Genomic DNA, 57,671 nt, shown 5'->3' with positions numbered 1-57,671 from the left:
TGAACACCGACATGAAGACGAGCACCCAGGCCCACTGTGGGATCCCCGGCACCCAGCCGTTCGCGATCTGCGCGGCCGCGGTCGCCTCCACGGCGAGCACGATCACCAGGAGGAACCAGTACAGCCAGCCCGCACTGAACCCCGCCCACCGCCCGATCGCCTTCTCCGCGTGCACCGAGAACGAGCCCGAGGCCGGCACCGCCGCCGACATCTCGCCGAGCATCCGCATCACCAGCATCGCGAGCACACCCGCGAGCAGATACGAGACGATGATCCCCGGACCTGCGAGAGCGATCCCCGCGCCCGAGCCGACGAACAGCCCCGCGCCGATCACCCCGCCGAGGCCGAGCATCGTGAGATGGCGCTGTTTCAGGCCGTGACCGAGGGGCTCGGGAGCTTCGGTGAGCGAGGTGTCGTGCATGGTCGGCTCTCGGAGGGGATTGGCGGGAGTCCACAGTGTCGCCCGCCTGCGCCGATCCGTGCAAAACGGTCACCGGCGGCCGTACGCCCTAGTGATGGAGGTCACGCACCCAGCGCTTTCCCGGCCGTCTTTGTACAGACCGTACGAACCCTCGAACTGCCGCTTTGTCGACGGTTGACGGTGAACGCCCGTTGACCGCTGGGATAGCGTCACGGTGTCCTGAACCCGTGTCATGCGGGGTCCCCTGCACGTCCCCTCCCGTCCCCTGCACGTCCCCTGGAGTCTCCGTATGAGCACCGCAGCTGTCGCGATACGCCCCGGCGAGGTCCTCGCCGACCTGCTCCCGGTTGTTGGGGCCTCCCCTGCTCGAGCGAAGTCGAGAGCTTGGGGAAGGGTGCGCGACATCGCCCTGGTCGCCGGCGGCGCCGCGCTCACCGCGCTGTCCGCGCAGCTGTCCGTGCCGGTCCCCGGCTCGCCCGTCCCGGTCACCGGCCAGACCTTCGCCGCCCTCCTCGTCGGCACGGCCCTCGGTGCCCGCCGCGGCCTGCTCTCGCTCGGCCTGTACGCGGCCGTCGGCGCCGCGGGCGCGCCCGTCTTCCAGGGCGGCACCTCCGGCTGGGGCGGCGCCTCCTTCGGGTACGTCATCGGCATGCTGATCGCCGCCGGCATGGTCGGCGCCCTTGCCCGCCGCGGCGGCGACCGCTCGGTGCCCCGCATGGCCGGGACGATGGTGCTCGGCTCCGCCGTGATCTACGCGGTGGGCGTGCCGTGGCTGATGGCCGCGACGGGCATGTCCCTCTCGGCCGCACTGGCCGCAGGCGTCGTCCCCTTCCTGATCGGCGACGCACTGAAGGCCGCCCTCGCGATGGGCGCGCTGCCGACGGCGTGGAAGCTCGTGGGCCGCAAGGGCTGAACGCGCGCGAACGTGACGGGGCGCCTGGGAATGTGACCAGGCGCCCCAGTGCGTGATCCGGCACGGGTGGCGTGCTCCGGTGTGATGGAGTGACCAGGTGCCCGATGGCGTGACCGGGCCCCCGAAGGCGTGACCAGGTGCCCGATGGCGTGACCCGGGCGCGTCCACCGCCCCGCGGGCATGCCACACTCGGACCCATGCGCGTGTACCTCGGCTCCGACCATGCCGGCTTCGAACTCAAGAACCACCTCGTCGAGTGGCTCAAGGCCCACGGCCACGAGCCCGTGGACTGCGGTCCGCACATCTACGACGCCCAGGACGACTACCCGCCGTTCTGCCTGCGTGCCGCCGAGAAGACGGCCGCGGACCCGGACTCCCTCGGCATCGTGATCGGCGGCTCCGGCAACGGCGAGCAGATCGCCGCGAACAAGGTCGAGGGCATCCGCTGCGCCCTCGCCTGGAGCGAGCAGACGGCCGCGCTCGGCCGCGAGCACAACAACGCGAACGTGGTCTCCATCGGCGGCCGGATGCACACGCAGGAGGAGGCGACGAAGTTCGTCGAGGTCTTCCTCGCCACGCCGTACTCCGGCGAGGAGCGCCACACCCGCCGCATCGACATGCTCGCGGACTACGAGCGCACGGGCGAACTCCCCCCGATCCCGGCCCACCACCCGCAGGGCTGACCTTTCCGGCGCGGGGCGGGGTTTGTCACCAGGCTCCGAGAAAGAACTCCGGAGGAACCCAGACGTGCCCGAGGGCCACACGATCCACCGCCTGGCGCAGGACCACCGGGACCGCTTCCTGCACAGGCCCCTCACCGTCACCAGCCCCCAGGGAAAGTTCGCCGACGCCGCAGCCCTGCTCGACGGCCAGGAACTGACCGGCGCCGAAGCCCACGGGAAGCACCTTTTCCTGGGCTTCGGCCCCCTCGGCTGGATCCACATCCACCTCGGCCTCTTCGGCAAGCTCGACTTCGGCGGCCCCACCGCGGCCCCGCCCACCGACACGGTCCGCCTGCGTCTGCGTCACCCCGAGGCGTACGCGGACCTCCGCGGCCCCACCACCTGCGCCCTGATCGCCGACGGCGAGAAGCAGGCGATACACGACCGCCTCGGCCCTGACCCGCTGCGCGAGCAGGACGACCCGGCCAGGGCCTGGGCGCGGATCAGCCGCTCCCGGCAGAGCATCGCCGCCCTGCTCATGGACCAGAAGGTCATCGCGGGCGTCGGCAATGTCTACCGCGCCGAGGTCCTCTTCCGGCACGGCATCGACCCGTACCGCCCCGGCAAGGACCTCACCCGCCGTGCCTGGGACGCGATCTGGGCGGATCTGACCGGGCTGATGCGCGAGGGCGTCCGCCTGAACCGCATCGACACGGTCCGCCCCGAGCACACCCCGGAGGCGATGGGCCGCCCGCCGCGCGTGGACGACCACGGCGGCGAGGTGTACGTCTACCGCAGGGCCACGCAGCCCTGCCACATCTGTGGCGGCGAGATCCGCACCGCCGATCTCGCCGCCCGCAACCTGTTCTGGTGCCCGGTCTGCCAGAACAGCCCCGGCGCCTGACGGGGCACGGCCCCGCCGGCCCCGTCCACCGCCGTCAGAACCCGTGCGGCAGCCACGGCGCGAGGTCGCTGCCGAAGGCGAGCGACACGGCGGCGAGACTGCCCGGCCGCAGCTCCCGCACCCGCCCCGCGGCCGCCAGCGCGGCAAGCGTGAAGCCGCCCAGGTACGCAGCCCCCAACTCCCGTACGGACAGCGCGAGATCCGCCGCGTCCTCCGTGCGCTTGCACGAGGCACCGACGCTGTCCCCGGTGAGCCGCCAACGCCCCTCGTTCCAGGGGCAGAACGGGTCGGACACGTCGAAGACCACGTCAACAGGCGTGCGATACGTACGTGCTTCGAGCGCCGCACCGACATCGACCGGGCGCAGATGCAGCGAATCACGCATCCGCAGGCCGCAGCGCCGGATGTCGGAGACCTGGTGCTGCCAGGCGTCGTCGACCGGGCGGTTGCGAAACGCGACCTTCGCCATCAGGTCCATCGACAGGAAGTGCCGCACCATCGCCGCCTCCGCGGCGCCGTCCACGGCATCGAGCTGCCGCACCGTCACCGTGCCACGCGGCCCGCTGTCGTCCCACTCCGGCTTGGTACGGAAACGGGCGTAGCCCACCAACTCGCCCTCGCGCTCGGCGAGCAGACACTGCAGCGGCGAGGCGCCGTCCCGGTCCTCCGGCGGGTCGAGCAGCGCCATGGCGGCCCAGCCCTCACTCCGCGCGATCATGCCGGGGCGCAGCGGAACAAGCCGTTGGTACAGCTCCTCGCAACGGCCGAGGGCCTCCTTCGGGTCCACAAGCCGCAGCCGTACGTCATCGGTGCCGGGCGGAACGTCCAGGCGCACGCGGTGGCTCTCGACCGAGGCGTCGAGCTGCTGGGTGGCGATGCCGTACCCGAAGCGCCCGTAGATCGCGGGCTCGGACGCGGTCAGCGCCGCGAGCGGTTCGCCCAGCGCCCGTATGTCCGCCAGTTGACGGCGCATCATGGACGTGAGGATGCCGCGGCGGCGATGGGTGGGCGCGACGCTCACCATCGTGACGCCGGCGGTCGGCACGAGGGCGCCGCCCGGGACGGCCATACGGAACGAGAACGCACCGGCCGTACCGGCCACCGTCTCGCCGTCCCACACCCCGAGCGAACGCGGGAACTCGGTGACGGAGCGATCGAATTCACGCTCCTGTGGCGATTCCCTCACCCCGCCGAAGGCGAGCTCGAGTTGGGTGAACCAGCGGTCCCACTGGTCCGGCTCCAAGGTGCGGATCTCAAGTGTCATATGCCCTGCCTATCAGGCGCCCGGGTACGAAGCGAGTGATTTTCGGATGGTTCGTCGTGCTGTGTGCTCCCGGGAGCGATCCGGGCCGAAGCGGACACATCCCGGAGGTGTCGCGGACGCGCATCGGCCCGGCGCTGCTCCCGGGGCAACCTGCCGTGTCACTCGCGTCACATCGGGTGCGAGCCGCCCTGCCCGTGCGGGGGGAGATGGAGGACCACCCGTGCACACGACCGCCCCGGGTGGATATGGTCCACGGACGATGACCGGTGCACAGCGCGCCGCCCGCGCGGAGCGCGCGGCGGCGGACACGTTCCCGGCCCGGATGCGCAAGCGCTGGCACCGGGCCCGCGTCGGGCTGCGCAAATCGGGCGTGGACTACTTCCGCGGCGACGGCTCCGACTGGGTCGCCTTCGCGGGACTGCTCCTGCTGGTCCCCGCCATCACGGCCGGCACCCTCGCGATACCCGTGTGGTTCTCCCCGGCCCTGCTCTGTCTGCCGGTCGTCGCGGGCGGCCTGCTGCTGCGCCCCGCGAGCCTGCTCGGCCTCTACGCGGCCTCGGCAGCCGCGCTGATCATCGAGTCCGTCGTACTCGGCCCGTACCAGGAGAACGCGGCCACCGTCACCCCGGGCGTCGTGCTCGCGGTCGCGGCCTGCGGCTTCTTCGGGCTCCTGATCGCCCAGTTCCGCAGCCGGGTCGGCGTGCCCTGGCGTCGCGGCGGCACCATGCTCTTCGACCTGCGCGAGCGGATCCGCGTACAGAGCAAACTGCCCACCCTGCCGGTGGGCTGGCACCGCGAGATGGCCCTGCGCCCGGCCGGCGGCCAGTCCTTCTCCGGCGACTTCGTCTGCGCGGCCCGTACGAACGGGGGCCGGACCCTGGAGGTCGTCCTCACCGACGTCTCCGGCAAGGGCATGGGCGCCGCCTCGCGGGCGCTGCTCCTGTCCGGCGCCTTCGGCGGCCTGCTCGGTTCGCTGCCCCCGCACGAGTTCCTGCCCGCGGCCAACGGCTATCTGCTCCGCCAGGACTGGGAAGAGGGCTTCGCGACCTCCATCCACCTCGCCCTCGACCTCGAATCCGGCGACTACGAACTGCTCTCCGCGGGCCACCCGCCCGCCGTGCAACTGCATGCAGGCATGGGCCGCTGGGAGGAGAAGACCGCCGAAGGGCCGCTGCTCGGGGTGTACGACGGAGCGCAGTTCGACCCGGTGAAGGGCTCGCTGCGCCCCGGTGACGTCCTGATGCTCTTCACGGACGGTCTGGTGGAGACCTCCGACCGCGATATCGCCGAGGGCATCGACCGGCTCACCGGGGAGGCTGACCGCTATGTCGCGGGCGGCTTCCACGGCGCCGCCTGGCATCTGATCGAGGCGGTCGCCAAGGACGTCAACGACGACCGGGCGCTGCTGCTGATCTGCCGGGAGTCCTGAGCGCGCCGCCGATCTGCTCGGCGTCCGCCGCGGAGCTGCCGTGGAGTGTTGCAAAGCCCTTACAGGCCACGGATTGCATGCCCTGGCCATCAATTGATAGAGATGCCTCCGTATGCATTTCAGCCAAGGATGGCCGGGGGAGGCGCGATGAAGTTCGATATGGGTGCGACGGCGTTGTCGAATCTGCGGTCGCAGTCGCAGGGGTCGAGTGATGATCTGGGTTCGCTGATCAGGCAGTTGATTGCCGCGGCGCAGCCGCTCGAAGGCAAGTTCAATGGTGGCGGCAAGGCAGCGTTCGATGCGTTCAAGCGGAACTCGGACGAGATCACGGCGGCGTTGAACGGCTCGCTGTCGGCGATCCTGGGCGGCCAGTCCGGCATGGACTCGGCTTTCGGTACGGGTGATCAGGAGTCGGCGGACAACGCGCGCTCGACGATGGCTGCCGCGAACTTCGACGCCGCCCGCTTCGGCGGCCGCTGAGACAACGGGGGATGGAAGACTGATGGCTGCGAATGCTGACCGCCGCTCGTACGACATGGCCGCGTCCTCGGACGCTCAGGGCAATATCCAGGCGGTGATCTCGCGTCTGGAGCAGGTGATCGCGGACCGGGACCGTCAGGTGAAGGCGGCGATGGCCGACTTCCAGGCCGACGGTGTCTCGGACTCGTATCACGACAAGGAGATGCGCTGGAACCGCGCTTCCTCCGAGGTCCGCACGATCATCCAGCTGCTCAAGTCCACGCTGGAGAAGAACGACGGCACCGCGCAGCAGACCCTGTCGCGCGCGAAGGCCGCCGTCGACGGCATCGGCTGACCTGACGGGGTTGCGGGGGTAGGGGCGCATGTCGGGCTGGGATATTCGGCCGCAGGGTGTTCAGGGTGTACTGAAGATCACCGGTGAGACGGCGGGCGGGATCGAGAAGCAGGCCACCGCGTTCGGTGAGCATCTGCAGTCGGCTGCCACGTCCGCGGGAACCGTCGCCGCGGAGGGCGCCGAGGGCACCGAGAACGGTGGGTTGGTGGCGCTCGCGTTGTCGCAGTTCGCGGAGCATGCGGTGACGGATATCAAATTCGTGGCGGCGCGTGCGGGGAAGTCGTTGACGGGTGCGGTGGAGGCGACGACGGCGTATCTGGACGGGGACTTGGCGATGGCGGCGGAGGCCCAGCGCAAGGCGTTGGGGGCGCCGGATCTCGATCCTGAGAAGCCGGGGGTGCAGGAAGGGTGATCGAGCCTTCACAGATTCCGCAGTTCACCGGTGATCTGGCCGCGCTGGAGACGGCGGTCACGAGCCTGGGCAAGGACGCGGGCGCGGTCCGAAAGACCGGTGCGGATGTGCACAGCCAGTTCCAGGGGCTTTCGGCGTATTACACCGCCCCGGAAGCCGAGCAACTGTTCGCGACCACACAGCCGGTGAAGACGCGCGCGGACGAGTTCGGCGACGATCTGGAGAAGGTCGGCCAGGCGCTTTCGGACTATGCCTCCGAGGTGAAGCCGATCGCGGCGAAGCTGAAGCAGCTGAAGATCGATGCGCAGGCGTTCGTCGATTCCGTCGCCGATGACGACGAGTGGAAGTACGACGGCGACAAGATCGAGGAGCACAACGGTCTGCAGGCCGATGTGACCGCCGCCGTGGCCGCCTTCTGGGAGGCGGAACGGGCCTGTGCGAACAAGATCACCGCGTTGTTCGGCGGTACACAGTTCGTCGCGAACGACGGCTCGAACAAAGAGAACATGTACGGCTATGCGGCCGACGACCTGAAGAACGCGAAAGTCCCCTGGGGCACTCCGGAGGACGAGTCCCACCACTGGTACGAGGTGGGGCACTGGGTCAAGTCGTTCGTGTGGGACGGGCTGATCGTCGACGGGATCTGGGGCACCATCAAGGGGCTCGGCACCTTGGTCGGATTCCAGGGCCTGGACGCCATGGGACAGGCTTGGAAGGGCCTCGCCCAGCTCGCGACCGGCCTGGCCGTGATGTCGATCCCGGTGGTCGGCACCGCGTACATGATGGCGCCCGACGACAAACTCCCCTCCTGGCTCCGCGACTCCCGCACCGCCGTGAAGGAGACAGGCAAGGCGCTCGTCGCCTGGGACGAATGGGGCAAGAACCCGGCCCGGGCCGCCGGAGCGGTCACTTTCAACGTCGTCACGACCGTGTTCACCGGAGGCGCCGGAGCAGGTGTCGCGGGCGCGGGCAAGGCGGGCGCGGTCGCCAAGACCCTGTCCGTGCTGTCCAAGGCCGGCAAGGCCATCGACCCCATGACCTACATCGCCAAGGGAGCGGGCACGGGCCTCACCAAGATCGGCGACGTGGTGACCGGTCTGAAGGGCGTAGGCGCCATCGACATCCCCGCACTGCCCGAGACGGTGGTGCGGCTGCCCGAGGGCTCGGTCCGTATGCCGGACGGCTCCTTCACGCTGCCCGAGGGCGCGGCGATCCCGGAGGGCGCGGTCACGACGCCCGGCGGGGCGCTGAAGCTGCCCGAGGGCTGGACGACCGTCTCGCACGACTCCGTCGCCCTGCCGGACGGCCGCGTCATGGAGCCCGACGGCTCCCTGATCTCGCCGAACGGAGCGGTGGACCCGACTCCGATACCGGCCGAGAAGCTCCCCGAACAAGCGCCTGGGCAGGCATCTGGGCAGGCATCTGGGCAGGCACCCGCGTCGGCACCCGTGGAGCAGCCTGTTCTCGCGGGCGTGCACGCGGGCGACGGGACGGCGCCGGTCGCGTCCACCCTGGACAACACGGGCGCGGCCACGCACGCCCCGGACGCCCACGCCCCGGACGCCCACGCCCCGGACCCCATGAGCACCCACGCGGCCGACAGCCACGCCCCGACCGGCACGGCGGACACCACCCTCCCCGGCCAGTCCGCAGGCAACAACCTCCCACCCCACGGCCCCGGCTCCGACCTCCCGCCCGGCCCGCTCTCCCACGCGGACGACGGTGCGCACATCGGCGACGACGCGGTGGGATACGGCGACGAGGCGGTCTCGTACGGCGACGACGCGGTCTCCCATGGGGACGATGCCGCCGCCCACGCCGACGACGCGGCCTCCCACGGCGATGAAGTCGCAGGGCCCGGCGACGAAGCCGCAGGGCACGGCGACGATGCGGCCATGGGCGGCGACGGGTACACGTACAAGCCGCACGTCACTCCCGAGGAGTGGCAGAACCTCTCCCCGGCTCAGAAGCACCGGATCGCCCTCGCCGAAGTCAGCGAGGGAACGGCCCCGTTCGTCAACGACGCGGAAGCGGTCGCATACGGCCAGGCGTACTGGAACCACTACACGGAGAACCTGCCGAGCTCCCAGTTCGACGCCGTCCACGACTACACGCTGGAGCACGGCACGAACGCACCGCCGCCCACCGACAAGGGCTGGGCGACGTACAAGGAGATGAACGGGTACCTGCGGGGCAACACCGACCTGGACTCGCCGTACGTCCGGCACAACATCGCCGAGACCGATGCGGCGCTCGCCGGACGGCCGCTTGCGGAGGACGTCATGGTCGTCCGCGGCACCGGCATCGGCCACCTCGACCTCGACTCGCCGCTGGACATGCTCGGCAACACCTACGGTGACCCCGCCTACATGTCGACCTCCCTCGGCAACCATCCGGTCGACGCCTTCAAGGACATGGACGCGGTCCTGCACCTGCGGGTGCCTGAGGGGACACCGGCCCTGTGGGTGGAGAAGGCGAGCGAGTTCGGCATGGGCGAGCGGGAGCTGCTCCTGGGCCGTGGGACCGAGTACCGGGTGACCCGCGTGTTCATGGAGAATGGACAGGTGCAGGTCTACGGCGAAGTCCTGCCCCGGAAGTAGCGGAGAGAGGCACATCCGATGAGCACCGAACGACACGTCTCGCCGCGTATGACGGAGGACCTCCACTTCCGTAGGACGGACGGCCCCCCGCGCTATGCGCGGCGCACGGACAAGCCCGTCCAGTACCTCACGATCGTCGATGCGGCGGGCGCGGTCATCGGTTACGTGTGGGCCAATGACGAGGACGACGCGGCGGGCTGGACCGTTCGTACGGCGGGCGGCGACGAAGCCTTCAACCTGGGCTTCATCTGGGTCACGAAGCTGCACGAGGCCAAGGCGCAGGGCCTCGCCCCGACGGCGGCGCTCGCCGCGCTGGTCCGAGACTCGGACCCCTCCGCGAGCAGCCACGTGCAGTCCGCCACCCCGTCCGAGGCGCCGAGCCTCGATGCCGTCAGGGAACTCGCGGGCCGGTAGGGCCCGGTCGGGAGGCCGCCTGATGACTGATGCGGAAAGGGCCCGCGTATGAGCCGGTTCGACGAACTGCTCGGCACGGATTTCGCCGGTGAGCCGGCGAGCGACCTCGAAGACGTGATCTACGAAGGGCTCGACGATCCCCGGCACCGTGATCGCGTGCCGGGCCTGGTCGAGCTGATGAACAGCGGCACAGCGCCCGAACACGAGCGTTTTCTCGCCTGTGTCGCCCTGACGACCTGGGCCGAGCCCGCGGGCCTCGAGGCCGTACTCGCCGCCGCGGCGCATCCCGCGCAGGCCCCCTGGTACGACTGCCTGATCGACCGCAGGTTCTCCGTCGACAACACCTTCGCGCAGCTCTCCCTCGCCGTGTCCGACAGCGATGCACTCGCCGGGGAGAAGGGCACACTCGGCCTGCGCACCGAGGCGTTCCGCGCCCTGGTCCGGATCGCGTACCGCGAGTACTTCGACGAGAAGCTGGCCGACCTCATGGACCCGGCGACGGTGAATGCCGTCGCGTCCGACATCGAGACCACCGTGACCAGGGGACTCGCCGCCATCGAGTCGTCCCCCTTCGACCTGGCGACCCAACTCGTCGACCTCGCGGCAGCGTTGACCGTGGTGGACGGCGCGCGCGCCGTCCGGCTGGCCATGGATGTCCTGGCGGTGTCCTCGGGCCCGCGGACGCTCATGCACGCGGTGGCCATCGCGCAGCGCTCCTCGGTCCCGGAGGCGGTCACCTTCGGCGAGTACCTTGCCTCCGTCGGAGACGACCGGGTCGGAGCGGCCCTGGCCGAGCGGCAGACCCGTCGCACGCGAGACCTGCCGGAAGGAAGCGGACCCGCGGTGACCACCGACTCGGCAGGTGCCGCCCTGGCCCGCCTGCGCGCCGTCGACTGGGACGACCTCGCCGGCGCGTTCGCCCACACACGCTCGCGTGCCCTCCTGATGCGCGAGCACATGCGCCGGGCAGCCCTGTGGGCTCAGGCCTGCGGCGCCGAGAAGGACTGGCCGTTCTTCGACGTCGTGCCCCATGTGGCGCCGGATTTCCGACTTCCGTCCGAGACCCGGGCGGAGCTGGAGGCATACACGCGCACGATCGGAACTCCGTCCGTCCGACGCCTCTGCCGGGCTGCGGTCAACTGGGCGGGCCTGGCGGACCGGCAGGGCCGGGTGCGGCCCGAGCTGCTCGACCCGTACGAGCCGATCCTGACCCTGTTCGAGCGCGGCGGGCGCTACTCCGTCGGGCAGTTCATCGACCTGTACGGCGTGATGATCCCGTACGGGAGCCTGCGGTCGCATCTCGCGGCCACCCCGTTCCTGTCGCTCGGCCGGCGCACGCTGGACGCCCTCGACGCCGTCGGGTCGGGGAACGTCACGTACTACGCGAAGATCGACGACAACGGTCCGCGCAGCAGCCCGCGCGGCCTGGTCCGCCGCCGCACCGACCGCGACGGCGGGACGCACGACGACGCCTTCACCCGCAACCTCCGCTGGGAGCCCACGGAGTACCTGCGCCTGTACCGGCTGGACCACAACGACATCGACCACGTGGAGATCCCGGAACAGGAGGCCGCCGCATTCATCGAACGCATGATCAGGAGCGTCGACGGCAGCTCCTGACGACACCTCCTGACCACAGCTCCGGGCCTCGGTCGACGTGAGCCGTCCCACCTCGGCCCCACCCGAGCTGTACCTCCTCCTCGCCCATGCCTTATGTTGCGGAGGCAAAGCCAAGGGGGCTCGTCATGACGAACGAGGCGTGTGAGGTGCCTGAGGCATGTGAGCCGCCGCTGCTGAGTCTCGAGGAAGTCGAGGCGCTCGCGTGTGGCGCGCATGCCGGGCAGACGGACAAGGCCGGGCGGCCGTACGCCGAGCATCTGCGGGCCGTCGCCGAGGGCACCCGGGCCCGCGGCGGCAGCGAGGAGCAGATCGCCGCCGCGTGGCTGCACGACGCCGTCGAGGATCAGGCGCTGAGTGCCCAGTGGCTCGAACAGGCCGCCCTCGCCCCCGCCGCCAAGGCGATCGTCCGCGCGCTCACCAAGCGGGAGGACGAGGAGCCCGAGGCGTACGCGGCGCGTATTCTCGCGACCCCGGGGGCCAGGCTCGTCAAGGCGGCGGATCTTGCGCACAATTGCGATCCGGCGCGCCGGGCCGCCCTCGACAACCCGACTCGGGAACGGCTCGCGCGCAAGTACGCGCGGATGCGGGAACTGCTCGGGCTCACCGAGGACGCGTGAGCTGCCCGGGCGAACCGGGGCGGGAGCGTGCGGCGCGCAGGGCGCGCACGGGACGGACGACGCAGCAGGCAAGCGGAAGCGATAGGTGCAGGGGCGGCCACGGGACATGGCGCGGGATTACGACAGCCAGTTGCTGGAGTCGGTGTCGGTACGCCGGCGCCGGCTGCGCGATGCCCTGCTCTTCGGCGCCCAGCGCGCCCGCCGCACCGCCGACGAACGGCTCGGCAAGGTCTTCGCCGGCATCGCCGTCGCCGCGGTGATCTGCGCGGGCTGTGTCGGCTGGTCCTTCGTGCAGAGCATGCTGGAGAAGCGCGAGGCGGAGCAGCGCGAGCAGCGGCAGAAGCAGGAGCAGCTGCTCGGTGCGGAGGCTGTCCGGGGCGTTCAGTACGACTGGCGAGACCGGCAATTCGGGCAATCCGGTAAATACGTGGACGTCAACGAGCCGCCGTCCGCTCCGATTTCGCGATGATAGGTTCCGGTAAGTGGTGAGCACTGCAACGAGTTCCCGAGCGCAACTCAGCCGAGTGACCCTCGTCGGTGAGCGCCGACGGGCGGACATCGTTCTGCCCTCGGACACCCCCATCGGGCAACTGCTGCCCGACATCCTCCAGCTGCTCGACGACCGGGCCGCCGCACGGCCGATGACCCGGCAGCTGATCACCTCAGACGGCTCGGTGCTGCCGCACGAGTCCACCCTGTCCTCCGCCGAGGTCGCCGACGGCGCGGTGCTCCGTCTCGTACGCGCCCATGCGGCACCCCCGGCCCCCGTCGTGCACGACGTGACCGACGAGGTCGCCGACGACCTCGACCTGCGCGCCTGGCGCTGGCGACCCGCCGTCCGCCGGGCCGGTGCCGGACTCGCCACCCTCGTCTTCACCGTGATCACCGCGCTGCTCGCGCGCGCCGAGTTCTCCCTCACGTCCGTCGCGACCGCGCTCGTCGTGGCCACCCTGGCGCTCGCCGCGGCGGGCGCGCTGGTCGCGAAGATCGGCGCGGGCAATCGGGGCCTGGCCACCGCGCTGTTGCTCACCTCCGGTGTACTCGGCCTGCTCGCCGCATGGACCGCGGCCGATGCCCACGCCTGGTCCGGCATGGCGCGCACGGCGGCCGTGGGCGGCGCGCTCGTGCTCGCCCAGCTCCTGCTCGGCTTCTTCGCGCCGCTCGGCCGGGGCGGACTGATCGGGGCCGCCGCGACCGCGGGCTTCACACTGATCTGGGAGCTTGCCGCCGCCCTCCAGGACGATCCGGCCCGGCTCGGCGCCGTGATGGCCGTCGTCTCCGTCGTCCTGCTCGGCATGCTGCCGCGGCTCGCCCTCATGGCCTCGGGCCTGACCGGCCTCGACGACCGCCGTTCCGGCGGCGCCTCCGTCAGCCGCCACCAGGTCTCCGGAGCGCTGGCCGCCACCCACCGCGGGCTCGCGCTCGCCACGATCGTCACCGCGCTCTCGGCCGCGGCGGCCGGGTTCCTGCTGACCGCGGCCCGGCCCACCGTGTGGACCGTGCTGCTCGCCTCGCTCACCGCGGTGGTGCTGCTCTCGCGGGCCCGCGCCTTCCCGCTGGTCGCGGAGGTCGCGGCGCTGTTCGTGGCGGCCGGCTTCCTCGTCGTACGCCTGGTCATGCTGTGGACGGGGCACGCCGAAGGCGTCGGACCGCTGGCCGTCCTCTGCGCGGCGGCGCTGCTGCCGCTGCTGGTGCTGGCCGTGCAGCCGCCGGAGCATGTGGTGGTCCGGCTGCGCCGGATCGCCGATCTGATCGAGTCCATCGGCGTCATCGGACTCTTCCCGCTCGCGGTGGGCGCGTTCGGTGTGTACGGGCAGCTGCTCGACAAGTTCTGAAGATCCAAGGGGAACGGGGCGTAGGGAAGTGAGCACGGACATGCCGAACAGCGGCAACTGGCAGGGCGATGTGCTGCGCGACCTCGGGGGTACGGGGGGCACGGCGGCCGCGCCGGGGCATGCCCAGGCTCCCGCCGCCGCGCAGGCTCCGTCCGCCGGCCAGGCAGCGGGTCCCGTGCCCGCGCAGGCTCCTTCCCAGGGCGGCCAGGCAGCGGCTCCCGCTCCCGCGCAGGCTCCCGCTCCCGCGCAGGCTCCCGCTCCCGGGCAGCCCCGGCCGGGCACCCCCGCGCACCACCGGCCCGCACCGCCCATGCCCACTCCCACGCCCACACTCACGCCCACCCCCTCCCCCTCCCCGTACACCCAAGGTCCCCGCACCCCGGACTCCCGTCAGGTCCTCGACCGGCAGCTGGCCGCCGCGCACCGCAAGCCGCGGCACGGGGAGCCGTTCATGACGCGGGCGGTCAGGGCCGTGCGCAGGACCGTCTCGTCGAGCGCCGCGCGCGAGGTCGCCGAGGCCTCGCGGCTCGGCGAACTGCTGCAGGCCCCCGTGACCACCGGCCGGCAGATCGCCGTCACCTCGATCCGCGGCGGCGCCGGCAAGTCCACGGTGGCCGCGCTGCTCGGCACCACGTACGCGCACTACCGCCACGACCCGGTCCTGCTCGTCGAGGCCGACCCGGCGCTCGGCACCCTGCCGCTGCGCGTCGGCGCGGAGGCGCTGCGCTGGACCACCGGCGATCTCGCCTCGATCGTCGTCCCGCAGATGTCGCTGCTGGACGTGACCGGCTACCTCGTCCAGCTCCCCGACAACGCCTGGCTGCTCCCCGGCAGCCAGGGCCAGATCGGCGCGATGCTGGACCTCAAGGCCTACGAGAAGGTCATGGTCTCGCTGCGCCGCTACTTCGGGATCACCGTCGTGGACTGCGAGACGCTGCCCGCCGAGGTGGCCCGTACCGCCCTGTCCGCCGCCCAGGCCCGGATCCTCGTCGCACCCGCCACGCTGGAAGGCGTCACGTCCACACACTCCGTCCTGCAGTGGATGCAGGGACTGCCCCGGCACATGATCGACGGCACCGTCGTGGTGCTCACCGAGCAGGTGCCGCACGGCGGGCTCGACCTGGCGAAGGCCACCGGGAAACTCGCGGCCACCGGCGCCAAGGTCCAGGTCCTGCCGTACGACCGGCATCTCGCCTCCGGCGGCGCGATCCGCACCGAGCTGCTCGCCCGGCCGACCCGGGCCGCCACGACCCGCCTCGCCGCCGAGGTCTTCCAGCTGTCCCAGAAGCTCCGCTGAACCCGGATACGGGAAACCACCGATGAGCACCCGACTGATCCACCGCCCGGCCCGCACCACCCGCCCGGCCGCCGCCTCCGAGGCCCGCGTCATCGAGCCGCCGCCGAACCTGCCCGACGGCAAGGGCGGCAACGCCGCCACCTCGCTGCTCCCGGTCGCCGGCGTCATGTCCTCGGTCGTGATGATGACGGTGCTGCGCGGCAACGGAGCCTTCGCCGCGATCGGCGCGCTCATCCTCATCGTCACCATCGTCGGCTCGGTCGTCCTCGTCTTCTCACAGAAGGGCAAGGCGGGCCGCGCCCGCCGCACCCAGCGCGAGGCCTACCTCGAATACCTGGAGGAGCTGCGCGAAGAGCTCTCCGCCGAGGAGAAGCAGCGCCGCGAACGCGCCGGCATCCTCAACCCGCCCCCGTCCGCGCTCTACGACCTTGTGCGCGACCCGGCCCGCCTGTGGGAGCGGCGCCGGATGGACGGCGACTTCCTGCGGGTACGAGTCGGCACCGGCGAGATGCCGGTACGGGACCTCAAGCTGCAGCAGCAGGGTTCCTCCGTGCTCACCCCGCCCGACAGGTTCATGCTCAACGAGGCGTCCGCGCTCATCGACCGCTTCCGCACGGGCACCGAACTCCCGCTCACCGTCCCCCTGGACCGCGCGGGCAACATCAGCATCGTCGGCCCCCGCGAGGACACCCTGCGCGTGGCCCGCGCCCTGCTCGTCCAGGCCGCCGCCACCCACGCACCCGACGACGTGGCGATGGCGCTCGCGGTGCCGGGGGAGCGGCTCGCGGACTGGGAGTGGGCCAAGTGGCTGCCGCACCTCCTGGACCCCGACCAGTTCGACGGCCCGGTCGCCGCGCGCCGTATCGCACCCTCCCCCGCCCAGCTCGCCCGCCAGATCGGCCACGAACTGCGCCGCCGCGCCTCCTACGCGGCCGAGGTGCGCCGCGGCCTCTCCGACCGGGGCGCGCTCGCCATGACCTCCCGGCTGCTCGTCGTCAGCGACGGCCACGGCGCCGACGCCGCCGAACTCCCGCGCCCCGACGAGGCGGTGGGCCTGCGCGACATGGGCGTCTCCGTGCTGCACCTGCTCGCGGAGCGGGTGCAGGAGCCGGGACAGGTGTCCGTACGGATCACCGTCGACGGCGACCGCGTGCTCATCGAGGACCTCCGCGAGGCCGAGCCGATCAGCGCGCACGGCAGCGTCGACGAGGTGACCGTGCCCGGCGCGGAGGGCATCGCCCGGATGCTCGCGCCCCTGCGGCTCTCGGCCGAGTCCATGGCCGACGCGCCGCTGTCCGGACCGGTCGACTTCGCCGAACTGCTCGGCATCGACGACGTGGCCCGCCTCGACCTGGACCGGCTGTGGGCGCCGCGCAGCGAACGGGCCTTCCTGCGCGTCCCGATCGGCATCGGTGACAACCACGAACCCGTACTCCTCGACCTCAAGGAGTCCTCCGAACTGGGCATGGGCCCGCACGGCCTGTGCGTCGGCGCCACCGGCTCCGGAAAATCCGAGCTGCTTCGCACGCTCGTGCTCGCCCTCGTCGCCACCCACCCGCCGGAGGACCTCTCCCTCGTCCTCGTCGACTACAAGGGCGGCGCCACCTTCGCCCCCTTCGCCAACCTGCCGCACGTGGCCGGAGTCATCACCAACCTGGAGAACCAGGCCGGCCTCGTCGAGCGCGTACACGCCTCCCTCGCCGGCGAGGTCAAGCGCCGCCAGCAGGTACTCAAGGACGCCGGGAACGTCGCCGACATCGGCGACTACGCGGCCCTGCGCGCCACCAAGCGCCCCGACCTCGACCCACTGCCGCACCTCTTCGTCGTCATCGACGAGTTCGGTGAACTCCTCACCGCCAAACCCGACTTCATCGACCTCTTCCTCTCCATCGGCCGCATCGGCCGCTCCATCGGCGTGCACCTGCTGCTCTCCTCGCAGCGCATCGAGGGCGGCAAGCTCAAGGGCCTGGACACCTACCTCTCGTACCGCCTCGGTCTGCGCACCTTCTCCCCGGACGAGTCCCGCACCGTCCTCGACACCACCGACGCCTTCCACCTGCCGCCGCTGCCCGGCTTCGGCTATCTCAAGGTCGACATGTCGGTCTACGAACGGTTCAAGGCCTCTTACGTCTCCGGCGCCTACCGCGGACCCGTCGCCCGCGAGGAGGAGGACGCCGGCCCGCTCGCCCTCGCCTACGAGGCGTACAACACCCTCGCCGAACCCGAGACCTCCACCGGACCGGCCGAACCGCAGATGCGCCGCCGCGAGACCGGCCCCACCGAACTCGGCGTCCTCGTCTCCCAGTTGGAGGACGCGCCCACCGACCCCGTACGCCAGATCTGGCTGCCGCCGCTCCCCGGAGCCGTCGCCCTCGACAAGGTCGCGGGCCCCATCGACGTGGGCGCGCGCGGCATGCAGCTGCGCGGGCGGCACGGACCGCTGCGGATCCCGCTCGGGCTGCTCGACGACCCCGCCAAGCAGTGGCAGGGCCAGTGGATCCTCGACCTCACCGTCGCCGGCGGCCACGCGGCCGTCATCGGCGGCCCGCAGTCCGGCAAGACCACGCTCCTGCGCACCCTCGCCCTGTCCCTCGCGCTCACCCACACCCCGCAGGAAGTCGGCATCTACGGCCTCGACCTGGTCGGCGGCGGACTGCAGGCGCTCACCGGCCTTCCGCACGTCGGCGGCATCGCGGGCCGCGCCGACCGCGAACGCGCCGCGCGGACCGTCGACGAGGTGCGCACCATGCTCGAAGAGCGCGAGGAACTCTTCCGCGCCCACGGCATCGACTCCGTCGAGCAGCTGCGCGACCTGCGCGCCGCGGGACGGCTCCCCGAACTCGCCTCCACCGAGATCGTGCTGCTCATCGACGGATTCGGTGCCCTGCGCGACGACTTCGAGAACCTCGACGACGCGGTCACCGACCTCCTCAAGCGCGGCGGCGGCTACGGCATCCACGTCGTGTCGAGCATGCTGCGCTGGAACGACGTCCGGATCGCCACCCAGACCACCTTCGGCACCCGCGTCGAACTGCGCCTCAACGACCCCACCGAGTCCAGCATCGACCGCAAGCTAGCCGAGACGCTCTCCCCGGACGAGCCCGGCCGCGTCCTCACCGACGCCAAGCTGTTCGCCCAGGTCGCCCTGCCCCGTACGGACTCGTCCGCAGAGACCACCGAGCTGGGCGCCGTCCTGGAGCGCACGGCCCGTACCGTACGCGCCACCTGGACCGGTGAGGTCGCCCAGCCCGTACGGGTGCTGCCGCACGTCCTCGACAAGGAACTCCTGCCCGGACCGGCCGCCGAACCCAAGCGGGTCCCGATCGCCCTCGACCAGAGCGCGCTGCGTCCCGTCCTGCTCGACCTCTTCCAACACGACCAGCATCTGATCGTGATGGGCGACAGCGAATGCGGCAAGACGAACCTCCTTCGCGTGGTCGCCGACGGCCTGATGGAGCGCTACAGCGAGGACGAGCTGGTCTTCGCCGTCTTCGACCCGCGGCGCGGGCTGCGCGGCGCGATCCCCGAGGAGTACCGCGGCGGCTACGCGTACAACGCCAAGCTCGCCGCCGGACTCTCCGCGGGCATCGCCACCGAGCTGGAGAAGCGGATGCCGGACGACACCCAGGACACCGAGGACCTGGAACCCGGCAGCTGGGGCTCGGGCCCGCGGATCGTGGTCCTCGTCGACGACTACGACGTCCTGACCACCGCGGGCCAGCAGCCGCTCGCGCCCTTCCTGCCGTACATCCCCTCGGCCGCCGACATCGGCCTGCACTTCGTGCTCACGCGACGCGTCGCGGGCGCCTCGCGCGGCCTGTACGAGCCGATGGTGCAGGGGCTGCGCGAATCCGGCTCCTCGGCGCTCGTGATGACCGGCGACCGCAGCGAAGGCCAGCTCTTCCCCGGGGTGTACGCCTCGGCGCAGCCCACGGGGCGCGGGATGTTCGTCCGCAGGGGAGAGAGCTCGCGGCTGATCCAGACGGTGCACGCGGGGTGAACGGCGTACGGGGTACGTGCACAGACCCCGCCCTCCCTGGGGGCCGAGCCCTGTTCCAGGCTACTGCCGCCCACTGACAATCCAGCAGCAACGCACAGCCGAGAGCCCCACCAGAGAGACGAGTCATGACCAAGGACGTCATCGCCCTCACGACACAGATGCCCGACCCGCTGAGCGTCCTCGCGGGCCTGCTCGCCGGCGGCCCCGACAAGCAGGTGCAGTCGGCGGGCGAGGGCGCCCTGGTGCAGCTCTGCGACGAACAGGGCCGCCCCCTCGTCTCCGCCGAGGCCCCGCTGCTCGTCCAGGTCCCCGGCGAGGCCGCCCGCCTGCTCGGCGTACGCGAGCCGGAACTGCCGTACTGGTGGACCGAGGCCCGCGCGAGCACCGGCGTCGCCGAGGCCGAACAACTCGCCGCCGGCTACGTCTCCCGTATCGCCTCCCTCGTCGGCGGCGCGGTCTGGCCGCCGGAGGCCGCCCGCAGCCTCGACGTGGTCGACACCGAGGGCGTACAGGTGGGTTCGGAACTCGCGGGCAGCTCCGTGGACGTCCTCACCGACAAGACCGCCGTCGTCATCCAGGACCGCCCCGTCGTCCCCATGACGGCCTGGCTGTCCACCGCGGTCGGCGCCGCCGCCGCGGCCGGCATCGGCCTGCAGATCGTCACACCCTCCGGCGCCCGCCTCACCCCGGCCGTCCGCGCCGCGCTCGACGGCTGGCCCTCGCGCTGGGTCGTACGCGACGAGGAATGCGGCTACTACGACGGCCTCTCCGGCGCCGTACTCGCCTGGCAGGGCGGCCTGTTCCAGCCGGTCCCCGGCGAGGACGGCGCCACCCCCGTGCCCGAGGTCTTCAAGAACGTCACGGACACCGGCGAACGCCAGCTCACCCTCCAGTTCCGCACCGTCCATCCCGCCGACGACCGCCTCGTCCTCGGCGGCGCCCTCGAATCCGTATGCCAGGCGCTGCGCTGCGCACCACCGGCCGGCTGGGGGACCGCCGAACCGGTCAACCTGCCGTGGTCACTGCGCGGGCTCACCGACCTCGCGCACGAGCGTTCCCCGGAGCCCACGCTCCTGTACGCGGTCGGGGACAGCCTCTTCGCGAGCCTGCGCGTCAACCGCACCAAGGCGGGCGTCGAGGAGGACATCACGGTCATCGCGGGCTACGGAGCCGACGAGCGGCCGCCGCTCGACCGGCTCCCCGCCCTCGCCGAGACCCTCGCGACCCGCCACCGTCTCCAGTCGCTGCTCGTACAGATCCGCAAGGCCCGCCGCGACCTCGCCGTGCCGCCGCACTTCGAGGCGCCCGCCGTCCCCGCGGGCTTCGCGCTCGGCGCCGACGAGGTACGCGCCATGCCCGGCGACCGCGCCCGCCGCACCCCGCTCGCCGAGGCCCCCGTCGAGCTCGGCCCGAAGACCCGCCCCGCCCTCTACTACCCGCTGCCCGGCGACCCGTCCGACCTCACGGCCTGGACGGCCTTCGAGAAGCTGATGCGGCACCTCAAGGGCGCGTGAGGACCCCGGGGCGTCGGGGGACGACGCCGGGGGCCTCAGGCCTTCGCGCGCTCCCGGGACAGCTCCGCCGCATCCCGCCGGAACGCCCACGCCATACGGGGCTCCACGGCGAACCGGAGCACCCGCCGCACCTGCGGCAGGCACATCAGCGTCACCGCGACGGCCGCGAGCACGGTCACCAGGATCTGGCCGAGCGGGTGGTGCACCCACGCCGGGTCGTACCAGCCCCAGCTGCGCGCCCCCTGGGCGAGGAAACCGTGCAGCAGATAGCCGTACACCGTCCCCGCGCCGAGCACCGTGAACCACGTGCGGCGCCTGGGCACCCAGGCGAGAAAGCAGACCACCAGGGCCATCGAGCAGGCGAGCAGCACCAGGGACATCCCGATGCCCGTCCACCACGTGGCCCCCCGCTCCTGGGCGCTCGACGAGTGGTAGAGCCACCCCTCCGACATCCGCGGGACCAGCCAGTACGCGGCGACCAGCGCGAGGGCGAGGACCGGCACCGACAGCAGGCGCACCTCACGTCGGCGTACGAGCTGGAAGTGCTCGGGCCTGAGGCTGAGGCCGATCACGAAGAAGGGCAGGAACTGCAGCACACGCTGCAGATCGAAGTCGTCGCCGATACTCGGCGTGACGGAGGCGAGCACACTGATGGCGAGCGCCACCGGGACCGGATGGCGGATCGACTTCCACAGCGGCGTGGTCAGGCGCCAGACGAAGAGCGCGGCGAGGAACCAGGTCAGGTACCACGGGTCGAGCAGGCTGAGCCGGTGTGCCGAGTCGCCGAGCACCCAGCGCATGTAGAAGGTGTACGCGGCCTCGAAGACCAGATAGGGCACGAGCACCCCGGTGACGAGACGGCGCAGCCGGTCCGGGCGCAGGTCGAAGCTGCGGGAGAAGTAGCCGGAGACGAGGATGAACGCCGGCATGTGGAACGCGTAGACGAACAGGTAGAGCGCCGATGCCGTGCGGGAGCCGCCCATCAGCGGCCCCCAGAAGTGCCCCACGGAGACGAGGACGATCGCCAGGTACTTCGCGTTGTCGAAGAACGGGTCTCTCTGCCTGCCGGGCTTCACCGGGGTGGGGGCCGGTGAGGGTTCCTGGGTCGTGGATGCCGGTACCTGGGTGGGGGGAAGGGGGGTCCGGTGCTGTGACCGCACTGCGCCTTCCGGGGTGGTGGCAGCGTGGAACATTCGACGCACCCTAGTGGCGCCTGACGGTTCACGTAAAACCCCGCGCCGAAATAAGAACGTGATACACGCCATGCGCCTTATCCGGGGCCCAACTACCCATGCGCTATGGGTTGATTCGCCCCCTCATATCCGGGCATATCGCCCGGACTGTCTCCCTTGTAGCTTCCCTGTGGCTTCCCTGTGGCTTCCCTCGCGACTTCCGCGCGACTTCCTTCGCGGCTGCCGTTGCAGTGTCCTCGGGGCTGTGTCCGTGCCAATAATTCGAAATTCGAATTCATCATGAACACGGTGTGCACGCACCGCCCACACATGGAAACGATCAAGCCGAATCCCGTGCGCGTCCTCCGCCCTGTGGCCGACGATCCGTCACCCGCCGCATACGGACGGCCCGTTGGTGGCACGATGGTTCTGGCGGGGGCGTGCGGGAGTGTGTGCCTCCGGGCGGCAGTGTGGACCGACCTAGGGTGTGATCAGTTGTGGTCTTCTCGCTTTCAGCGGTACTCGTGTTGGCGATCATCCTGGTGGTGTTGATCCGCGGGGGCTCGCTCAAGGCGGGCCCGGCCGTGGTCGCGGTCCTCTTCGGCTTCTTCCTCGCCTCCACCGGGATGGCCGACGACATCCAACGCTTCCTGGACTCCATAGGCCGCACCCTCAACGACATCCAGTTCTGACGCCGCCCTCGCCGGTCCGGAAGGTCAGAACTGGGGTGGGCCGATGACGGTCTGGCCGATCTGTTCGGTCAGCCACGATGCATGCCGTTCTTCGTACCCGTCACCGTTTCGGTGGCGGACGTGGACGAGGACGGTGTGCCCGTTGGACCACTCGTCCATCTCGCGGGTGGCGGCGTTGAACAGTACGGAGACTTCTGCGTGCTTGTAGTCCGCGTACAGGCCACGCTCTGGAACCTCCGGCCACCCGAGGCAGTCCCAGTAGATCTCTGCCATGTACTTGCTGGCGACCGTTGTGAAGGTGTCTTCGATGCTTCCTACGGGTTGATCCACCATCGAAGCCCACAGCGGCAGGTGCGTGGCCAGGAAGGCGGCGTCAGCAGGCAGTTGCGGCCCGTGAACCCCAGCGTGCAGACCGGTTGGGTCGCTTTGATTCCGGAACCAGTCGTCGGTGTCCTCTTTCCTGAACCACGCCTCGGGCATCGCCTTCAGGACGAGCAGGACGTCTTCAACCCGGGGAAGCTCGACATCAACACGCACACGTGCGTATTTCTGCGCGTACTCCTGGTCGCCCACGCTGAGCAACTGGCGTGCCACGCGCAGCGCGAGTGCGGGATCGGGAGTGTGGAAGATGGGATACGCGACGTCATTGGACATGCACGGAACTTGCCACAACGATCAGCGATCGAAGATCGATTTTCTGGGGGAGTGAGAGGGTGCTGTTCCCGCGGGGTCGGTGTAGCGGCTTCGGGCCGGACACCTGATCCGGCCCAGGAAGACCGAAGGCCCAGCTCAGAGGAACGCATCCTCTGACCTGGGCCTTCACCCTTTGGAGCGGGCGACGGGAATCGAACCCGCGTAGCTAGTTTGGAAGACTAGGGCTCTACCATTGAGCTACGCCCGCAGCGCTCGCGCCGCGGAGACCACCAGGTGGTGTGGCCGCGGTGCACCTGCATCGTAGCGGGTCCGCGCGGTGCGGTGCACACCCCACCCACGAGCCCGGGCAGGGCCCCGGGAAATGCGGCGGCCGAGGCTCCGGCCAGCATGTACCCTACGTGTCGCACCGACGGGGTGTGGCGCAGCTTGGTAGCGCGTCCGCTTTGGGAGCGGAAGGCCGTGGGTTCAAATCCCGCCACCCCGACCACGATCACGCGAGATCAAGATCGCCTTTTGGGGCGCGCACCCGCTGCGGTTACTATGCAAGCTGCGTGCCCGTGTGCCACCTCCCGAATCCGCGAGTGTCCCGGCTACGCGCATCCGCTGCAGCTGTCTGGCTCAGCAGGAAACCTAAAGCAGTCAGCCACAAGGAGACCGAACCGTGAAGAGCGCCGTGGAGACCCTGAACCCGACCCGGGTTCGGCTCACTGTCGAGGTGCCCTTCGAGGAGCTCAAGGACAGCCTCGACGCGGCGTACAAGAAGATCAACCAGCAGGTCACGGTGAAGGGCTTCCGCAAGGGCAAGATCCCCGCCCGTGTGATCGACCAGCGCTTCGGCCGCGGTGCGGTTCTGGAGGAGGCCGTCAACGACGCGCTTCCGAAGTTCTACACCCAGGCGGTCAACGAGGCCGAGCTGAACGTCCTGGGCCAGCCCGAGGTCGACATCACCGACCTCAAGGACAACGAGACCCTCAACTTCACCGCCGAGGTCGACGTCCGCCCCGAGATCGAGATCCCGGACTTCTCCGGCATCGAGGTCGAGGTCGACGCCATCGAGGTCACCGACGAGGACGTCGAGAAGTCCGTCGAGCAGCTCCGTGAGCGCTTCGCCTCCACCTCCCCGGTCGAGCGCGCCGCCGCCGAGGGCGATGTCGTGACCCTCGACCTGGAGGCCAAGGTCGACGGCGAGGTGCTCGCCGACGGCGTCGCCTCCGACGTCTCGTACACCATCGGCTCCGGTGAGCTCCTCGACGGCATCGACGAGGCCGTCACCGGTCTCGAGGCCGGCGGCGAGGCCACCTTCACCTCGCAGCTCAAGGGCGGCTCGGCCGAGGGTAAGGACGCCGAGGTCACCGTCAAGGTCTCGCAGGTCGCCGCGCGCGAACTGCCGGAGCTCGACGACGACTTCGCGCAGCTCGCCTCCGAGTTCGACACCCTGGAGGAGCTGAAGGCGGACAGCCGCAAGCGCCTCGCGAACATGAAGGAGTACGACCAGGCCACGCAGGCCCAGGAGCGCGTCCTGGAGAAGCTGCTCGAGCTGGTCGAGATCCCCGTCCCCGAGAAGCTGCTCGAGGACGAGGTGAACACGCGCAGGCACAACCTCGAGAACCACCAGCTCGGCCAGATGGGCCTGAACCTGGAGCAGTACCTGCAGATCCAGGGCAAGACGGTCGAGGAGTTCGAGGCCGAGACCAAGGAGCAGGCGGTCAAGGGCATCAAGACGCAGTTCGTCCTCGACGAGCTCGTCAACAAGGAGAAGCTGAACGTCAGCCAGGAGGAGCTCACCGAGCACCTCATGCGCCGCGCCGCCTCCTCCGGCATGTCCCCCGACCAGTTCGCGCAGGCCGTCGTCGAGGGCAACCAGGTCCCGATGCTGGTCGGCGAGGTCGCCCGCGGCAAGGCCCTCGCGGTCGTCGTCGAGGCCGCCACGGTCAAGGACACCAACGGTGAGGTCGTCGACCTGAGCGACGACGAGGACGAGGTGGAGGAGGCAGCCGAGGTCGCCGCCGAGGCCACCGGCACCACCGAGGCCGAGGGCGAGACCAAGGCCGACGCCTGAGCCTGATGGCTTCGAGGCTTTGAGCACGGGCCCCTGGACGCTTGCCGCGTCCGGGGGCCCGTACGTTTGTCCGCGCGGGCCCGGCCTGCGCCCTGCCGTCCGGAGGCTTCGGCGTACGCCCTGCCGTCCGTGAGACCCCGGCCTGCACCCTGCCGTCCGGGAGGCCCGCGTACGACCTGGGGCGACCTGCGCTCACAGCGAACAGTTCCCATACCGGGATTGCCCGCGACGGCCCGCGCGTTAGGGTCCATGAATACGAGGGCAGGGGAGTCCCCGGACACCGCCGGGATCGGCGGGGCGACACGGGGTCCCACGCCCCCAGCAGAAGACGTGAGACGGCCCGGCGCCGTCGTAAGACGAGCAGGTGGATACGTGACGAATCTGATGCCCTCCGCCGCCGGCGAGCCTTCCATCGGTGGCGGCCTCGGCGACCAGGTCTACAACCGGCTGCTCAACGAGCGGATCATCTTCCTCGGCCAGCCGGTGGACGACGACATCGCCAACAAGATCACCGCGCAGCTGCTGCTCCTTGCCTCCGACCCGGACAAGGACATCTACCTCTACATCAACAGCCCCGGCGGCTCGATCACCGCGGGCATGGCGATCTACGACACGATGCAGTACATCAAGAACGACGTCGTGACGATCGCCATGGGCATGGCCGCCTCCATGGGCCAGTTCCTGCTGAGCGCCGGCACCCCCGGCAAGCGCTTCGCGCTGCCGAACGCCGAGATCCTGATCCACCAGCCCTCCGCGGGCCTGGCGGGCTCCGCGTCGGACATCAAGATCCACGCCGAGCGGCTGCTTCTCACCAAGAAGAAGATGGCCGAGCTGACGGCATTCCACACCGGCCAGACCGTCGAGCAGGTCACCCGCGACTCGGACCGCGACCGCTGGTTCGACCCGCAGGAGGCCAAGGAGTACGGCCTCATCGACGACATCATGCCCACGGCCGCCGGCATGCCGGGCGGCGGCGGCACCGGGGCCTGAGGCCAGGCCTGAGACCAGGCCTCGGACCAGGTCCGAGGCCTGACCAGGTCCGAGACGCCCCGAAGCCGACCCCCAGCTCACTCCAGGAGAACACCAGTGAACGACTTCCCCGGCAGCGGTCTCTACGAGCGCATGCAGGCCGAATACCAGGGCCCCCGCGCCGAGTCCCGTTATGTCATCCCGCGCTTCGTCGAGCGCACCTCGCAGGGCGTGCGCGAGTACGACCCGTACGCGAAGCTCTTCGAGGAGCGCGTGATCTTCCTCGGTGTGCAGATCGACGACGCCTCCGCCAACGACGTCATGGCACAGCTCCTGTGCCTGGAGTCGATGGACCCGGACCGCGACATCTCGATCTACATCAACAGCCCCGGCGGCTCCTTCACGGCGCTCACCGCGATCTACGACACGATGCAGTTCGTGAAGCCTGACATCCAGACGGTCTGCATGGGCCAGGCGGCCTCGGCCGCCGCCGTCCTGCTCGCCGCCGGTACGCCGGGCAAGCGCATGGCGCTGCCGAACGCCCGCGTGCTGATCCACCAGCCGTACAGCGAGACGGGCCGTGGCCAGGTCTCCGACCTGGAGATCGCCGCCAACGAGATCCTGCGGATGCGCTCGCAGCTCGAGGAGATGCTGGCCAAGCACTCCTCGACCACGATCGAGAAGATCCGCGAGGACATCGAGCGCGACAAGATCCTCACCGCCGAGGACGCGCTGGCGTACGGTCTCATCGACCAGATCGTCTCCACCCGGAAGATGAACAACGACTCGCTCTCCTGAGGTCCCGCGACCTCGGTCGGGTGACCGACGACAGCGCTGCCCGCACTCCCTCGTCGCGGCCGCACCCCGCGCGTCAAGGCCGATCCGCCATGACACGCGGGGTGCTCGCCCGCAGCGAACCGCGCCAAGGGGGGCCCGAACGGGGGGCCCGGCAAGGTACCGTCGGATATGAGGCACCAGGAGTCGCTCGAAAGGGCGTCTCCCAGGCGAAGGGGAAGCACTCCGTGGCACGCATCGGTGACGGCGGCGATCTGCTCAAGTGTTCTTTCTGCGGAAAGAGTCAGAAGCAGGTCAAGAAGCTCATCGCAGGACCCGGTGTGTACATCTGCGACGAGTGCATCGACCTCTGCAACGAGATCATCGAGGAGGAGCTCGCCGAGTCGAGCGAGGTGGGCTGGGAGGAACTGCCCAAGCCCCGCGAGATCTACGAGTTCCTCGAGGGGTACGTGGTCGGCCAGGAGTCGGCGAAGAAGGCCCTCTCCGTCGCGGTCTACAACCACTACAAGCGCGTCCAGGCCGGCGAGAACAGCGCCCAAGGGCGTGATGACGCCATCGAGTTGGCGAAGTCCAACATCCTCCTCCTCGGCCCCACCGGCTCCGGCAAGACCCTGCTCGCGCAGACCCTCGCCCGGATGCTGAACGTGCCGTTCGCGATCGCCGACGCCACCGCGCTCACCGAGGCCGGCTATGTCGGCGAGGACGTCGAGAACATCCTGCTCAAGCTGATCCAGGCCGCCGACTACGACGTCAAGAAGGCCGAGACCGGCATCATCTACATCGACGAGATCGACAAGGTCGCCCGCAAGAGCGAGAACCCGTCGATCACGCGTGACGTCTCCGGCGAGGGCGTCCAGCAGGCCCTGCTCAAGATCCTGGAAGGCACCACCGCCTCCGTGCCGCCGCAGGGCGGACGCAAGCACCCGCACCAGGAGTTCATCCAGATCGACACCACGAACGTGCTGTTCATCGTGGGCGGCGCCTTCGCCGGTCTGGAGAAGATCATCGAGGGCCGCGCGGGCGCCAAGGGCATCGGCTTCGGGGCGACCATCCGCTCCAAGCGCGAGCTGGAGGAGAAGGACCAGTTCGAGGACGTCATGCCCGAGGACCTGGTCAAGTTCGGGATGATCCCCGAGTTCATCGGCCGGCTCCCCGTCATCACCAGCGTCCACAACCTCGACCGCGAAGCGCTCCTGCAGATCCTCGTCGAGCCGCGCAACGCGCTCGTCAAGCAGTACCAGCGGCTCTTCGAACTCGACGGAGTGGAGCTGGACTTCGAGCGCGAGGCCCTCGAAGCCATCGCCGACCAGGCCATCCTCCGCCAGACCGGCGCGCGCGGCCTGCGCGCCATCATGGAGGAGGTCCTGCAGTCGGTGATGTACGAGGTGCCCTCCCGCAAGGACGTGGCCCGCGTCGTCATCACCCCCGACGTCGTCCACTCCAACGTCAACCCGACGCTGGTCCCGCGCATCGTCGGCAAGAACGACGGGCCGCGCGAGAAGAGCGCGTAGCGCACGCACCGCCGTCAAGAAGGGCGCCCGGCCGGTTCTCCGGCCGGGCGCCCTTCTTCGTACGCGTGCCCTCGCAGGCGTGCCGCGTACTACCGCTTGACGCGGATGTCGTTGCGCAGGTCCGCGGTCAGGTCCGCCGAGTAATCGAGCGGCGTGCCCTTGCCGTCCTTGGCCGGGATGCCCACGCCGATGGTGCTGTAGTCGGCCCAGATGCAGACGTACTGGGTGTCGATGTTGCCGGTGGCCGGGTTCTTCGCCTGGCCCTGCTGGCACTTCATGATGGCGCCGCCGAGGCTGTCCGGCGTGACCGACTTCGGGGAGCCGATCATGGTCAGGCCCTGCGACTTGTCGTTCTGGAGCTCGGTGAAGACGTCGTCGAGCGCCTGCTTCGGGTCCTCGACCTTGCCGTACAGACCCACGAAGGTGATCGCCTTCGAGCCAACCACGTTGGCCGGGTTCTGCAGCTCCTGCGCCGAGCGGTTCGCGTAGACGAGCGTGAGTGACATCGGGTCGTCCATCTTGGAGCCGTCGGCGAGGATCTTCGGCATGCCGACGGTGGGCTTCATGGGCTTCGGGTCCGGAGCGGACTCGATGACCTTCAGCTGGTTGTACTCGCCGCCGAGGACGCTCTTCTTGGCCTCGAAGACATGCGGGCCGTCGTCCTTCAGTTCGCCTGCGGCCACGTTGGAGCCACCGCCACCGCCGCCCGTGCCGCCCTCGTCGTCGTCACCGCCCGAGAAGACGAAGTAGCCGCCGATGCCGAGCGCTGCCACCAGCACTGCGGCACCGATGATCGCGACCACCTTCTTGCCGCTGCCGCCCTGCGGAGCCATCGGGGGCTGCGGGGCGCCGTACGGCTGCTGCTGGCCGTAGGGCTGCTGGCCATAAGGCTGCTGCTGCCCGTACGCGGGCTGGCCCGGCGCGGTCTGCGGGTAACCGGCCTGCGGCTGGCCGGGAGCCGTCTGCGGGTAGCCGTACCCGGGCTGCTGCGGCGGCTGCTGGCCGTAGGGCCCCGGCTGCTGGGGCTGCTGGGGCTGCTGGCCGTAGGGACCCTGCGGCGGCTGGCCGCCGCCGTAGGGGCCGGGCTGGTTGTAGCTCATGAAGTGAAATCCTCTGCTCAGAACGGCTTGGTATTTCGAAGCACTCTGACCGGATCGGGACTTGGCACACCGTGCTGGCGGAGGCCCCGTTGGGTGGTGCGGTGCGCGGTCGGGGGGGGGGCGGGGGTTCGGGCTGCGGTGCGGGGTGTGCGTCAGAGCTTGACGCGCACCTCCTTGCGGAGTTTCGCGGTGTAGTCGGCGGCCTGTTCGGGCGTCGTGCCGTTGCCGGTGATCAGGCCGGCGACATTGATGTGTGTGACCATCGCGGCCGTGCTGTAGTCGGCCCAGATGCAGACGGGCATCGTGAACTCCGCCGGGCCCTTGTCCATCGAGCCGTCGCCGCCAGGGTTCTTGATCTTGGCTTCCTGGCACTTGATGACGGCGCCGTCGCGGTCGAACGACTCGGGATCGCCGACGAATTCGCCCTTCTCGGGCTCCTTCTCGGCCTCGGCCTTCATCTGCGCGAAGGCCCTGTCGACGACCTGCTGCGGGTCCTCGATCTCGCCGTAGACACCGGCGAAGGCGATGTTCTCCTGCGTGAGGTCCTGGCCGGCCTCGTACTCGCCGTCCACGTCCTTCGGGTTCTTGACGCCCCAGTCCTCGGCGTCCTTCGTGTCGTCCTCGCTGAGGGTGCCGCTGCCGGAGTCCGACTGCTTGTACTTTCCGTCCAGGACCGTCTGCGGGGCCGTCAGCTTGTGCGGACCGTCGTCGGCGACCTCCGAGGAACCCGAACCACCGCCCAGGAACCACCACAACCCGCCCCCGATCGCCGCGAGCGCCACGACCGTACCGGCGATGATGCCGATCTTCTTGCCGCTGCCGCCGACCGGCGGAGGGGGCGGCGGCACCTGCCCGTAGGGCGCCTGTCCGTACGGCGCCTGGGGCTGCTGCCCGTAGGGCCCCGGCTGCTGCGGCTGACCGTAGCCGCCCGCCTGCTGCCCGTACGCGGGCTGCTGGGGGGCGCCGTACCCCGGCTGCTGCGGTGGCTGCTGCTGCGGATACCCGTAGCCGGGCTGCGGCTGCTGCGGAACGCCGCCCTGCTGACCGTACGGCCCGGGCTGCTGCGGCTGCCCACCCGGCTGACCCCCATACGGACCCGGCTGCTGGTAACTCATGCCGTGGGTTCCCCCTCCAGAAACTTATGTGTTCCGAACATCCTGACGGAAGGTGACCCGGAACGGGGCGGCGGGGGGTACACCGTTACCGAGAATTCCAGTTTCGGTACAGCCCTGTGACGCCTCTAAACTGACTCTCGTGACCGAGAACACTCAGCGCCCCACAGGCGGGCCGAACAGCATGCCCGAACCCGAACTGCCGAAGACGTACGCGCCGGCCGAGGTAGAGGGGAAGCTGTACGAGCGCTGGGTAGAACGCGGTTACTTCACCGCTGACGCCAAGAGCGAGAAGACGCCGTACACGATCGTCATCCCGCCGCCGAACGTCACGGGCGCACTGCACCTGGGGCACGCCTTCCAGGTGACGCTCATGGACGCCCTGACCCGGCGCAAGCGGATGCAGGGCTTCGAGACGTTGTGGCTGCCCGGCATGGACCACGCGGGCATCGCGACGCAGAACAAGGTCGAGCAGCAGCTTGCCGAGGAGGGCAAGTCCCGCCACGACATCGGCCGTGAGGCCTTCGTCGAGAAGACCTGGCAGTGGAAGCAGGAGTACGGCGGCCGTATCCTCGGCCAGCTGCGCCGCCTCGGCGCGGGTCTGGACTGGTCCCGCGAGCGCTTCACGATGGACGAGGGCCTGTCCAGCGCCGTTCAGACCATCTTCAAGGACCTGTACGACGACGGCCTGATCTACCGGGCCGAGCGCATCATCAACTGGTGCCCGCGCTGTCTGACCGCCCTGTCGGACATCGAGGTGGACTACCAGGACGACAGCGGTGAGCTCGTCTCGATCCAGTACGGCGAGGGCGAGGAGACCATCGTCGTGGCGACGACCCGCGCCGAGACGATGCTCGGTGACACCGCCGTCGCGGTGCACCCCGAGGACGAGCGCTACAAGCACCTCGTCGGCAAGCGGATCAAACTGCCGCTGACCGACCGTACGATCCCGGTCGTGCCGGACGAGCATGTCGACCCGGAGTTCGGCACGGGCGCCGTCAAGGTGACGCCCGCGCACGATCCCAACGACTTCGCGATCGGCCAGCGCCACGGGCTCGAGACCATGACGGTCCTGGACGAGCGCGGAATCATCACCGTCCACGGTCCGTTCCAGGGGCTCGACCGTTTCGAGGCCCGGTCCACGATCGTGAACGCGCTGCGCGAGCAGGGCCGGATCGTCGCCGAGAAGCGTCCGTACGTCCACTCCGTGGGCCACTGCTCCCGCTGCAAGACCACCGTCGAGCCGCGGCTTTCGATGCAGTGGTGGGTCAAGGTCGGCCCGCTGGCGAAGCCCGCCGGTGACGCGGTGCGCGACGGCCGGGTCGCGATCCACCCGCAGGAGCTGTCGAAGCGGTACTTCGACTGGGTCGACAACATGCACGACTGGTGCATCTCGCGCCAGCTGTGGTGGGGCCACCGCATTCCGGTCTGGTACGGGCCGAACGGCGAGGTCGTCTGTGTCGGACCCGACGAGGCGCCGCCGGGCACGGAGGCCGAGGGCTGGAAGCAGGACGAGGACGTCCTCGACACCTGGTTCTCCTCCGGCCTGTGGCCGTTCTCCACGCTCGGCTGGCCGGAGCAGACCCCGGACCTGGAGAAGTTCTACTCGACCGATGTCCTGCTCACCGGCCACGACATCATCTTCTTCTGGGTCGCCCGGATGATGATGTTCGGTCTGTACGCGATGGACGGCGAAGTCCCGTTCCGCACCGTCGCGTTGACGGGCCTTGTGCGCGACGAGTTCGGCAAGAAGATGTCGAAGTCCAACCCCAACGCAGTGGACCCGATCGACTGGATGGACGCGTACGGCTCCGACGCCGTCCGCTTCACTCTGGCCAAGGGGGCGAACCCCGGGGCGGACGTCCCGATCGGCGAGGACTGGGTCCAGGCCTCCCGCAACTTCGCCAACAAGATCTGGAACGCGACCCGTTTCGCGCTGATGAACGGCGCCACCGTCGAGGGCGAACTCCCGCCCGCCGAGCGACTCTCGGCGACCAACCGGTGGATCCTCTCGCGCCTGAACGAGGTCGTCGCCGAGGTCGACGGGCTCTACGAGGACTACCAGTTCGCCAAGCTCAGCGAGGCGCTGTACCACTTCGCCTGGGACGAGGTCTTCGACTGGTACGTGGAGCTGACCAAGACCACGTTCATGGCGGGCGGCCAGGAGGCCGAGGACACCAAGCGCGTCCTCGGTGAGGTCCTCGACGTGACGCTGAAGCTGCTTCACCCGGTCGTCCCGTTCGTCACGGAGACGCTGTGGACCACCCTGACCGGCGGCGAGTCCCTGGTGATCGCCGACTGGCCGACGGCTGTGTCTGTTCCTGGTGCTGACGCACCGGGGGGCTTCCGGGACACGGCCGCCGAGAAGGAGGTCGAGACCGTCAAGTCGCTGATCACCGAGGTCCGCCGCTTCCGTACGGAGCAGGGCCTGCAGCCCGGCCAGAAGGTTCCGGCCCGCCTGGACCTGACCGGCACCGGCCTCGACGCGCACGAGCCGGCCATCCGCCAGCTGCTGCGGCTCCAGCCGGAGGGCGAGGGCTTCGCCGCCACCGCCACGCTGCCGGTCGCGGGTGCCACGGTCGCGCTCGACCTCTCGGGCACGATCGATGTCGAGGCCGAGCGCAAGCGCCTCACGAAGGACCTCGCGGCGGCCGAGAAGGAGGTCACGGCGGCGAACGGCAAGCTCGGCAACGAGGCGTTCCTGGCCAAAGCCCCCGACCACGTCGTCGAGAAGATCCGTACCCGCCTGGCGAAGGCCGAGGCGGACATCGAGCGGATCAAGGGCCAGCTGGAGCGGCTGCCCGCGGCGTAGCCGGTAGCTCTGCGAGTCCTACGCGTGAGGGTCCCGGAACCGTCCTGGTTCCGGGACCCTCACGCTGTTCGGAGGCCTCGCGCCGTTCCCCAGGCCTCACACCGTCCGCAGCCCCAGCCGCTCCAGTTCCGCCTCCGCCAGCGTGTCCAGGGTCAGCGGGTCGCCGTTGCGCCAGCCCTCGGCGAGGCTGCCGGGGGTGGTGTCCGGGTGGGCGGCCGTGCGGGCCAGGTAGGAGACCTCGTCGAGGGGGCGGAGCAGGGCGCGCAGGGCAAGGAGTTCGCGGCCGTCGTCGCAGGCGGCGAGTTCCCGGGCCGCGTCCGCCTGGCGCGACCAGCGCAGCCGGCGCGGCAGCCAGAACGCGAGGACCAGGACGACGGGCAGCAGGAACACGACGACGGCGCCGGTCGCGGCCAGTGCGTCGAAGCCGCCGTCGCCGCCGGTGTACGCGAGCCCGCCGTCCGCCGCGTTCCGCAGCGCCTGGTCGAGCCGGCCGCCCACCAGCGGCAGCTTCGCCGCGGTGCTGCCCGCGGTGCTCAGGCCGTCGCCGAGCCGCAGGCCCGTGTCTCCGGTCTCGTGCGCCGGGGCGGAGAGCGGCTGGAGGAGGCGGTGGGCGAGGAGCGCGAGTGCCGCCCACAGCAGGGTCCACAGGAGGACGGCGCCGTCGCCGAGCAGCTGGCGGGTACGGCGGCCGGGGTTCTGGGCATACCACATGAGCCGATTTGACCCCCGCGGCCGGTGCGATCGTACGAACCGCGCCGCAACCGCCGTACCCGGTCGCCGGAACGGATCAGCAGCCCGACCCGCAGAGGTCCCGGCGGCGGAGGAGCCAGGATCCCGGCGGGGGAGGAGCGAGGATCCCGGCGGGGGAAGGGACGAGGCCCCGGCAGGCGGCGCGCAGCGGAGCGCCGACGGGCAGCCCGCCGTGGGATGTCGGCGGGTGGCGCGCTGCACCGTGTCGGCGGGTGGCGCGCGGCAGGCTGTCGGCGGTCGTCCGTAGACTGGCGTACGTGAGTGAGCTGCCCCCGCCCGACAACGACCCCTCCGACGACGCCGACGGCCTGCCCGAAGGCTTCTCCGAGGGGCTCCCCGACGACTTCGACGAGATCATCGCCTCCGAGACGGACCGCGATCCCGACCTGGCGGTGATCGAGGCGGGCAGCCGCACCCTGCGCACCCAGGCGGGCCCGCCCGCCGCCGACATCCCGGCCCGCCCCGAGGATCCCGAGCTCGACAAGGCGCTGCGCGCCGTCGAGACGGAGCTGGCCTCGCGCTGGGGCGAGACCAAGCTGGAGCCGTCGGTCAGCCGGATCAAGGCGCTGATGGACGTGCTCGGCGACCCGCAGCGCGCCTACCCGTCGATCCACCTCACGGGCACCAACGGCAAGACGTCCACGGCCCGCATGATCGAGGCCCTGCTCTCCGCCTTCGAACTGCGCACCGGCCGCTACACCTCGCCGCACGTGCAGTCCGTCACCGAGCGCATCTCACTCGACCAGGCCCCGATCTCCGCCGAGCGCTTCATCGAGACGTACGAGGACATCAAGCCGTACGTCGAGATGGTCGACGCCCAGCAGGAGTACCGCCTCTCGTTCTTCGAGGTCCTCACCGGCATGGCCTACGCGGCCTTCGCGGACGCGCCCGTCGACGTGGCCGTCGTCGAGGTCGGCATGGGCGGCAGCTGGGACGCCACCAACGTGATCGACGCGGACGTCGCGGTCGTCACCCCCATCGACCTCGACCACACCGACCGCCTCGGCGAGAGCCACGGCGAGATCGCCGCCGAGAAGGCCGGGATCATCAAGCAGGGCGCCACGGTGATCCTCGCCCAGCAGCCCGTGGACGCCGCCCAGGTGCTCCTGAAGAAGTCCGTCGAGGTCGATGCGACCGTCGCGCGCGAGGGCCTCGAATTCGGGGTCGGCTCACGGCAGCTCGCGGTCGGCGGCCAGATGCTGAGTCTGCGCGGACTCGGCGGCGAGTACGAGGACGTCTTCCTGCCGCTGCACGGCGCGCACCAGGCGCACAACGCGGCGGTCGCGCTCGCCGCGGTCGAGGCCTTCTTCGGGGTCGGTGCGGCCCGCAGCGAACCGCTCGACATCGACGTCGTCCGCAAGGCCTTCGCGCAGGTTTCCTCGCCCGGCCGCCTGGAGCTCGTCCGCTCCTCGCCGACCGTGCTGCTCGACGCCGCGCACAATCCGGCGGGCGCCCGGGTCACCGCCCAGGCGATCGGTGAGGTCTTCGAGTTCAGCCGGCTCGTCGGCGTCGTCGGCGCGAGCGGCGACAAGGACGTCCGCGGGTTCCTGGAGGCCTTCGAGCCGGTGTTCGCGGAGATCGTCGTCACGCAGAACTCCACGCACCGCGCCATGGACGCCGATGCGCTCGCGGCCGTCGCCGTCGAGGTCTTCGGCGAGGACCGCGTCCAGGTGGAACCGCGGCTCGACGACGCGCTCGAAGCGGCCATCACCCTGGCCGAGGAAGAGGGCGAGTACGCCGGTGGCGGTGTGCTCGTGACCGGTTCCGTCATCACCGTCGGCGAGGCCCGACTGCTTCTGGGGAGGGGCTGACACCCGATGCGTACGCTCTGTGCTTCCACCCTGATCGGCGAGTTCTTCGTCATCGGTTTCGCCGGTCTGGTCGCCATGAAGGAGCCGGACCTCTCGCAGGGCGCGGTCTGGACCGTCTGCGGCATCGCGATGGCCCTGACCGTGCTGCTCTGCGGCATGATCACCCGCCCCGGCGGCGTACAGCTGGGCTGGGCGCTGCAGATCGCCCTGATCGCCTCGGGTTTCGTCGTCCCGACGATGTTCTTCCTCGGCGCCTGCTTCGCGGTGCTCTGGGGTGTGTCGGTGCACTTCGGCCGGAAGATCGACGAGGCGAAGGCGCGGTTCGCCGCGCAGCAGGACGGGGCGATCGCTGACGCAGCGTGACCTGTACGGGGTGGGTTCGTTGCGTGTGATGGGCGCCCGGCCCAGCGGCCCGTGGTCCCCGGCCTACGGGGTTGGTCCCGGCTTTCCCTTGTGCTCGCCGTGATGCTGATCGTGGTCCCCGCGCACGCGGGGTTACAGGGGCCGGGTCGGGCGCCCTCCGATGAGCTTGTAGCCTCGGTCTACTGCACCCGTTGCCTGCAAGGAGCCGCACACCATGTCCCAGCGCACTCTCGTCCTCCTGAAGCCCGACGCTGTTCGTCGGTCGCTCGTCGGCGAGATCATCAGCCGTATCGAGCGCAAGGCCGACTGGCGGATCACGGCGCTGGAGCTGCGCAACCTCGACCGTGCGATCCTCGAACAGCACTACGCCGAGCACGTGGGGCGACCGTTCTACGAGCCGCTCGTCGCCTTCATGTCCTCCGGTCCTGTCGTCGCGCTGGTCGTCGAGGGCGAGCGGGTCATCGAGGGCGTCCGCGCGCTCGCCGGTCCCACCGACCCGATCGCCGCCGCCCCCGGTTCGATCCGCGGTGACTTCGGCACCATCGTGCGCGAGAACCTGATCCACGCCTCGGACTCCGAGGAGTCCGCCGAGCGCGAGCTGAAGATCTTCTTCCCGGGCCGCGCCTGAGCGAGCCAGGACGCGAGCGGGCCAGGACGTGAGCGAGTCCGGGCGCGAGCGGGCCCGGCCCGTAGCCGAGCCCGAGCCCGCAGACGGGCACGCCCGCACGCATACCCGCATGAAAGGGACGGCCGCCGAATGCGCGGCCGTCCCTTTGGCATATGCGAGCCGATTGGGGGAACGCATCCTTCCGTCGGCTCGTCCCCATTAGCGGGACGGCGCAGCGTCTGCTGACAATGGCGAAGACCCCCGCACCGTGTTCGTGCAGGCGAGACTACGATGGTGCCTCACGCCACAGTGCCCACCGCGCCGACCTGACAAGCCGCCAACGCACGTTCTGGGAAGGCCAGACGCTCCTGATGGGAACCAATATGTCGTTCATCGGCCGTGACATGGCTGTCGACCTCGGGACCGCCAACACGCTGGTGTACGTCAGGGGCCGAGGGATCGTACTCAACGAGCCGTCCGTGGTCGCCATCAACACGAACACCGGCGGGATCCTCGCGGTCGGCGCCGAGGCGAAGAAGATGATCGGCCGCACCCCTGGCAACATCGTCGCGGTCCGCCCGCTCAAGGACGGTGTGATCGCGGACTTCGAGATCACCGAGCGAATGCTCCGCTACTTCATCCTCAAGATCCACAAGCGCCGCTATCTGGCCCGCCCGCGCGTGGTCGTCTGTGTGCCGAGCGGCATCACGGGCGTGGAGCGCCGCGCCGTCATCGAGGCCTCCACCCAGGCCGGTGCGCGCCAGGTGCACATCATCGAGGAGCCGATGGCCGCGGCGATCGGCTCGGGTCTGCCGGTCCATGAGGCCACCGGCAACATGGTGGTGGACATCGGCGGCGGCACCACGGAGGTCGCCGTGATCTCCCTGGGAGGAATCGTCACGGCACAGTCGATCCGGGTGGCGGGCGACGAGCTGGACAACGCGATCATCCAGCACATCAAGAAGGAGTACAGCCTCCTCCTCGGTGAGCGCACCGCCGAACAGATCAAGATCACGATCGGTTCGGCCTACGACATCGACGACGACCAGCACACCGAGATCCGCGGCCGTGACCTGGTCTCGGGCCTGCCCAAGACCGTGGTGATCTCCGCGGCCGAGGTGCGCAAGGCCATCGAGGAGCCGGTCAACGCGATCGTGGACGCGGTCAAGACCACCCTGGACAAGTGCCCGCCGGAGCTCTCCGGCGATGTGATGGACCGCGGCATCGTCCTCACCGGCGGCGGCGCCATGCTGCGCGGCCTCGACGAGCGGCTGCGCCGCGAGACCGGCATGCCCATCCACATCGCCGAGGACCCGCTGGACTCGGTGGCGCTCGGCTCCGGCAAGTGCGTCGAGGAGTTCGAGGCGCTGCAACAGGTGCTCGACGCGGCGCCGCGCAGATGACGTAATTCCCGACGATCCGCCGTACGAGGCTGCGACTTCGTACGGCGGATCGTTGATATTGAGGCAACAGGCAACAACAGGTAAAAGGCAAGACAACCATTCCGACGAGGAAGGCACGGCCGCCGCACGTGAGGGACACACGAGAGAGCCGGCTGCTCCTGGTGCTGCTGATCGCCATCGCGTTCGCGCTGATCACGGTGGACATCAGAGGGGGCGAGCAGTCGCCGGTCGACGGTGCCCGGCGGGCCGCCGCCACCGTATTCGGCCCGGTGGAGAACGGGGTCTCGGCCGCCGTCGACCCGATCGGCAACGCCATACAGGCCATCCGCGAGTCCGGCGACCGCCACGACCGGATCAGCGAACTCGAGCGCGAGAACGCGGCCCTGAAGACCGAACTCGGCAGCGACGAGCGCAACCGCAGCAAGGTCCGCCAGCTCGACAAGCTGCTCAGGACGGCCGGGGCAGGCCAGTACGGCATCAAGGGCGCGCAGGTCATCGCCATAGGAGCGGCTCAGGGTTTCTCCTGGACCGTGACCATCGACGCCGGTGAGAACGACGGCATCCGGCGCGATATGACCGTGCTCAGCGGAGACGGTCTCGTCGGCCGCGTCACCACCGTGGGCCCCACCACGGCCACCGTGCTGCTCGCCACCGATCCCGACTTCACCGTCGGCACCCGCATGGAGTCCACCGACGAACTCGGCTTCGCCAAGGGCCAGGGCGACCGTCCGCTGTCGGTGCAGATGCTCAACGGCAAGGCCAAGGTGAAGAAGGGCGACCGGATGGTCACCTTCGGCTCGCAGGGCGGCAAGCCCTTCGTGCCGGGTGTGCCGATCGGCGAGGTCGTCAGGGTCGACCCCTCGGACGGCGGCCTGACCCGTACCGTGCACCTCAAGCCGTATGTCGCCTTCACCCAGCTCGACATCGTCGGCGTCGTCGTGCAGGCCCCGCGCACCGACCCGCGCGACAAGGTGCTGCCCGAGCCGCCGAAGGCCAAGCCGACGCCCACCGTGACCGTGACGGTGACCCCGGGCGTGAACGGCGAGAACGGCCAGTTCGCGCCGCAGGGCGAGTACGAGCAGCGCGCGTCCGACGTCGGCGAGGGCGCGGCGGGCGAGGACCCCGCGGCGGGCGAGGAGCCCGCACCCGCGGACACCCGGGCGCCCGACGCCCGACGGAACGACCAGGAGTAACTGCCATGCGCTTCAACCGGATGCTCCTGTCGACGACCCTGGTCGTCGTCGCGCTCGTCATCCAGGTCAGCGTGCTCGCCCGGCTCCACCTGCCCGGCGCGGTCCCCGACCTGCTGCTGCTCACCGTTCTCGGTCTCGCTCTGGTGTACGGGCACGTCGGCGGCTGCCTCGTCGGCTTCGGCGCGGGCCTGCTCGTCGACCTCGCCCCGCCCGCCGACCACGCCGCGGGCCGCTACGCCCTCGTGCTCTGCGTGATCGGCTACCTCGCCGGTCTCGTACGCCCGGAGAAGGGCCAGGTCCGCAGCGCCACCGGACCGATGCTGGTCGTGGTCTGTGCCGCCCTCGGCTCCACGCTTCTGTACGCGGGGGTGGGTACCCTCGTGGGAGACACCGCCGCACGCCATGTCGGCCTCGGCGGACTGCTGTTCACCGCCGCGCTCTACGACCTGCTGCTCGCCCCGTTCGTCGTACCGGCCGTGATGTGGCTGGCCCGGCGCGCCGAGAACGACCCGCTCGCCGAAACCGGCGGCGCCTCCGGCAAGGCCGACGCGGCCACCGGCTGGCTCGCCTCCGGCACGGGCCTGCGGATCGGCCGCCAGCGCGGCGGACCGCGGATGAGGACGGGCAAGGCCAGGCTCGCCAGGGCCGGACGCATCAAGGGGGTCAAGCGCCTGTGACCAACATTCCGGAGACCGGACGCACCCCCCGGGTGCAGATCCGGCTCGTCATCCTGCAGATCCTCGTCCTCTCGCTGCTGCTCACCCTCGGCGGCCGCCTCTGGTACCTGCAGATCCGCAACGGCGAGGAGTACGCGGACGAGGCCAACGGCAACCACGTCCAGCGCGTCGTCCAGCCCGCCGTGCGAGGCTCCATCCTCGACGCCCGCGGCGTGGCGCTCGCGGACAACGAGACCCGCCTCGTGGTCTCCGCCTCGCGCACCGAACTCCTGAAGATGAAGGACGACGGGGACGCGGTCCTCACCCGGCTCGCCGATGTCCTCGGCATGACGCCCAAGGAGGTCGCCGAGAAGGTCCGCCTCTGCAACGCCGAGACCCCGCAGCCCTGCTGGAACGGTTCGCCGTACCAGCCGATCCCCATCACCGACGAGGCCACCGCCCAGCAGGCCCTGCAGATCCGCGAGCGCGCCGAGGACTTCCCCGGCATCACCGCCGAACCCATGGCCGTACGCCGCTACACCGCACCCGGCAGCGCGAAGACCTCCCAGGTCCTCGGCTATCTCTCTCCCGTCACCGACGAGGAGATCCAGGCCGCCAAGGACACCGATGCGCCGTATCTGCGCAGCGACCAGGTCGGCCGCTCCGGCCTGGAGCGCGTCTACGACCGGCAGCTGCGCGGCACCGCCGGCGTCACCGCCTACGAGGTCGACAAGCTCGGCCGCGTCATGGGCGAGACGCAGGCCGTGGCCCCCGTGCCCGGCTCGAACCTCGTCACCAGCATCGACGCACGCGTGCAGCGCGTCGCCGAGTACGAGCTCAACGAGGCGATGAAGGCCGCCCGCCTGGTCCACGACACCAACACCGGCGAGAACTACAAGGCCGACTCGGGCGCCGTCGTCGTGATGGAGTCGAAGACGGGCCGCGTCGTCGCCATGGCCTCCAACCCGGACTACGACCCCAACGCCTGGGTCGGCGGCATCTCCGGCAAGGACTACGCCAAGCTGACCAGCAAGAAGTCCAACTACCCGCTGCTCAACCGGGCCATCCAGGGCCAGGCCGCCCCCGGCTCGATCTTCAAGGTCATCCCGACCACCGCGGCCGTCAACGCCGGATACCGGTTCAACGACCGCTACCCCTGCCCCAGTTCGTACTCGATCGGCGGCCAGACCTTCACCAACTACAAGTCCCAGGGCCACGGCATGATCACCCTCGGCCAGGCGCTGGAGGTCTCCTGCGACACCGTCTACTACAAGCTCGCCCACGAGCAGTGGAAGAAGGACGGCGGCACCAAGCCGAAGAAGAATGCCAAGGACTGGTTCTTCGAGACCGCCCACGCGTTCGGCCTCGGCGAGAAGACCGGCATCGACCTGCCCAGCGAGGTCTCCGGCCGCGTCCCCGACCGCCAGTGGAAGAAGGACTACTGGAAGGCCAACAAGGACGTCTGGTGCAAGCAGGGCAAGAAGAACGGCGACTACGTCGAGCGCATCGCGTACGAGAACTGCCTCGAAGGCATGAACATGCGCGCCGGTGACACCGTCAACTACTCGATCGGCCAGGGCGACACGCTCGTCACCCCGATCCAGATGGCCACCATCTACGCGGCCATCTCCAACGGCGGCACGCTCTACGACCCCACCGTCGGCAAGGCCGTCATCAGCCCCGACGGCAAGCGCATCGAGGAGATCAAGCCCAAGGCACACGGCAAGCTGCCGATGAGCGCCAAGACGCAGAAGCTGATAGACGGTGCCCTCGAAGGGGTCGCCACCCGCGGCACCGCCTCCTGGCGGTTCGGTGGCTGGCCGCAGGACAAGATCCCGATGCACGCCAAGACGGGCACCGCCGAGGTCTACGGCAAGCAGACCACCTCGTGGTTCGCCACGTACACCAAGGACTACACGATCGTGATGACCATCTCCCAGGGTGGTACGGGCTCCGGCGCCTCCGGTCCCGCCGTGCGCAACATCTACAACGCGATGTACGGGCTCGACATGGAAGGCAACCAGGACCTCAAGAAGGCCCTGCTGCCCAAGCCGCAGAAGTCCCTGCCCAAGATCCAGTCCGACGGCTCCATCGACGCGCCCAAGATCAAGCCGTACCGCCCGGGCGGCGAGGAGGAGAAGGAGGACGGGCAGCAGCTCGCCGCCGCGCTCGCCGCGGGGAGGCGCGACTGATGGGCGGCTTCTCCGTCTCCGGCTACGGGCCCGAGCGCACCACCCTGTCCAAGCTGTTCGCGCGTGACTCGCTCGCCCGGCGCCTCGACTGGCCGATACTGTTCGCCACGCTCGCCCTCTCGATGATCGGTTCGGCCCTGGTCTACTCGGCCACCCGCAACCGCACCGAACTCGTCGGCGACGACCCGTACGCCTTCGTGTTCAAGCACGTCCTGAACATCGGCATCGGCTTCGGGCTGATGATCGCCACGGTCTGGCTCGGGCACCGCACCCTGCGCACCGCCGTGCCCATCCTGTACGGGCTCTCGGTCTTCCTGGTGCTGCTCGTGCTCACCCCGCTCGGCACCACCATCAACGGCGCACACGCGTGGCTCGACCTCGGCGGGCTCTCGCTGCAGCCGAGCGAGTTCGTGAAGATCACGATCATCCTCGGGATGGCGATGCTGCTCGCCGCGCGGGTGGACGCCGGCGACCGCGAGTACCCCGACCACCGCACCGTCCTCCAGGCCCTCGGCCTGGCCGCCGTGCCGATCATGGTCACGATGATGATGCCCGACCTCGGCTCCGTCATGGTCATGGCGATGATCGTCCTCGGCGTGCTGCTCTCCTCCGGAGCCTCCAACCGCTGGATCCTCGGCCTGCTCGGCGCGGGAGCGGGCGGCGCGCTCGCCGTCTGGCAGCTCGGTGTCCTCGACGACTACCAGATCGCCCGTTTCGCCGCCTTCGCCAACCCCGCGCTCGACCCCTCCGGCGTCGGCTACAACACCAACCAGGCACGGATCGCCATCGGCTCCGGCGGCCTGACCGGCGCCGGGCTCGGCAACGGCTCGCAGACCACCGGACAGTTCGTGCCCGAGCAGCAGACCGACTTCATCTTCACCGTCGCCGGCGAGGAACTCGGCTTCCTCGGCGCCGGACTGATCATCCTGCTGCTCGGTGTGGTCCTGTGGCGTGCCTGCCGCATCGCCCGCGAGACCACCGAGCTGTACGGGACGATCGTGGCCGGCGGGATCATCGCCTGGTTCGCCTTCCAGTCCTTCGAGAACATCGGGATGACCCTCGGCATCATGCCGGTCGCCGGTCTGCCGCTGCCGTTCGTCTCCTACGGCGGCACCTCGATGTTCGCGGTGTGGATCGCGATCGGGCTGCTCCAGTCGATCCGGGTGCAGCGGCCGATGTCGGCGTAGGGCGGTCTGTCCGGCGGCATGATGCGCCGGACAGACCCTGGGGGGATGCGGGCACCCTGGTTCGGGTCGCGGTTCGCGTCTAGATTCGGTTTATGGCGGAGACGAAGCGCGAGATCGAGCGGAAGTACGAAGCCACTGGAGCCACCGGGGCTACTGGAGCCACCGGGGCCACTGGAGCAACTGGGGCCGGCGGAGCCGGGGCGGCCGGTGACCTGCCGAACCTGGCGAAGGTCAAGGGCGTCTCGTACGTCCTCGACAAGGGGCACACCGCACTCGACGCCACCTACTACGACACCCCCGACCTCCGCCTCGCCGCCGCCTCCCGCACCCTGCGCCGCCGCACCGGAGGCGACGACGAGGGCTGGCACCTCAAGCTCCCCGTCGCCGACGGCGTACGCGACGAGGTGCGCGCCCCGCTCTCCGACTCCGTGCCCCGCGCGCTCGCGGGCCTCGTCCGTTCCCGGACCCGCGGCCAGGAGCTGATACCGGTCGTCCGGCTGCGCTCCGACCGTGCCGTACGCCACCTGCTCGACGCCGACGGAACCCTGCTCGCCGAGGTCTCCACCGACACCGTGCGGGCCGACCGGCTCACCGACGGCGGCGGCAGTGCGGCCTGGACCGAGATCGAGGTCGAGCTCGCCGACGGCATCGACCCGGCCTTCCTCGACAAGGTCGAAAAACGCCTCCGCAAGGCCGGGATCCGGCCCGCCGCGGCCCCCTCCAAACTCGCCCGCGCCCTCGCCGAGACCGGCCCGCCCGCCGTCCCCGCACCCGCCGCACCGCCCCGGCCGCCCGCCACCGCCGGCGAACACCTCCTCGCCTATCTGCGCACCCAGCGCGACGCCCTCGTCGCCCTCGACCCCGCGGTACGCCAGGACGTGCCCGACTCCGTGCACCAGATGCGCGTCGCCACCCGCCGCATGCGCAGCGCCTTCCGTTCGTACGGAAAGCTCCTCGACCGCACCGTCACCGACCCCGTCGGCGAGGAACTCAAGTGGCTCGCCGGTGAACTGGGCCTCGACCGGGACCGCGAAGTCCTCACCGAACGCATCCACACCGCCGTCGCCGGGCTGCCCCGGCAGCTCGCGCCCGGCCCCGTACGCACTCGGCTGCGCACCTGGTCGGCGGCGCGCAGGCAGGGCACCAAACGGCATGTCACCGCCGTACTCGACGGCAGGCGCTACCTCGCCCTGCTCGACACCCTCGACGCGCTCCTGGCCGAGCCGCCCCTGCTGCGCGCGGCCGCCAAGGCGCCGGCCGCCGCCCTGCCGAAGGCGGTCCTGCGTGACTACCGCAGGCTCGCCGGCCACGTACAGCAGGCCCTCGACGTGCCCGCCTCGCCCGAGCGCGATCTCGCGATCCACGAGGCCCGCAAGAAGGCCAAGCGCACCCGGTACGCGGCCGAGGCCGCTGCCCCTGCGCTCGGCAAGCCGGCCAAGAACCTCGTCTCGTACATGAAGGAACTCCAGGGACTCCTCGGCGAGCACCAGGACAGCGTGATGTGCCGCCGGGCCCTGCGCGAGATCGCCGTTCAGGCCCACGCGGCCGGCGAGAGCTCCTTCACCTACGGCCTGCTGTACGGCCGCGAGGAGCGGATCGCTGCGGACTGCGAGCGCGCGCTGCCCGCCATGAGCCCCGATAAGCACCCCGAATACGCCCATGACCTGGGCGAAGCCAGGTAGACGCACGGGACGGGTTAGTCTGGAGGGTCACCCCTGCCAGCTCATCGAAGGTCTCCGTGATGTCTGTCGAGTCCGTCTTCCCCCAGCTTGAGGCGCTCCTGCCGCATGTGCAGAAGCCCATCCAGTACGTGGGTGGAGAGCTGAACTCCACCGTCAAGCCGTGGGACGCGTGCGACGTCCGCTGGGCGCTGATGTACCCGGACGCGTACGAGGTGGGTCTGCCCAACCAGGGCGTCATGATCCTCTACGAGGTCCTCAACGAGCGCGAGGGTGTGCTCGCCGAGCGCACCTACAGCGTCTGGCCGGACCTCGAGGAGCTGATGCGCGAGCACCAGGTCCCGCAGTTCACCGTCGACTCGCACCGGCCGGTGAAGGCCTTCGACGTTTTCGGCCTGTCCTTCTCCACGGAGCTGGGCTACACCAACATGCTCACGGCCCTCGACCTCGCGGGCATCCCGCTGGAGTCGAAGGACCGCACGGTCGAGGACCCGATCGTCCTCGCGGGCGGCCACGCGGCCTTCAACCCCGAGCCGATCGCGGACTTCATCGACGCGGCGATCATCGGCGACGGCGAGCAGGCCGTGCTCGACATGACCGAGATCATCCGCGGCTGGAAGGCCGAGGGGCGCCCCGGCGGGCGCGAGGAGGTGCTGCTGCGCCTCGCGAAGACCGGCAGCGTGTACATCCCGGCCTTCTACGATGTCGAGTACCTGCCCGACGGCCGCATCGGCCGCGTCGTGCCGAACCGCTCCGGCGTCCCGTGGCGCGTGTCCAAGCACACCGTCATGGACCTCGACGAGTGGCCCTACCCGAAGCAGCCGCTGGTCCCGCTCGCCGAGACCGTGCACGAGCGGATGTCCGTCGAGATCTTCCGCGGCTGCACCCGCGGCTGCCGCTTCTGCCAGGCCGGCATGATCACGCGCCCCGTGCGGGAGCGAAGCATCACCGGCATCGGCGAGATGGTGGACAAGGGCCTCAAGGCGACGGGCTTCGAAGAGGTCGGCCTGCTCTCCCTGTCCTCCGCGGACCACTCGGAGATCGGCGACGTCGCCAAGGGCCTCGCGGACCGCTACGAGGAGGACAAGATCGGCCTGTCCCTCCCGTCGACCCGCGTGGACGCCTTCAACGTCGACCTCGCCAACGAGCTGACCCGCAACGGCCGCCGCTCGGGCCTCACCTTCGCCCCCGAAGGCGGCTCCGAGCGCATGCGCAAGGTCATCAACAAGATGGTCTCCGAAGAGGACCTCATCCGGACCGTCGCCACCGCCTACGGCAACGGCTGGCGCCAGGTGAAGCTCTACTTCATGTGCGGCCTGCCCACGGAGACCGACGAGGACGTGCTGCAGATCGCGGACATGGCAACCTCCGTGATCGCCAAGGGCCGTGAGGTCTCCGGCAAGAACGACATCCGCGCCACGGTCTCCATCGGCGGCTTCGTGCCCAAGCCCCACACGCCGTTCCAGTGGGCGCCGCAGCTCTCCGCCGAGGAGACCGACGAGCGCCTCGGCAAGCTCCGCGACAAGATCCGCGGCGACAAGAAGTACGGCCGCTCCATCGGCTTCCGCTACCACGACGGCAAGCCCGGCATCGTCGAGGGCCTGCTCTCGCGCGGCGACCGCCGCATCGGCGATGTCATCCGCGCCGTCTACGAGGACGGCGGCCGCTTCGACGGCTGGCGCGAGCACTTCTCGTACGACCGCTGGATGCAGTGCGCCGAGAAGGCCCTGCCGTCGTACGGCGTGGATGTCGCCTGGTACACCACGCGCGAGCGCACCTACGAGGAGGTCCTGCCCTGGGACCACCTGGACTCCGGTCTCGACAAGGACTGGCTGTGGGAGGACTGGCAGGACGCCCTCGACGAGACCGAGGTCGAGGACTGCCGCTGGACGCCGTGCTTCGACTGCGGTGTCTGCCCGGCCATGCAGACGGAGATCCAGGTCGGCCCGACGGGCAAGAAGCTGCTGCCGTTGACGGTGGTGAAGTAGCGGTAGGGCTGTATGGCTTGACTCATAAGCCCCTTGTCACCTTCGGGCGACAGGGGGCTTATATGTTCGGTGACTGGCGGAATGTTTCTGCGCAGGAGTGCGTTGGATATCCTTGGGGGAGGAGGTGGTACGCATGGCGAAGACCGTGATTGATCTCGACGAGGAAGCCCTGGCGCTTGCCGCGGAGGCGCTCGGCACGAAGACGAAGAAGGACACCGTGAACGCGGCGCTGGCCGATATAGGAGCGCGGCTCAAGAGAGAACGGGCGCTTCAGGACCTCATCGCGTTGGACGAGGAGGGGGCTTTCGAAGAGATCAGGGAGCTCGGCTACGCGGAGAGGGTGTGGCAGTAGTGGCACCGGCGGAGCAGTTCCTGATCGACAAGTCCGCCGCCGCGCGCATTCTCAGGCCTGGGATGCGGGACGAGTGGGCTGATGTGCTGCGCGCGGGCCGCGTCTCGATGTGCGAGCCGACTGAGTTCGAGATGCTCTACTCGGCTCGGTCGGTCGCGGACCACGAACGGCTCCGGTCGAGCCTGCGCGCGCTGTACACATGGTGCGCGGTCCCGGACGACGGGTGGCGCCAGGCGCTCGAACTGCAGGAGCAGATGGTGAAGCAGGGGTGCCATCGTGCGGCGGGAGGTGTGGATGTCTTCGTCTCCCTCACCGCCAAGCTGCATGGCCTGACAGTCCTGCACTACGACCGCGACTTCGAGACCATCAAGCGCGTCACCGGCCTCAAGACCCGCTGGCTCGCCGAGCCGGGATCGCTGGACTGAGGGGCCTGGCCTACCGGGGGCCGTGCTGTATCACCGCACGGTGCACCTCGTCGAGGTGGCGGCGCAGGTGCGTGATCCGCTCCTCCCAGGAGGCGTCCGGGGCCATCGGCTCCCGGGGCGGGACCACCCCTCCCGCCTCCGCGAGCCGGGTGCTCAGCTTCGTGATCCGGCGCTCGATCTCGTCGGCCATCTCCCGCTGCCTGGCCTCCGCACGCTCCTGGTGCTTGGCCTTGGCGCGCTCCTGGTACGAGGCCTTCCTGCCCACCGCCGGGTCCGCCGGGTTCACCGGGTCCGCAGGGTTCACCGAACCCGGGTCCGCCGGATCCACCCTGCGGGGGCCGGTCAGACGGCTGAAGACCGCGCCGAGCAGCGTGGGCGTCATGACCAGGGCCAGCCCGCCGAACGGCAGCGCGAACAGCAGGATCGCCAGGATCCCGACGGCGATCAGCGTCCCGCGGTCCGGCTCGCTGCCCACGACGAAGACCACTGAGTCCGAGTCCGGAGCGGGGAAGCCCCGCCCGAGCACGAGCCGCGCGTCCTCGTGGACCTGCTCGGGCTCGCAGTCCGTGCCGTCGGGCAGCTTGATCACGAGCGAGTCGGGGTCGGTCCCGCCGGCACCGGCGGCCTCCTGAGCCCCGTCCGCCGGGACGAACCGCCCGACACAGTATGTGGCGTTCGACTTGTGGTGCTCGCGCTCCCGGAGCACGACCGCCGAGCCCTTGACACCGGCCTGGCCCAGCACGGCATCGGCCCGCTCGGCGGCCTGCCCGAACGCGGCCACGGACGTGAGCACCGCCACGACTCCCACGGCACCGCAGACCAGCCAGATGGTCAGAGCGACCACTGCCGACATCCCGCCGTCGAGGAGCTTCGCGGGCTTGCCGTGCCGTCCCGGCCTTCTCTCTCTGCTCTCTTCGCGCACTGTTTCCCCCGAATACTCGAATGCCCGCGCAGGTTACCGGCCCCGATTGAGTTATCCGCTCGCAACCAACGGGCGCATCCACAGCGGCCCTTGACGCGTCATGACCGGTATGGAAGCCGAGAAGCCCGCCGTCGACCTGGTCAAGGCACCGGGGGAGACACCCGCGCCCGTCGCGTCTCCCGTCGCGCCGCCCGCGTCGCCGCCCGAGGGCTGCATCGCCGCCGCCGTACGGATCCCCGTACGGATCGTCGTGCTGGTCCTCGTCGTGCCCGTACGGATGGCGTGGGACGCGCTGGTGCTCGGCGGGAAGCTGCTGCAGCGGGTGCTGCTGCGGCCCGCAGGCCGGGCGCTCGCCTGGCTGGGACGGGTGCTGTTCGTGGTGCCCGCGGTGTTCCTGTGGCGGCAGATCCTCGTACCGCTCGGGCACGGGCTCGCATGGGCCGGGCGGCTGCTCGGGGCCGGGCTCGGATGGGCCGCGGAGGTGCTGTTCGTACGGTCCTGGGTGGCGCTGTGGCGCTATGTGCTGGTGCCGCTGTGGCGGTATGTGCTCGTCCCGGCGGCCACCGGGCTCGCCTGGCTGGGGCGGGTACTGGTCGTGGCGCCCGCGCTCCTGCTGTACACGCACGTGCTGACGCCGGCCGGCCACGGGCTCGCGTGGCTGGGGCGGCGGCTGCGGCCCGGGCTCCAGTGGGCCGAGCGGAAGCTGGTGACCGGGCTCGTACGGGCCGGGCGGGTGCTCGGGACCGGGGTCGCGGCGGCCGCGCGGGCGCTTGGCGCCGGGCTCCTGTGGACCGCGAAGGCGCTCCTCGTATGGCCGTGGGTGGCGCTGTGGCAATACGTGCTCGCGCCCGCCGGGCGCGGACTGCTCCGGCTCCTTGCCCTGACGGCCACCGGGCTCGGCTGGCTGCTGCGGGTGCTGGTCACCGGACTCGGCTGGGCGCTGCGGGTGCTGGTCCTCGGGCCGCTCGGCTGGCTCTACGCGAACGTCCTCGCGCCGGTCGGACGCGGCACCCTGTGGGCGCTCCGGGGCCTCGGCACCGTGCTGAACTGGACGCTCGTCCTGCTCCTCGTGCCCTTCGTCGCCCTGTGGAAATGGGTGCTCGTGCCCGTCGGCAAGGCGCTCATGGTCGTCGGGCGCGAGACCGGCCACGCGCTGGGGCACGCCTGGCGCATCGCCGGGCGGATCTCGCGCACCGTCGGTCGCGCGCTCGGCACCCTGCTGCGATGGATCTTCGTGGAGCCCGCCCGCTGGGCCTACCGGAATGTCTGCACACCGGTGGGTCATTTCGTACGGGACGCGGTGTGGCGGCCCGCCGCGCGCGCCGCACGGGAAGCGGGCCAGGCGGCACGCAAGGCCTTGTCCACCGCCCGCGAGAGCGCCCGGCAGGCCCGCGCCGACATCCGCCGCATCCTGTTCGGCTCGGCCCGGCGGCAGGCCGAGCCTGCGCCTGTGCGTAGGGCCAGGTCGGAGACTGTACGACGGCGTGAGACCGGTCCCGTACGAGACGTAGAATGACCGCAACCACTGATTGAGAACCCCGACGGCGGGAGTGGGGCCCGCGAGAGCGGCGCCGGATCAGGCGCAAAGAAGGGACTAAGACACTGGGCAAGCGACAGCCCGAAGGCCCGCCGCCCGCACCGGCGGTGCAGCGCATCCGACTGCGCTACACCAAGCGCGGCCGCCTCCGGTTCACCAGCCACCGCGACTTCCAGCGCGCGTTCGAGCGCGCCCTGCGTCGCGCCGAGGTCCCCATGGCGTACTCGGCGGGCTTCACACCGCACCCCAAGGTGTCGTACGCCAATGCCGCGCCCACCGGCACGGGCAGTGAGGCCGAGTACCTGGAGATCGCGCTCACCGAGAAGCGTGACCCGGCGCCGCTCCGCGCCCTCCTCGACGAGTCGCTGCCCGACGGGCTCGACATCACCGAGGCGGTCGAGGCCCGCACCTCGGGTCTCGCGGACCGACTGCAGGCCTCGGTCTGGGAGCTGCGCCTCGACGGCGTGGAGCCCACACAGGCGGAGAACGCCGTGCAGACCTTCCTCGCCGCCGAGACCGTGGAGGTCGGACGGCGCACGAAGAACGGCATGCGCACGTTCGACGCCCGCGCCGCGGTCGCTGATCTGCAGGCGCTCGACGCCCGGGCTGATAGGCCGGGGGCCGGGCCCTGTGCGATACTGCGGCTGGTTGTAAGGCATGCGACGCCTGCCGTACGACCCGACGACGTCCTGTCCGGTCTCCGAGCCGTAGCCGACTTGGTGCCGCCGGTCCCCGCAGCGGTGACCAGGCTGGCCCAGGGGCCCTTCGATGAGGAGTCCGGCACGGTGACCGACCCGCTCGCGCCCGACCGCGAGGCGGCCGCGTCCTCCACCCAAGGGGACGCCGGGCCGACCGCCGCGGCAGCGCAGGGCCAGGCCTGACACAGGCCTGAAGGTCTGACGAAGACCTGGGGAAGGTCCCGCGCAGGGACGGTCGCCGAAGCGCAGCCCTGGTACTCGGGAGCCACCTGGGTCGGGCCGCGCGCCGACCACCAGACTTTTCGCCAGGCCGTACGTACCTCGTACGGAACCGGCGAGACAGACACATACAGCTCCCGTGCGGCGCCCGCGCCTGCCGGACGAGCGGCCCGGTTCTCACCCGGTCCGTGGACGTCAACGGCACCGGCGCGGCGCCCGGGAGCGTGACGGGAGAACCGCCCGCATGCTCGAGCCGAAGAACATCGACGAACCCGGTACGTCCGGGGACGCCGAGAACAACAACACACCCGGCGACAAGCTGCCGCCGCGCCGCCGGCGCCGCGCCGCCTCCCGGCCCGCGGGGCCGCCGGTCGCAGCTGCAGCATCGGACGCGGCGGCCGTGGCGTCCGCCGATGCCGCGGATGCCGTGGCTGTCGCCGGAAACGCCGCCGACAGCGCCGTGGAGACGGCCGCCGAGGAGCCCGCCACCGCCCAGGTGACCGAGGCCGAAGCACCCGCCGAGGAGCCCGCCGCGCCGCCGCGGGCCCGTCGCCGCGCCACCCGGCGGGCATCCGCCCCGGCCGGGGCGCCGAAGGCCGCCGAGCCGGTCGTCGCCGCCCCCGTGGCCGAGGACGCAGCCGTGGAGGACGAGGACGCCGAGGAGAGCGCCGCTGCCGTCGAGCCGGTGACCGAGCCGGTCGCCGAGGAGCCCACGCCGGTTACCGAGGAGCCCGCGCCCCGCGCCCGCACCCGCCGCCGCGCCACCCGCAAGGTCTCGGCCCCCGAGGCCGTCGCGGAGCCCGCCGCCGAGCCCGCCGCGCCCGTACGCGACGAGGCACCCGCCCCCGTATCGGAGCAGGCCGAGCCCGTGGCTCCGGCCACCGACGAGGCCCCGGCGAAGGCCGGCCGTACGCGGCGCCGGGCCACCCGCAAGGCGACCGCTCCGTCGGCCGAGCCCGCCGCGGGCGAGCAGCAGCCGGCCGCGGAGCAGACGCCCGCAGTGGAGGCCGCGAAGGCCGAATCCCCGAAGAGTGAATCGCCGAAGAGCGAGGCCCCGAAGGCCGCCAAGCGCGGGGCCCGGGCCGCCAAGGCCGCGAAGGCCGAGGAGGCCCGCGCCGCCAGGACCGAGGCCCCGGCCGAGAAGGCCGAAGCCGAGGTGCACGCCCCGAAGGCAGAGGTCGCCCCGAAGGCCGCCGAGGACGAGGCCGAGGAGGCGCCCCGCCGGAGCCGTCGCCGTTCGGCCCGCAAGTCCGCCGCGCTCTTCGCCGAGCCCGCCCCCGCCGAGGCCGAGGCCTCGAAGACCGAGGAGGAGCCGCCCGCGAAGTCCGCGCGCCGTCCCGCCGTCGCCGTGTTCCAGGCGCCGGTGTTCACCGAGCCGATGTTCCAGACGCCCGAGCGTGCCGCGGCTGCCGCTGCCGCCGAGGCCGCGGAGTCGGATGAGCCGGAGGAGACGGACGGGACGGAGGAGACGGTCGAAGCCGAGCGCGAGACGCCGGCCGAGGCCCCCGCCGAGGCACCCACCGCTTCGCGCCGTCGCCGTCGCCGCCGCGCCGAGCAGGCTGAGCCCGCTGCCGAGCGGACGCAGGCCCCTCAGGCCGAGGAAGAGGCCGACGAGGAGCCGGAGACCGCCGAGACCGCCGAGGGCGAGTCCGCGGAGGCCGAGTCCGCGGAGGCCGAGGAGGACCAGGGCGGCCGTTCCGGCCGTCGCCGTCGCCGGGGTGGCCGTCGTCGCCGCCGCGGTGAGTCCGCCGATCAGGAAGGCGCCGAGGAGACGGACGAGTCCGTCGCCGAGGACGAGAGCGCCGAAGCCGCCGAGTCCGAGTCCCGCGAGGAGCGCGAGGAGCAGGACGAGCGCGAGGCCGGAGGCTCGGCGAGCAGCCGTCGTCGCCGTCGCCGTCGCCGCCGCGCCGGGGACAGTGCCACGGACACCGAGCCGGGCCAGGGCGACCCGGAGCGCACCGTCGTCAAGGTGCGCGAGCCGCGCGCCAAGAAGGACTCCGAGCCGAGCGACGAGGTGCAGTCCATCAAGGGCTCCACGCGCCTGGAGGCGAAGAAGCAGCGCCGCCGCGAGGGCCGCGAGCAGGGCCGCCGCCGGGTGCCGATCATCACCGAGGCCGAGTTCCTGGCGCGCCGCGAGGCCGTCGAGCGCGTCATGGTGGTACGCCAGCAGGGCGAGCGCACCCAGATCGGCGTCCTCGAGGACAACGTGCTCGTGGAGCACTACGTCAACAAGGAGCAGGCCACCTCGTACGTCGGCAACGTCTACCTGGGCAAGGTCCAGAACGTGCTGCCGTCGATGGAGGCCGCGTTCATCGACATCGGCAAGGGCCGCAACGCCGTCCTGTACGCCGGCGAGGTCAACTTCGAGGCGCTCGGCATGGCCAACGGGCCGCGCCGTATCGAGCACGCCCTGAAGTCCGGCCAGTCCGTCCTCGTGCAGGTCACCAAGGACCCGATCGGTCACAAGGGCGCCCGTCTGACCAGCCAGGTCTCGCTGCCGGGCCGCTACCTCGTGTACGTGCCCGAGGGCTCCATGACCGGCATCAGCCGCAAGCTGCCCGACACCGAGCGCTCGCGCCTGAAGACCATCCTCAAGAAGATCGTCCCCGAGGACGCGGGCGTCATCGTGCGCACCGCCGCCGAAGGCGCGAGCGAGGACGAGCTGCGCCGTGACGTCGAGCGCCTGCAGGCGCAGTGGGCCGACATCCAGAAGAAGTCCAAGCAGATCTCGACCTCCTCGCCGAGCCTGCTCTACGGTGAGCCGGACATGACCGTCCGGGTCGTGCGCGACATCTTCAACGAGGACTTCTCGAAGGTCATCGTCAGCGGTGACGAGGCCTGGGAGACCATCCACGGATACGTCTCGCACGTCGCCCCCGACCTGGCGGACCGCCTGTCGAAGTGGACCTCCGAGGTCGACGTCTTCGCCACGTACCGGATCGACGAGCAGCTCGCCAAGGCCCTTGACCGCAAGGTCTGGCTGCCGTCCGGCGGCTCGCTGGTGATCGACAAGACCGAGGCGATGGTCGTGGTCGACGTCAACACCGGCAAGTTCACCGGTCAGGGCGGCAACCTCGAAGAGACCGTGACGAGGAACAACCTCGAAGCGGCCGAGGAGATCGTGCGCCAGCTGCGGCTGCGCGACCTCGGCGGCATCGTCGTGATCGACTTCATCGACATGGTCCTGGAGTCCAACCGCGACCTGGTCCTGCGGCGCCTGCTCGAATGCCTGGGCCGCGACCGTACGAAGCACCAGGTCGCCGAGGTCACCTCGCTGGGCCTGGTCCAGATGACGCGCAAGCGCGTCGGCCAGGGTCTCCTCGAGTCCTTCTCCGAGACCTGCGTGCACTGCAACGGCCGCGGCGTCATCGTGCACATGGAGCAGGCCACGGCCGCCGGTGGCGGCGGTGGCGGCAAGCGGAGCAAGAAGCGCGGCAAGGGCAGCGCCGAACAGCACGAGCACGTGCACGCCGTGGAGAGCGGTGAGAAGGCGGCTGCCGAGGCCGTCGAGCCGGCCGCCGAGACCGAGGCGGAGGTCGCCGCCGAGGTGGCGGCCCCGGCGAAGCTCGCCGAGCCCGAGTTCCGTCCGGACGAGGAGCTGTACTCCAGCGCCGCGGAGGCCGAGGCCGCTGCTTCCCGGGGCCGTTCGCGGCGCCGGGCCACCCGGAAGGCCTCCGCTCCGGCGGGGTCGCCGAAGGGTGAGGCGAAGAGCGAGCAGCAGCCCAAGGCGCCCGAGCCCGAGCCCGAGGCGGCGAAGGCGGAGCAGCCCAAGGCGGAGCAGCCCAGGGCCGAGGAGCCGAAGGCCGCAGCCGAGCAGGCTGCGCCCGCCGCAACGGCGGCCGAGGTGACCGTGGTGGCCGAGCCAGCCGAGACCGCCGAGCCCAAGGGCCGTACGCGCCGCCGGGCCACCCGGAAGGCCACGGCTCCCGCGGGGGCGCCGAAGCCTGCCGAGGAGACCCCCGCGGTGGCCGAGGCGACCGTCTCCGAGCCGGTCGTGTCCGAGCCCGTACGGGAGGAGCCCGCGGCCCAGCCCGCGGCCGAGCCCGCACCGGCCGCCATGGAGCAGCCCGCAGCGGCGAAGGCCGCCGAGCCCGCCGAGGCATCTGCCGAGAGCGCGGCCCCGGCCCGCCCGCGGCGCCGCGCCGTACGCAGGACCTCCGCGCCGACGACGTCCGCGGACGCCGCCGTCGTGGTCGTACCTTCGACGGAGCCCAAGCCGGCCACCGAGGCACCGGCTCCGTCAGCGGACGAGCCCCAGGCCTCGCCCCGGGGCGAGGCCGAGGCGGCGCAGGAAGAAGCGGCCCCGGCCGCCAAGAAGGCCGCCCGCAAGACGGCCAAGAAGGCCACCGCCAAGAAGGCCGCGACGAAGAAGACCGCCACGGCGAAGAAGACGACGGCCAAGAAGACCACGGCGAAGAAGGCCACCACCAAGAAGGCGGCGACCAAGAAGACCGCGGCGGCGAAGCAGCAGACGCTGCCGTCGGTTTCGGCTTCGACCGAGGACTGACAGGGCTCGCTGATACAGCAACGCGGCCTGTTCCGGCAACTGCGGAGCAGGCCACGTTGCTGTAGTCGGTCCTCCGAGCGTGAACGGGTCCTCTCAGGCGGACCCGGTTTGACCCCCTGACCAGCGCCCCGTAACCTAGAGCGTCGGCGTGTTCCTTGCGCGCCATGTTCTCGTAAACCCTTACCTTCCGGCCCTTCGGTGAACCGACCGGCGTCGGGAGCCTCCCGGTCTCGCTGCCGGGGGAGGCCGCCCTGCGGGTGGCTGGACTGCGAGGACCCGCTTCGAGTCAGAGAGAGTGAGATCCGCGTGTACGCCATCGTGCGCAGCGGTGGTCGCCAGCACAAGGTTGCTGTGGGCGACATCGTTGAGGTTGACAAGATTTCCACCGCCAAGGTCGGCGACACGGTCGAGCTCTCGACCCTGCTGCTGGTCGACGGCGAGGCCGTGACCAGCGACCCGTGGGTGCTGGCCGGCATCAAGGTCCAGGCCGAGGTCGTGGACCACCACAAGGGCGCGAAGATCGACATCCTTCGCTACAAGAACAAGACCGGCTACCGCCGTCGTCAGGGCCACCGCCAGCAGTACACGGCGATCAAGGTCACTGAGATCCCCGCGGCTGCGAAGTAAGGGACTGAGGAGAGATGGCACACAAGAAGGGCGCATCGTCCACTCGGAACGGTCGCGATTCCAATGCTCAGCGGCTCGGTGTGAAGCGCTTCGGCGGTCAGACCGTGAACGCCGGTGAGATCCTGGTCCGCCAGCGCGGCACCCACTTCCACCCGGGCACGGGCGTCGGTCGCGGTGGCGACGACACCCTGTTCGCCCTGCAGGCCGGTGCGGTGCAGTTCGGCACCCACCGTGGCCGCAAGGTCGTGAACATCGTTCCGGCTGCCTGAGCAATCAGGACTCCGTAGAGCGATTCGTCGAAGGCGGACCTTCTTCCCCTGGCGGGAAGCAGGTCCGCCTTTCGCGTGTTAGACGTTAGACACTCCGTACGCATCTGCCGTACCTGCCCTATCTGCCGTATCTGGAGGCACCCCACATGACCACCTTCGTGGACCGCGTCGAGCTGCACATCGCCGCGGGTAGCGGAGGTCACGGCTGTGCCTCCGTGCACCGGGAGAAGTTCAAGCCGCTCGGCGGCCCCGACGGCGGCAACGGCGGGCGCGGCGGCGATGTGATCCTCGCCGTCGACCAGTCCGTGACCACGCTGCTCGACTACCACCACAGCCCGCACCGCAAGGCCACCAACGGCCAGCCGGGCGCCGGCGGCAACCGGGCCGGCAAGGAGGGCCAGGACCTCGTCCTGCCCGTGCCGGACGGCACCGTCGTCCTCGACAAGCAGGGCAAGGTGCTCGCCGACCTGGTCGGGCACGGCACCTCGTACGTGGCCGCCGAGGGCGGCCGCGGCGGACTCGGTAACGCCGCGCTGTCCTCCGCGCGCCGCAAGGCGCCCGGCTTCGCGCTGCTCGGCGAGCCCGGGGACTTCGGCGATATCGTCCTGGAGCTCAAGACCGTCGCGGACGTCGCGCTCGTCGGCTACCCGAGCGCCGGCAAGTCCTCGCTGATCTCGGTGCTCTCCGCCGCCAA

48 protein-coding genes and 2 tRNA genes (2 of these 50 cut by a window edge) are annotated in these 57,671 nt (G+C 70.6%); 41 read left to right on the top strand and 9 right to left on the bottom strand.

The window, feature by feature from the left end:
• Positions 1–421, bottom strand: the beginning of a protein-coding gene (locus ACLF6P_RS13230; protein WP_415950382.1) for an amino acid permease. 950 nt of this gene lie to the left of the window's left edge; the window shows 421 of its 1,371 coding nt (coding positions 1–421); the start codon lies at positions 419–421; its stop codon lies beyond the left edge, outside the window.
• Positions 422–710: 289 nt separating this feature from the next.
• Here ACLF6P_RS13230 and ACLF6P_RS13225 point away from each other — a divergent pair, with 289 nt between their 5' ends.
• The 3 genes from ACLF6P_RS13225 (at position 711) to ACLF6P_RS13215 (ending at position 2,900) form a co-directional block, all read left to right on the top strand.
• Positions 711–1,334: a biotin transporter BioY gene (locus ACLF6P_RS13225; RefSeq protein WP_415950380.1), complete on the top strand. Its 624-nt coding sequence runs from the start codon at positions 711–713 to the stop codon at positions 1,332–1,334.
• Positions 1,335–1,531: 197 nt separating this feature from the next.
• Positions 1,532–2,017, top strand: a complete 486-nt coding sequence (locus ACLF6P_RS13220) for a ribose-5-phosphate isomerase (protein WP_415950379.1) — start codon at positions 1,532–1,534, stop codon at positions 2,015–2,017.
• Between the two features lie 64 nt (positions 2,018–2,081).
• The gene (locus ACLF6P_RS13215; protein WP_415950377.1) at positions 2,082–2,900 is read left to right on the top strand and encodes an Fpg/Nei family DNA glycosylase; all 819 of its coding nucleotides are present in this window, start codon (positions 2,082–2,084) and stop codon (positions 2,898–2,900) included.
• A 34-nt stretch (positions 2,901–2,934) separates the two neighbouring features.
• Here ACLF6P_RS13215 and ACLF6P_RS13210 read toward each other — a convergent pair whose 3' ends face one another.
• Positions 2,935–4,164, bottom strand: coding sequence for a GNAT family N-acetyltransferase (locus ACLF6P_RS13210; protein ID WP_415950376.1), 1,230 nt, complete (start codon positions 4,162–4,164; stop codon positions 2,935–2,937).
• A 259-nt stretch (positions 4,165–4,423) separates the two neighbouring features.
• Between ACLF6P_RS13210 and ACLF6P_RS13205 the strand changes: the two genes are divergently transcribed.
• From ACLF6P_RS13205 to ACLF6P_RS13145, 13 genes are all read left to right on the top strand, one after another.
• Positions 4,424–5,593 carry a PP2C family protein-serine/threonine phosphatase gene (locus tag ACLF6P_RS13205; RefSeq protein WP_415950374.1) on the top strand — a complete coding sequence of 390 codons (1,170 nt, stop codon included), beginning with the start codon at positions 4,424–4,426 and terminating at the stop codon, positions 5,591–5,593.
• A 147-nt stretch (positions 5,594–5,740) separates the two neighbouring features.
• Positions 5,741–6,073 carry a hypothetical protein gene (locus ACLF6P_RS13200; protein WP_415950372.1) on the top strand — a complete coding sequence of 111 codons (333 nt, stop codon included), beginning with the start codon at positions 5,741–5,743 and terminating at the stop codon, positions 6,071–6,073.
• Positions 6,074–6,095: 22 nt separating this feature from the next.
• A complete protein-coding gene (locus ACLF6P_RS13195) occupies positions 6,096–6,407 on the top strand; it encodes a pore-forming ESAT-6 family protein (protein ID WP_415950370.1) in 312 nt (103 codons plus the stop codon).
• A 28-nt stretch (positions 6,408–6,435) separates the two neighbouring features.
• Entirely contained in the window at positions 6,436–6,819 is a 384-nt protein-coding gene (locus ACLF6P_RS13190) for a DUF6507 family protein (RefSeq protein ID WP_415950368.1), read from the top strand.
• On the top strand, positions 6,816–9,419 hold the full coding sequence (locus ACLF6P_RS13185) for an ADP-ribosyltransferase (RefSeq protein WP_415950366.1): 2,604 nt from the start codon (positions 6,816–6,818) through the stop codon (positions 9,417–9,419). The genes ACLF6P_RS13190 and ACLF6P_RS13185 overlap by 4 nt, the downstream gene beginning before the upstream one ends.
• A gap of 18 nt (positions 9,420–9,437) precedes the next feature.
• Positions 9,438–9,833 (top strand): hypothetical protein, encoded by a 396-nt coding sequence (locus ACLF6P_RS13180; protein ID WP_415950364.1) that lies wholly within the window; start codon positions 9,438–9,440, stop codon positions 9,831–9,833.
• Positions 9,834–9,881: 48 nt separating this feature from the next.
• Entirely contained in the window at positions 9,882–11,453 is a 1,572-nt protein-coding gene (locus tag ACLF6P_RS13175; protein WP_415950362.1) for a hypothetical protein, read from the top strand.
• Between the two features lie 125 nt (positions 11,454–11,578).
• Positions 11,579–12,070, top strand: a complete 492-nt coding sequence (locus tag ACLF6P_RS13170; RefSeq protein ID WP_415950361.1) for an HD domain-containing protein — start codon at positions 11,579–11,581, stop codon at positions 12,068–12,070.
• 106 nt (positions 12,071–12,176) lie between these two features.
• Positions 12,177–12,539, top strand: coding sequence for a hypothetical protein (locus ACLF6P_RS13165; protein WP_415950360.1), 363 nt, complete (start codon positions 12,177–12,179; stop codon positions 12,537–12,539).
• 13 nt (positions 12,540–12,552) lie between these two features.
• The gene (gene eccD / locus ACLF6P_RS13160) at positions 12,553–13,905 is read left to right on the top strand and encodes a type VII secretion integral membrane protein EccD (RefSeq protein ID WP_415950359.1); all 1,353 of its coding nucleotides are present in this window, start codon (positions 12,553–12,555) and stop codon (positions 13,903–13,905) included.
• Positions 13,906–13,945: 40 nt separating this feature from the next.
• The gene (locus ACLF6P_RS13155; RefSeq protein WP_415950498.1) at positions 13,946–15,202 is read left to right on the top strand and encodes a MinD/ParA family ATP-binding protein; all 1,257 of its coding nucleotides are present in this window, start codon (positions 13,946–13,948) and stop codon (positions 15,200–15,202) included.
• 22 nt (positions 15,203–15,224) lie between these two features.
• Complete coding sequence (eccCa, locus tag ACLF6P_RS13150) at positions 15,225–19,202, top strand: type VII secretion protein EccCa (protein ID WP_415950357.1); 3,978 nt, start codon at positions 15,225–15,227, stop codon at positions 19,200–19,202.
• 125 nt (positions 19,203–19,327) lie between these two features.
• Entirely contained in the window at positions 19,328–20,716 is a 1,389-nt protein-coding gene (locus ACLF6P_RS13145; RefSeq protein ID WP_415950356.1) for a DUF6177 family protein, read from the top strand.
• 35 nt (positions 20,717–20,751) lie between these two features.
• On the opposite strand, the gene ACLF6P_RS13140 is transcribed toward ACLF6P_RS13145, so the two are convergent.
• Positions 20,752–21,909: an acyltransferase family protein gene (locus ACLF6P_RS13140; protein ID WP_415950355.1), complete on the bottom strand. Its 1,158-nt coding sequence runs from the start codon at positions 21,907–21,909 to the stop codon at positions 20,752–20,754.
• A 476-nt stretch (positions 21,910–22,385) separates the two neighbouring features.
• Here ACLF6P_RS13140 and ACLF6P_RS13135 point away from each other — a divergent pair, with 476 nt between their 5' ends.
• On the top strand, positions 22,386–22,580 hold the full coding sequence (locus ACLF6P_RS13135; protein WP_415950353.1) for a hypothetical protein: 195 nt from the start codon (positions 22,386–22,388) through the stop codon (positions 22,578–22,580).
• Between the two features lie 24 nt (positions 22,581–22,604).
• Here the strand turns inward: ACLF6P_RS13135 and ACLF6P_RS13130 are convergent, their stop codons facing one another.
• Together ACLF6P_RS13130 and ACLF6P_RS13125 are read right to left on the bottom strand one after the other, a co-directional pair.
• Positions 22,605–23,234 (bottom strand): hypothetical protein, encoded by a 630-nt coding sequence (locus tag ACLF6P_RS13130; RefSeq protein ID WP_415950351.1) that lies wholly within the window; start codon positions 23,232–23,234, stop codon positions 22,605–22,607.
• A gap of 173 nt (positions 23,235–23,407) precedes the next feature.
• Positions 23,408–23,481 (bottom strand) — tRNA-Gly (locus ACLF6P_RS13125).
• A 163-nt stretch (positions 23,482–23,644) separates the two neighbouring features.
• Between ACLF6P_RS13125 and ACLF6P_RS13120 the strand changes: the two genes are divergently transcribed.
• The 5 genes from ACLF6P_RS13120 (at position 23,645) to clpX (ending at position 28,568) form a co-directional block, all read left to right on the top strand.
• A tRNA-Pro gene (locus ACLF6P_RS13120) sits at positions 23,645–23,721 on the top strand.
• Positions 23,722–23,895: 174 nt separating this feature from the next.
• The gene (tig, locus tag ACLF6P_RS13115) at positions 23,896–25,293 is read left to right on the top strand and encodes a trigger factor (RefSeq protein ID WP_415950350.1); all 1,398 of its coding nucleotides are present in this window, start codon (positions 23,896–23,898) and stop codon (positions 25,291–25,293) included.
• 384 nt (positions 25,294–25,677) lie between these two features.
• Complete coding sequence (locus ACLF6P_RS13110) at positions 25,678–26,283, top strand: ATP-dependent Clp protease proteolytic subunit (protein WP_415950497.1); 606 nt, start codon at positions 25,678–25,680, stop codon at positions 26,281–26,283.
• A gap of 96 nt (positions 26,284–26,379) precedes the next feature.
• Positions 26,380–27,060, top strand: coding sequence for an ATP-dependent Clp protease proteolytic subunit (locus tag ACLF6P_RS13105; protein ID WP_415950348.1), 681 nt, complete (start codon positions 26,380–26,382; stop codon positions 27,058–27,060).
• Between the two features lie 224 nt (positions 27,061–27,284).
• A complete protein-coding gene (gene clpX, locus ACLF6P_RS13100) occupies positions 27,285–28,568 on the top strand; it encodes an ATP-dependent Clp protease ATP-binding subunit ClpX (protein ID WP_415950346.1) in 1,284 nt (427 codons plus the stop codon).
• An 89-nt stretch (positions 28,569–28,657) separates the two neighbouring features.
• On the opposite strand, the gene ACLF6P_RS13095 is transcribed toward clpX, so the two are convergent.
• Positions 28,658–29,668 carry a hypothetical protein gene (locus ACLF6P_RS13095; protein ID WP_415950345.1) on the bottom strand — a complete coding sequence of 337 codons (1,011 nt, stop codon included), beginning with the start codon at positions 29,666–29,668 and terminating at the stop codon, positions 28,658–28,660.
• A gap of 152 nt (positions 29,669–29,820) precedes the next feature.
• Positions 29,821–30,783, bottom strand: a complete 963-nt coding sequence (locus ACLF6P_RS13090) for a hypothetical protein (RefSeq protein ID WP_415950343.1) — start codon at positions 30,781–30,783, stop codon at positions 29,821–29,823.
• 139 nt (positions 30,784–30,922) lie between these two features.
• Between ACLF6P_RS13090 and ACLF6P_RS13085 the strand changes: the two genes are divergently transcribed.
• On the top strand, positions 30,923–33,592 hold the full coding sequence (locus tag ACLF6P_RS13085) for a valine--tRNA ligase (protein WP_415950341.1): 2,670 nt from the start codon (positions 30,923–30,925) through the stop codon (positions 33,590–33,592).
• 96 nt (positions 33,593–33,688) lie between these two features.
• On the opposite strand, the gene ACLF6P_RS13080 is transcribed toward ACLF6P_RS13085, so the two are convergent.
• A complete protein-coding gene (locus ACLF6P_RS13080) occupies positions 33,689–34,303 on the bottom strand; it encodes a hypothetical protein (RefSeq protein WP_415950339.1) in 615 nt (204 codons plus the stop codon).
• A 296-nt stretch (positions 34,304–34,599) separates the two neighbouring features.
• Between ACLF6P_RS13080 and folC the strand changes: the two genes are divergently transcribed.
• The 12 genes from folC (at position 34,600) to ACLF6P_RS13020 (ending at position 48,198) form a co-directional block, all read left to right on the top strand.
• On the top strand, positions 34,600–36,153 hold the full coding sequence (gene folC, locus ACLF6P_RS13075) for a bifunctional tetrahydrofolate synthase/dihydrofolate synthase (protein ID WP_415950337.1): 1,554 nt from the start codon (positions 34,600–34,602) through the stop codon (positions 36,151–36,153).
• A gap of 6 nt (positions 36,154–36,159) precedes the next feature.
• Positions 36,160–36,516 carry a DUF4233 domain-containing protein gene (locus ACLF6P_RS13070; protein ID WP_415950336.1) on the top strand — a complete coding sequence of 119 codons (357 nt, stop codon included), beginning with the start codon at positions 36,160–36,162 and terminating at the stop codon, positions 36,514–36,516.
• 214 nt (positions 36,517–36,730) lie between these two features.
• Positions 36,731–37,144, top strand: coding sequence for a nucleoside-diphosphate kinase (ndk, locus tag ACLF6P_RS13065; protein ID WP_415950334.1), 414 nt, complete (start codon positions 36,731–36,733; stop codon positions 37,142–37,144).
• Positions 37,145–37,506: 362 nt separating this feature from the next.
• Positions 37,507–38,526 (top strand): rod shape-determining protein, encoded by a 1,020-nt coding sequence (locus ACLF6P_RS13060; protein ID WP_415950496.1) that lies wholly within the window; start codon positions 37,507–37,509, stop codon positions 38,524–38,526.
• Positions 38,527–38,654: 128 nt separating this feature from the next.
• Positions 38,655–39,719, top strand: coding sequence for a rod shape-determining protein MreC (gene mreC / locus ACLF6P_RS13055; RefSeq protein ID WP_415950332.1), 1,065 nt, complete (start codon positions 38,655–38,657; stop codon positions 39,717–39,719).
• Positions 39,720–39,724: 5 nt separating this feature from the next.
• Positions 39,725–40,396, top strand: a complete 672-nt coding sequence (gene mreD / locus ACLF6P_RS13050) for a rod shape-determining protein MreD (protein ID WP_415950330.1) — start codon at positions 39,725–39,727, stop codon at positions 40,394–40,396.
• The gene (gene mrdA / locus ACLF6P_RS13045) at positions 40,393–42,567 is read left to right on the top strand and encodes a penicillin-binding protein 2 (protein WP_415950329.1); all 2,175 of its coding nucleotides are present in this window, start codon (positions 40,393–40,395) and stop codon (positions 42,565–42,567) included. Before mreD ends, mrdA begins: the two co-directional genes overlap by 4 nt.
• Complete coding sequence (rodA, locus tag ACLF6P_RS13040; protein WP_415950328.1) at positions 42,567–43,754, top strand: rod shape-determining protein RodA; 1,188 nt, start codon at positions 42,567–42,569, stop codon at positions 43,752–43,754. Before mrdA ends, rodA begins: the two co-directional genes overlap by 1 nt.
• A gap of 92 nt (positions 43,755–43,846) precedes the next feature.
• Positions 43,847–45,436 (top strand): CYTH and CHAD domain-containing protein, encoded by a 1,590-nt coding sequence (locus tag ACLF6P_RS13035; protein WP_415950327.1) that lies wholly within the window; start codon positions 43,847–43,849, stop codon positions 45,434–45,436.
• Positions 45,437–45,495: 59 nt separating this feature from the next.
• On the top strand, positions 45,496–47,421 hold the full coding sequence (locus tag ACLF6P_RS13030; protein ID WP_415950326.1) for a TIGR03960 family B12-binding radical SAM protein: 1,926 nt from the start codon (positions 45,496–45,498) through the stop codon (positions 47,419–47,421).
• Positions 47,422–47,554: 133 nt separating this feature from the next.
• Positions 47,555–47,773, top strand: coding sequence for a type II toxin-antitoxin system VapB family antitoxin (locus ACLF6P_RS13025; protein ID WP_415950324.1), 219 nt, complete (start codon positions 47,555–47,557; stop codon positions 47,771–47,773).
• A complete protein-coding gene (locus ACLF6P_RS13020; protein ID WP_415950323.1) occupies positions 47,764–48,198 on the top strand; it encodes a PIN domain nuclease in 435 nt (144 codons plus the stop codon). Before ACLF6P_RS13025 ends, ACLF6P_RS13020 begins: the two co-directional genes overlap by 10 nt.
• Positions 48,199–48,208: 10 nt before the next feature.
• On the opposite strand, the gene ACLF6P_RS13015 is transcribed toward ACLF6P_RS13020, so the two are convergent.
• Positions 48,209–49,042: a hypothetical protein gene (locus ACLF6P_RS13015; RefSeq protein WP_415950321.1), complete on the bottom strand. Its 834-nt coding sequence runs from the start codon at positions 49,040–49,042 to the stop codon at positions 48,209–48,211.
• Positions 49,043–49,220: 178 nt separating this feature from the next.
• Here ACLF6P_RS13015 and ACLF6P_RS13010 point away from each other — a divergent pair, with 178 nt between their 5' ends.
• The 6 genes from ACLF6P_RS13010 to obgE all read left to right on the top strand — a co-directional run.
• Positions 49,221–50,636, top strand: a complete 1,416-nt coding sequence (locus ACLF6P_RS13010) for a hypothetical protein (RefSeq protein WP_415950320.1) — start codon at positions 49,221–49,223, stop codon at positions 50,634–50,636.
• A 128-nt stretch (positions 50,637–50,764) separates the two neighbouring features.
• Positions 50,765–51,538 carry a TIGR03936 family radical SAM-associated protein gene (locus ACLF6P_RS13005; RefSeq protein ID WP_415950319.1) on the top strand — a complete coding sequence of 258 codons (774 nt, stop codon included), beginning with the start codon at positions 50,765–50,767 and terminating at the stop codon, positions 51,536–51,538.
• Positions 51,539–51,818: 280 nt separating this feature from the next.
• On the top strand, positions 51,819–56,081 hold the full coding sequence (locus ACLF6P_RS13000; RefSeq protein ID WP_415950318.1) for an Rne/Rng family ribonuclease: 4,263 nt from the start codon (positions 51,819–51,821) through the stop codon (positions 56,079–56,081).
• A 306-nt stretch (positions 56,082–56,387) separates the two neighbouring features.
• A complete protein-coding gene (gene rplU, locus ACLF6P_RS12995; protein ID WP_415950317.1) occupies positions 56,388–56,708 on the top strand; it encodes a 50S ribosomal protein L21 in 321 nt (106 codons plus the stop codon).
• 14 nt (positions 56,709–56,722) lie between these two features.
• A complete protein-coding gene (gene rpmA / locus ACLF6P_RS12990; protein ID WP_415950316.1) occupies positions 56,723–56,977 on the top strand; it encodes a 50S ribosomal protein L27 in 255 nt (84 codons plus the stop codon).
• A 146-nt stretch (positions 56,978–57,123) separates the two neighbouring features.
• Positions 57,124–57,671: the 5' portion of a GTPase ObgE gene (obgE, locus tag ACLF6P_RS12985; RefSeq protein WP_415950315.1), read on the top strand. The gene runs 898 nt beyond the window's last position; 548 of the gene's 1,446 nt are visible here — the first part of the coding sequence; it begins with the start codon at positions 57,124–57,126; its stop codon lies beyond the right edge, outside the window.

Source organism: Streptomyces lothianensis (assembly GCF_047779955.1).
Taxonomy (GTDB): Bacteria; Actinomycetota; Actinomycetes; order Streptomycetales; family Streptomycetaceae; genus Streptomyces.
This window is presented reverse-complemented; position numbering and strand designations above follow the sequence as displayed.

Excerpts from the sequence above, each read along its gene's own strand:
- ACLF6P_RS13225 (WP_415950380.1), top strand. The coding sequence starts at position 711 with ATGAGCACCGCAGCTGTCGCGATACGCCCCGGCGAGGTCCTCGCCGAC.
- ACLF6P_RS13220 (WP_415950379.1), top strand. The coding sequence starts at position 1,532 with ATGCGCGTGTACCTCGGCTCCGACCATGCCGGCTTCGAACTCAAGAAC.
- ACLF6P_RS13210 (WP_415950376.1), bottom strand. The coding sequence starts at position 4,164 with ATGACACTTGAGATCCGCACCTTGGAGCCGGACCAGTGGGACCGCTGG.
- ACLF6P_RS13205 (WP_415950374.1), top strand. The coding sequence starts at position 4,424 with ATGACCGGTGCACAGCGCGCCGCCCGCGCGGAGCGCGCGGCGGCGGAC.
- ACLF6P_RS13200 (WP_415950372.1), top strand. The coding sequence starts at position 5,741 with ATGAAGTTCGATATGGGTGCGACGGCGTTGTCGAATCTGCGGTCGCAG.
- ACLF6P_RS13195 (WP_415950370.1), top strand. The coding sequence starts at position 6,096 with ATGGCTGCGAATGCTGACCGCCGCTCGTACGACATGGCCGCGTCCTCG.
- ACLF6P_RS13190 (WP_415950368.1), top strand. The coding sequence starts at position 6,436 with ATGTCGGGCTGGGATATTCGGCCGCAGGGTGTTCAGGGTGTACTGAAG.
- ACLF6P_RS13180 (WP_415950364.1), top strand. The coding sequence starts at position 9,438 with ATGAGCACCGAACGACACGTCTCGCCGCGTATGACGGAGGACCTCCAC.
- ACLF6P_RS13175 (WP_415950362.1), top strand. The coding sequence starts at position 9,882 with ATGAGCCGGTTCGACGAACTGCTCGGCACGGATTTCGCCGGTGAGCCG.
- ACLF6P_RS13170 (WP_415950361.1), top strand. The coding sequence starts at position 11,579 with ATGACGAACGAGGCGTGTGAGGTGCCTGAGGCATGTGAGCCGCCGCTG.
- ACLF6P_RS13165 (WP_415950360.1), top strand. The coding sequence starts at position 12,177 with ATGGCGCGGGATTACGACAGCCAGTTGCTGGAGTCGGTGTCGGTACGC.
- ACLF6P_RS13155 (WP_415950498.1), top strand. The coding sequence starts at position 13,946 with ATGCCGAACAGCGGCAACTGGCAGGGCGATGTGCTGCGCGACCTCGGG.
- eccCa (WP_415950357.1), top strand. The coding sequence starts at position 15,225 with ATGAGCACCCGACTGATCCACCGCCCGGCCCGCACCACCCGCCCGGCC.
- ACLF6P_RS13145 (WP_415950356.1), top strand. The coding sequence starts at position 19,328 with ATGACCAAGGACGTCATCGCCCTCACGACACAGATGCCCGACCCGCTG.
- ACLF6P_RS13140 (WP_415950355.1), bottom strand. The coding sequence starts at position 21,909 with ATGTTCCACGCTGCCACCACCCCGGAAGGCGCAGTGCGGTCACAGCAC.
- ACLF6P_RS13130 (WP_415950351.1), bottom strand. The coding sequence starts at position 23,234 with ATGTCCAATGACGTCGCGTATCCCATCTTCCACACTCCCGATCCCGCA.
- ACLF6P_RS13110 (WP_415950497.1), top strand. The coding sequence starts at position 25,678 with ATGCCCTCCGCCGCCGGCGAGCCTTCCATCGGTGGCGGCCTCGGCGAC.
- ACLF6P_RS13095 (WP_415950345.1), bottom strand. The coding sequence starts at position 29,668 with ATGAGCTACAACCAGCCCGGCCCCTACGGCGGCGGCCAGCCGCCGCAG.
- ACLF6P_RS13090 (WP_415950343.1), bottom strand. The coding sequence starts at position 30,783 with ATGAGTTACCAGCAGCCGGGTCCGTATGGGGGTCAGCCGGGTGGGCAG.
- ACLF6P_RS13080 (WP_415950339.1), bottom strand. The coding sequence starts at position 34,303 with ATGTGGTATGCCCAGAACCCCGGCCGCCGTACCCGCCAGCTGCTCGGC.
- ACLF6P_RS13070 (WP_415950336.1), top strand. The coding sequence starts at position 36,160 with ATGCGTACGCTCTGTGCTTCCACCCTGATCGGCGAGTTCTTCGTCATC.
- ndk (WP_415950334.1), top strand. The coding sequence starts at position 36,731 with ATGTCCCAGCGCACTCTCGTCCTCCTGAAGCCCGACGCTGTTCGTCGG.
- ACLF6P_RS13060 (WP_415950496.1), top strand. The coding sequence starts at position 37,507 with ATGTCGTTCATCGGCCGTGACATGGCTGTCGACCTCGGGACCGCCAAC.
- mreD (WP_415950330.1), top strand. The coding sequence starts at position 39,725 with ATGCGCTTCAACCGGATGCTCCTGTCGACGACCCTGGTCGTCGTCGCG.
- rodA (WP_415950328.1), top strand. The coding sequence starts at position 42,567 with ATGGGCGGCTTCTCCGTCTCCGGCTACGGGCCCGAGCGCACCACCCTG.
- ACLF6P_RS13035 (WP_415950327.1), top strand. The coding sequence starts at position 43,847 with ATGGCGGAGACGAAGCGCGAGATCGAGCGGAAGTACGAAGCCACTGGA.
- ACLF6P_RS13030 (WP_415950326.1), top strand. The coding sequence starts at position 45,496 with ATGTCTGTCGAGTCCGTCTTCCCCCAGCTTGAGGCGCTCCTGCCGCAT.
- ACLF6P_RS13025 (WP_415950324.1), top strand. The coding sequence starts at position 47,555 with ATGGCGAAGACCGTGATTGATCTCGACGAGGAAGCCCTGGCGCTTGCC.
- ACLF6P_RS13010 (WP_415950320.1), top strand. The coding sequence starts at position 49,221 with ATGACCGGTATGGAAGCCGAGAAGCCCGCCGTCGACCTGGTCAAGGCA.
- ACLF6P_RS13000 (WP_415950318.1), top strand. The coding sequence starts at position 51,819 with ATGCTCGAGCCGAAGAACATCGACGAACCCGGTACGTCCGGGGACGCC.
- rpmA (WP_415950316.1), top strand. The coding sequence starts at position 56,723 with ATGGCACACAAGAAGGGCGCATCGTCCACTCGGAACGGTCGCGATTCC.